Origin of the sequence: Hwanghaeella sp. 1Z406 (genome assembly GCF_048892425.1) — a bacterium.
Taxonomy (GTDB): domain Bacteria; phylum Pseudomonadota; class Alphaproteobacteria; order UBA8366; family Aestuariispiraceae; genus Pacificispira.
Genome location: NZ_JBLZHU010000008.1, coordinates 1 through 57,671 on the forward strand (window position 1 = coordinate 1; position 57,671 = coordinate 57,671).

Consider the following 57,671-nt stretch of genomic DNA (forward strand, 5'->3'; position numbering starts at 1 on the left):
GCGGGTATCCAGGGCCACAAGCACCAATCGCGCCTGCCGCCCTGGACCCCGGATCAGGTCCGGGGTGACGATGTGTCAACAAACGCGCCCTCACCCTGAGGAGCGCAGCGTCTCGAAGGGTGAGCCCTCTGCAAGCACCGGACTTACAGCCCCTCCTTCGAGACGGCGCGAATGCGCCTCCTCAGGATGAGAATGGCTCCCCCCCCCGTCATACCCGCGCAGGCGGGTATCCAGGGCCACACGCATAAATCGCGCCTGCCGCCCTGGACCCCGGATCAGGTCCGGGGTGACGATGTGTCAACAAATGTACACTCACCCTGAGGAGCGCAGCGTCTCGAAGGGGGAGCCCGCTGGAAGCACCGGACTTACAGCCCCTCCTTCGAGACAGCGCTACCGCGCCTCCTCAGGATGAGAATGAAACCCCACGCCCCGTCATATTCGCGCAGGCGGGTATCCAGGGCCACACGCACAAACCGCGCCTGCCGCCCTGGCTCCCGGATCACGTCCGGGATGACGGTATTTCGAGACAAACGACCCCTCACCCTGAGGAGCGTAGCGTCTCGAAGGGGGAGCCCTCTGTAAGCACTGCGCTTACAGCGCATCCTTCGAGACGGCGCTACCGCGCCTCCTCAGGATGAGAATGGGACCCTACATCCCCGTCATATTCGCGCAGGCGGGTATCCAGGGCCACACGCACAAACCGCGCCTGCCGCCCTGGCTCCCGGATCACGTCCGGGATGACGGTATTTCGAGACAAATGCACCCTCACCCTGAGGAGCGCAGCGTCTCGAAGGGGGAGCCCTCTGTAAGCACCGGACTTACAGCCCCTCCTTCGAGACGGCGCTATCGCGCCTCCTCAGGATGAGAATGAAGCGGAAGGTCAGACGTGCAACGCCATAGCGCACCATCCCCTCAGCGTCCTTCGCGCCTTCTCTGCGCTCTTTGCGGTTAATCTTTACCATCTCGTCACACCCGCGCAGGCGGGTACCCTGAGCCACAAGCACCAATCGCGCCTGCCGCCCTGGACCCCGGATCAGATCCGGGGTGACGATGTGTCAGATAAATGCACCCTCACCCTGAGGAGCGTAGCGTCTCGAAGGGGGAGCCCTCTGTAAGCACCGGACTTACAGCCCCTCCTTCGAGACAGCTCTATCGCGCCTCCTCAGGATGAGAATGGGGCGGAAGGTCAGACATGGCTCCCCATAACACACCATCCCCTCTGCGTCCTTCGCGCCTTCTCTGCGCTCTCTGCGTTTACTCTTCCCGTCCGGGAGGACGATGGTCTGTACCGTTCATCCCCACCAGACGGCTATTTGCCTTTCCAGACCGGTTTGCGTTTTTCTGCGAAGGCGCGGGCGCCTTCTAATTGGTCTTCGGAATGATACAGCTTCTGGATGGTGGGCAGCTTTTCTTTATTCAGTTGGTCCAGGGCTTCCTGAAATCCCATGACTTCCGTGGCGCGCAGGGTTTCTTTGATCGCGGCGAACACCAGTGGCGGGCCTTCGGCCAGCAATTCTGCCTTTTCCCGTGCTCGCTCCATCAACTTATCGGCCGGCACGACTTCATTCACAAAGCCCCAGCGTGCCGCTTCCTCTGCATCCAGTACGCGCCCGGTAAACAACATCTCCATCGCCACATGATAGGGGATGCGGCGCGGCAGTTTGATCGTCGCGGCATCCGCAATCACGCCCGACCGGATTTCCGGCAGCGCGAAGGTCGCATGTTCTGCTGCGATAATGATGTCGCAGGACAGCATGATCTCAAAACCACCCCCGAAAGCGATGCCGTTTACTGCCGCGATCACCGGTTTGTTCATGTCGGGCAGTTCCTGCAATCCCCCAAAACCGCCAACGCCATAATCAGATGAGGGAGCCTCCCCCTCTGCTGCGGCCTTCAAATCCCAGCCAGGGCAAAAGAATTTCTCTCCCGCGCCGGTCAGAATGGCGCAACGCAATTCCGGGTCATCGCGATAGGCTGCGAAGACATCGCCCATGATCCGACTGGTCGCTGCATCGATTGCATTAGCCTTGGGGCGGTCCATTGTGACCTCCAGCACGCGGCCATTGCGATGAGTCTTGATTGGTTCTGACATTATTAGCTCCTCCCTTTAAGGTGCATCGACCCAACGTATCACGGCATCCACCGCCAACACACCCTGCCCCTGGGGCAGGACGATCAGCGGATTGATATCCATTTCCACCAGTCGATCTTTGTTTTCCTCAATGAACCGGGCAACCGCCATGATCGCAGCGATCAATGCCTGTCGGTCACCAGCAGGCTTGCCCCGGAATCCAGCCAACAGCTTTGCGACCAGAAGGCGATCCAGCGCCCGTTCCACCTCTTCTTGCGTTGCGGGCAACAGCAAGACTGTGGCATCCCCGATCAATTCCGCCAGAACACCGCCCGCACCAATCATCAGCATGGGGCCGATCTGGGGATCGCGGGTCATCCCTAAGATGATTTCGCAGACCCCATTCTGGGCCATCTTTTCTACGATGAAATGCGGGGCCAGTGCGTCCATCCGGGTCACAGCGTCAGACACGGCCTGACCGTCGATCAAATTCAGGGCGACGCCGCCTGCCTCTGTCTTATGGGCCAGCGTCGCGGAACAGGCCTTGACCACGACAGGATAGCCCAGCGCATCTGCTGCCGCGACGGCCTCCGTCTCCGACGCAACCAGGACGCCTTGTGGCACCGGCAGTCCCTGGGCGGACAGAACCTTCTTGGCGCGCCATTCATCCAGCATGCGATCCTTGCCGCCGTTCAGGTCTGTATTGGGCAGTAATGGGGCTTGGTTCAGGCATCGACGGCGCGCACCAGTGTACCAGGCCGCCACCTTAACGGCCTTCAGGGCATCATCAAACCCTTGCAGAGGTACAATGCCTGCGGCCAGGAAAGAGGCCTGAAGGCGGCGTGGCATGTTCTCGGACAGGCTGGAGGCGACGATGGTCGGTCGCCCCGTCGCCGAGGCGGCGGCAATGATCGCCGCCTCGGCCTCTTTCCAACCGAATAGGTCCAACCCCTCCCGGAGTGGGGTATCCAGCGCCAGCAATCCGACATCGAAATCGTCAGCCAACGCAGCAGAGAAACACGCGGTCATAGAGGCCTGATTGCCCCAGATATAGGTGTGATAATCCAGTGGATTATCGATCACCACCTTATCCCCCAGAACGGCATTCAGTGCATTCTGCGCCGCACTGGAAAAGGCTGGCATGGGCAGACCGATCTGATAGGCGATATCGGCCATGATACCGGCCTCCCCGCCAGAACAGCTCATGGTCATCAGGCGATTGCCGGGTAGACCGGGAAACAGATGAAACAGCTTCAGATATTCTAAAAGCTGCGACAGCGACTCCGCCCGTACAACGGCCAGCCGATCGCACAACGCATTAAACGCAGCTGATGATCCGGTCATGGAACTGGTATGAGACAGCGCGACCCGGGCCGCCGCCTCTGAATTTCCGGTTTTCAGGACGACAACGGGAATGCCCTTGCGGGCAGCCTCCTGCGCCGCCTCACAAAAACCGGGGATGTCCCCAACGCTTTCCACGAACAGGCCAATTGCGGTAATCCGGTCGTCTCGCAACAGCGATTGCATAATCTGGGGAACGCCATCCTTCGCCTGATTGCCCAAGGCGGCCAATTGCGCGACGGGCACGCCACGCTCCTGCATCGACAGGCTGATCGCGACATTGCCGCTTTGGCTGACCAGGGCAACGCCGCGATCCAGTCGATGGCCGCCATGATCGTCGGGCCACAGGGCGACCCCTTCCAGATAATTCACCGTGCCATAACAGTTTGGCCCCAGCATGCCCATCGTACCCGCTGCTTCCAGCAAGCGCTTTTGCCGGTCCAGACCAACAGCGCCAGTTTCCGCAAAGCCGCTGGCATAGAGCACAACACCGCCCGCCCCCATGGCGGAGAGCTGTCGCACGGCCTCAATCGTTGGTTCTGCCGGGATCGCGATGAAGGTCGCATCCGGTGCTTCCGGCAAGTCATCCAGACTGGCAAGACTTGGAATGCCCGCCATTCTGGGTCGGGATTTACTGATCGGATAGATTTTACCGGGAAAGCCGATGCGCAGGCATTCCACGACACATTTTTCTGCTTCGCGCCCCCCGATCACCGCAATGCTGCGGGGGCGTAACAATCGGTCCAACCCTTGGGCCATGGTCTAAAATCCTCTAACCGCCGAGCGGGCGCAACAACGCGCGGGAGATGATATGCCGCTGAATCTCGCTGGTGCCTTCCCAGATCCGCTCAATACGGGCATCGCGCCAGATCCGCTCCAGGGGCAGTTCTGACATCACACCCATGCCGCCATGGATCTGGATGGCTTCATCCGCGATAAAGGCCAGGGCTTCGGTCGCCGACAGCTTTGCAATCGCAGCGTCCATGTCTTCCATGCAGTCATTGTCGTATTTCCAGGCCGCCTCATAAGTCAGCAATTCTGCTGCCTTCAGCTTGGTCTTCATATCTGCCAATTTGAAGGAGACACCCTGAAATTTGGAAATCTTCTGGCCGAATTGTTCGCGGTTTGCCGCCCAGTCCAGCGCATGTTCCATCGCCCGGTCACAGCGCCCCAGACACAGGGAGGCCACCTGCAACCGTGTCGCGCCCAGCCAGTCATTGGCGACATCAAAGCCTTTATCAACCTCCCCCAGGACCTGGCTCTCCGGGATGCGGCAATCATCGAATTCCAGGATAAAATTGTGATAGCCCCGGTGGGAAACGTTGTTATAGCCAGGACGCATCACAAATCCAGGCGTGCCCTTGTCGACCAGGAAGGTCGTGATCTTCTTGCGCTTGCCACGGGCGCTGTCTTCTTCGCCGGTTGCCGCCATCAGGATCACGAAATCGGCCCAATCGGCATGGCTGATGAAATGCTTAACGCCATTGATGACGAAATCCGTACCATCCCGTTTGGCCGTGCATTTCATACCGCGCACATCGGACCCGGCGCCGGGTTCCGTCATTGCGAAACAATCCACCTTCTCTCCCCGGCAGGCGGGATACAGGTATTTTTCCCGCTGTTCCCCAACACAGGCCTGCAACACATTCGAGGGGCGATAAACTATATAATTCAGCGCCATACTGGCACGCCCTAAAGTGCGGTCCAACATGCACATGGTCAGTGTATCCAGCCCACCACCGCCGACATCTTCCGGCATATTGGCGGCATAGAGACCCAGTTCGATGGAACGTTGTTTGATCTGTTCCCCCAATTCCGGGCGTACCTTATCGGTCCGTTCAACCTCTTCCTCATAGGGATAGAGTTCTTCTTCGACAAACCGACGCGCGGTTTCGATGATCAGGGTCTGCTCTTCACTGACGCCAAAATCCATGGCTTACTTCCTCCCATATATGCATTTCAATCTGTCCCGCGCAGATGGGACTTAAAGCCCAATCATTCCCTACCGCCCTGGACCCCGGATCACGTCCGGGAAGACGGTGCATTAACAAAATGCCTCCTCACCCTGAGGAGCGCAGCGTCTCGAAGGGTGGGCCCTCTGAAAGCACCCTACTTACAGCCCCTCCTTCGAGACGGCGCTACCGCACCTCCTCAGGATGAGAATGAGACGGTTTGCACAAGTGGTCCAGGATGACAGGACTGTCACTGTGCATTCGCCTTACGGATGCGCAGCAGAACTTCGCCTGCCCCTTCGCGGTATTCAGACAAGGCCTCCATGATCGAAATCAGGCAATTATCGCGCAGCTTTTCCATCTCCGGGATGGTCGTGTTTGCCAATTGCTCATCGGTCCCCTCGACAACTGTATCGATCAGTTCATCTGTCAGTTCCGGGGCGACCAATTTGGTCCAGGGGAGCTTCAGGGCCGGGCCGAATTGGTGCATGAAATGGCGCATGCCCTCGTCCCCGCCTGCCAGGGCAAAGGTGCGGTTGACGCCCATGAAAGCCCAGCGCAGGCCGGGTCCATAGATAATTGCATCATCCATTTCCTGGGTCGTCGCATGGCCTTCAGCCAGCATATGCAGGTTTTCACGCCACAGGGCTTCCTGCAGACGGTCCGACAGGAACCCTTCAACTTCTGTGCGGCATTGGATCGGATGCATGCCGATGGATTCATAGAACGCCCCTGCCCGGGTTCTGTTTTCCATGCTGGTCTTCTTGCCGCCGACAATTTCGACCAGCGGCAACAGATAGACCGGATTGAACGGATGACCGACCAGAACCCGTTCCGGGTGCTTGCATTCCGCCTGAAAATCGCTGGGCAGCAGGCCGGAGGTTGAGGAGCAGATCAGTACATCAGACTCAGCCGCCGCATCGATCTGGCTGTGAATCTTGACCTTCAAATCCAGTCGTTCCGGCACGGATTCCTGAATCAGATCAGCAGCTTTCGCCACATCTTCAATGCTGGATGCCATCCGCAACCGATCCTGGGACGCTGTTTTGTGCAGGCCAACCTTGGTCAGGGCAGGCCAGGCATTGGCAACCTTGCCCCGAATAATCGCTTCAGCATTGGGCGCCGGGTCATAGGCAATCACGTCATAGCCATTGGCTAAGCACCGCGCAGCCCAACCGCCCCCGATGACACCGCCGCCAACCAGGCCAATCGTTTTAATCTCACGCATGATGGATATGCTCCTCAGACCAATTTCTTAAGGGAGAATTTTTCGCGGGCTTCCTGCGCGGTGCAGACTTTTGCGCCCATCAGCTCGATGATTTTGGCAGCCTTTTCCACAAGTTGTGCGTTGGTCGCCATGACACCGCGTTCCAGATACAGATTGTCTTCCAACCCGACCCGAACGTTACCACCCAACAGGACGGCCTGGGCCACCATTGGCATCTGCATGCGGCTGATCCCAAAACCCGACCAGTTGGCACCGGGGGGCATCATATCCGCCATCGCCTTCATTGCTGTTGTATTGGCTTCCGCGCCATAGGGAATACCCAAGCACAGCTGAAACAGCGGCGGATCATCCAACAGGCCTTCCTGGTGCAACTGCTTTGCCAGCCACAGATGGCCCGTGTCGAAGACCTCGACTTCCGGCTTCACACCGATGTCCTTCATGCCTTGCGCCAGGGCGCGCAACATCGGGGGTGTATTGGTCATGATATAGTTACCATTGCCAAAATTCATTGTACCGCAGTCCAATGTGCAGATTTCCGGCAAACATTCCCGCACATGGTCCAAACGCTCTGACCAGGGCGCCATATCGGTGGCTGCATCATCAATCTTCATCGGATCTTCCGGCGGGCCCAGTGTCAGGTCCCCGCCCATTCCGGCAGTCAGGTTCAAGACCACATCAACGCCACTGTCGCGCACGCGGTCGCAGACTTCCTTGAATTTCGCGACGGACCGACAGGGAGTCCCATCATCTTCGCGCACATGGATATGGACGATGGCCGCCCCGGCCTTTGCCGCTTCGATAGAGCTTTCGGCAATCTGCTTAGGTGTCTTGGGCAAATCAGGGTGCTTGTCCTGGGTCGCGCCAGACCCGGTGACGGCACAGGTGATCACAACTTCAGTATTCATAACGGACATTGGGCTTTCGCCTCCCTTTGTTTCAGATCAGCCTTTGGCAATTGGATCGCAGCCTACGCTGCGGCAAAAGGTCTGCATATCAATTTCCGACTTGAGCATGATGATTCCCGACTTTATTTTGGGGGGATGTTCCATTTGCCCCCAAGTAACAAGACAGAGCGTATTGGCTTCCTGCTACTGCCCAAGTTTTCCATGCTGGCGTTTTCGGCGATGCTGGACCCACTGCGTATGGCAAATTGGCTGTCAGATAAGCCCCTGTATGAATGGGTGTTGATTTCCCGTGATGGGGCCCCGGTTCAGGCCGCGAATGGGGTCAATGTGGGGGTGGATCATTCCCTCGCCTCCGCCCAGCGGCTGCCGACATTGATCGTTGTCGCCAGCTATGATCATGAAAAGCTGGCGACACCGGACATCCTGGCCTTGTTGCGTCGTTGGTCCAGTTTTGGCACGGCCCTGGGTGCGCTGGATAATGGTACCTTTATTCTAGCCAGCGCCGGGTTGCTGGACGGCTATCGCGCCACGGCCCATTGGGAGATGCTGGAAAGCCATATTGAGCATTTCCCGCGTGTCGCCTTCACCCAGGATCTGTTCGTCGTTGACCGGGATCGCTTTACGGCGGCAGGGGGCACATCCGGGCTGGATATGATGTTAAGCCTGCTCCGTCACCGGCATGGGGAGGACCTGGCCACGAAGGCCGCTGACGAATTTGTCTATTCCCGTATCCGGGAGCCCGGCGATTCGCAAAGGCTGGCATTGCGAGAGCGATTGCGCGGCTTTAACCCCCGCCTGATCCGCGCCATTGAAAAGATGGAGGCTGCATTGGAAGACCCCCGTCCCATGGCGGATTTTGCCAATGCAGCGGGCATTTCTCCCCGGGAATTAGAGCGTCAGTTCCGCAAATGGCTGAAGACGACGCCTGCTGCCTATTATCGGGGATTGCGACTTGACCGTTCCCGACATCTGTTGCGCCAGACCGACCTGCCCATTATCGAAATCGCGTTTCGCAGCGGGTTCAGTTCGGCTGCTCATTTCAGCCGCAGTTTCTCTGGCCGGTTTGGACACCCACCCAGCGCGGAGCGTCGCCCGCTGACGCCAAAACTGTAATCTCTTTCAATCGGATATGCGGCTTTGTAGACTGCGCCTGCTGTGGCCTGTGGAAAGGATCATTTTGTGCCTAATGAATTTACCTTTTGTCCAGTGATCCTGTCCGGTGGGTCCGGCACACGCCTGTGGCCCCTGTCGCGGCGCACCTATCCAAAGCAATTGCTGCCTTTGATCGGGGGAGGATCCTTACTGCAACAAACCGCCCAGCGATTGGCGCGCCTGCCCAATAGCAGCGATCCCATCGTTATCGCCAATGATGACCACCGCTTTCTGATCCGTCAGCAATTGACAGAAATTGGTGTTACGCCCTCCCCCCTGATTCTGGAGCCGGTGGGTCGCAACACGGCCCCCGCTGTCGCCCTGGCATGTCATGCGGCGTTGCAGCGCGCGGCGGATCCTATCCTTGGGATATTCCCGTCTGATCATCATATAGCCAACGATGCCGCCTTTCAGAGTGCCGTTGCAACGGCCATTCAGGGGGCCAGTGCCGGTTACATCGTCACCTTTTCCATCACGCCAACCCGTCCTGAGACGGGATATGGCTATATCCGGCATGGTGATCCTGTATCGGACCTGCCCGGTGTTGAAACAGTCGCCGCCTTTGTGGAGAAGCCCGATGCCGTCACTGCGCAGCGTTATCTGGATACCGGCAATTATGGTTGGAACAGTGGCATGTTCATGTTTCGCGCTTCGGTTATGCTGAAGGCATTGGAAGCCTTCGCGCCCGATGTGCTGACCCATTCGCAGGCGGCGCTTGCCAATGCCTCCCTTGATCTAGGTTTTACGCGACTGGATGCAGCGGCCTTCGCTGCCAGCCCCTCCATCGCGATTGACGTCGCTGTCATGGAAAAAACTGATCAGGCGGCCACAGTTGCCGCCGATATGGGCTGGAGCGACCTTGGCTCCTGGGAAGCATTGCATGGCTTTGCCGACAAGGATTCCAATGGCAATGCACTGCAGGGCAAGGTGCAATTGCGCGATACCAGAAACAGCTATTTCCGATCCGACGATGGCCGCCTGCTGACCGGTATAGGTGTTGAGGATATGATCGTGGTTTCGACCGCAGATGCCGTTCTGGTCGCGCCTCTGGCCCGGGCTGGAGAGGTGAAAGATCTGGTATCAGATCTGTCCGCCCTGAACGCGCCAGAGGCTGATTTGCATCGCAAAGTGTCGCGCCCCTGGGGGACATATCAGGATATCGACCGGGATGACGGCTTTCGCGCAAAGCGCATCGTGGTGCATCCAGGCGGCCGCCTGTCGCTGCAGCGTCACCGCCAACGATCCGAACATTGGGTCGTTGTCAAAGGCACAGCCCATGTCACCATAGACGGGGTAGAAACCGTCCTGACCAGAAATCAAAGCACCTATGTCAGCATCGGCGCGACGCATCGCCTGGAAAACAAAAGCAACGAACCCCTGCATCTGATCGAAGTGCAGGTCGGTGATTATGTGGAAGAGAATGATATTGAGCGGCTGGACGATGTCTATGGGCGCACGACTTAACGCTTGTCGTAGTATCCAGCGCGCACCGTTGCCCCGATGAAGTTGCACACCAGACGCTCCGCATGGGCCATGGTCAGCTTGCCCACATCATAGCTGGGTGTCATTTCCACCAGATCCATCCCCAGAACCCGGCCCTTATTAACCAGACCATGGATCAGATCATAGGTCTGTAACCAGGTCAGCCCACCCGGTGTCGGGGCCAGCACACCCGGCATGATGGTCGGGTCCAATCCATCGGCATCGATCGTCAGATAATAGGGACCGCCATCGGGAATGCGGTCCAGTACGGCCGGAATTCCCATAGCATGCATTTCATAGGCCGTGATCAGATCCGCGCCATAGGCCCGGGCATCGTCGATTTCCTGCTGTCTGGCGCTGCCAATACCCCGCATGCCAATCTGAATGATCTTATCGATCCAGGGTAATTCTGAGGCTCGGCGGATCGGGCTGGAATAGCCATCATGCTCGCCGTTCACCTCGTCCCGCCAATCCAGATGCGCATCGATATGCACCAGGGTGATCTTGTCGTGACCTGTGGCATCCAAGGCCCGCATGACCGGGATGGGAATGCCGTGATCCCCGCCGATCACGATGGGTGTGGCCCCCGCTTTTAGGATCTTTCGGACGGCAGCCTCTGCCCGCTGGTAATGAATTTTGGGATCACTCATCTCCGCCGTGACATTGCCGCAATCAACCAGCCGCACCGGGCGGCCATCCAGCAACGGCCCACCCAGATCCCAATCGTAATGGGTCAATGTATAGCTGGAATCAAAAATCCCATGGCGGCGCAGCGCATCCGGGGCCAGGCATTGATCATTAATCCGTGCCTGCATGCTGTAGGGCATCCCATAGGGAATCCCCAACAGCGCCACATCCGCGACCAAGCCGTCCAGATCCCCCGCAAAGGGCAAATCCAGAAAGGTTCGGGTCAGACCCGACGGCGGCTCGGTCAGCGGTGTGTCGTCCATCATCAGATATCCGCGTAAACGTGGGTTTCCGCCTTGCCACCCGGATGGGTCACAGCGCCTTTTACAGCAGGCCCGACAGTTTGCGCGAATTTCCACAAGGCGCCTGATTGATAATCATGGGCCCGCGGCTTCCAGTCCTTGCGGCGTTCTTCCAACTGGTCCTCTGTCAGGTCGACTTCCATCGTTCCTGCGACGGCGTCCAGGCTGATGATATCGCCATCGCGCACCAGACCAATCGGCCCGCCCACAGCGGCTTCCGGCCCGACATGCCCAACGCAGAAGCCCCGCGTCGCGCCAGAGAACCGGCCATCGGTGATCAGGGCAACCTTGTCACCCATTCCCTGGCCATACAAAGCTGCCGTGGTGGCCAGCATTTCGCGCATGCCTGGGCCACCCTTCGGCCCTTCGTAGCGGATGACCAGAACCTCACCCTCTTTATATTTGCGCTCTGCCACCGCAGCGTAAGCCTCTTCCTCGCTGTCGAAACAGCGGGCAGGACCAGAGAATTTCTGGTTCTTCATCCCAGCAACCTTCACGATCGCGCCTTCCGGTGCCAAATTCCCGCGCAGGCCGACAACGCCGCCTGTTTTGGTAAGGGGATTATCGGTCGTGCGCACAATGTCCTGATCCGTCGGGAACACGACATCTGCCAGGTTTTCCGCAATCGTCTTGCCGGTCACCGTGATGCAGTCGCCATGAAGATAGCCGCCATCCAGCAGCGCCTTCATGATGATTTCCACACCGCCGATTTCGAACAGGTCCTTGGCAACATATTTCCCGCCCGGTTTCAGATCAGCGATATAGGGGGTGGATTTGAAGATTTCGGTCACATCATTCAAGTCAAAATCGATACCGCATTCATGGGCCATGGCTGGCAGGTGCAGCCCGGCATTGGTCGACCCGCCAGAGGCCGCAACCACGCGCGCGGCATTTTCCAGCGATTTGCGCGTAACGATGTCACGCGGGCGGATGTTCTTTTCCAGGCAGTTCATCACCGCCTTACCCGATGCCTCACACCAGGCATCACGGCTTTCATAAGGGGCTGGCGCACCGGCTGATCCCGGCAGGGCCAGACCAATGGCTTCCGACACACAGGCCATGGTATTGGCGGTAAACTGTCCCCCGCACGACCCGGCGGACGGACAGGCCGCACATTCGATCCCATGCAATTCTTCCGCATCGATCTGACCCGATGAGAACTGACCTACGGCCTCAAACACATCCTGGACGGTCAGGTCACGGCCTTTATAACGGCCCGGCAGGATCGACCCGCCATAGATAAAGACAGAGGGCACGTTCAAGCGGATCATCGACATCATCATGCCCGGCAGCGATTTATCGCATCCAGCCAGGCCGACCAGCGCATCATAGCAATGCCCGCGCATCGTCAATTCTACCGAGTCGGCAATCAAGTCCCGGCTGGGCAGAGAGGAGAACATGCCCGCATGCCCCATCGCGATCCCATCGGTCACGGTGATTGTGGTGAATTCGCGCGGCGTGCCATTCGCGGCCTTCACGCCGGTCTTCACCGATTGCGCCTGACGCGACAGCGAAATGTTACAGGGTGCGGCTTCGTTCCAGCAGGTTGCCACCCCTACAAAGGGTTGCGCAATTTCTTCTTCCGTCATGCCCATGGCATAGTAATAAGAGCGATGTGGCGCGCTGGACGGACCGACGGAGACATGGCGGCTGGGCAATTTTGATTTATCAAACGTCATTATTGTGCGTTTCCTCTTTTAAGCGATACGAAAGATCTATGCTGTTCTATCATCCCGAACCGATCTGGAAAACGGAAACGAAGGCACAGGATTTAAGAATATTACCAACTCTGTTTCATTTGGACCAAGCCATCATGCCTATAAATTAGGCAAACGATTAAAATATATGCATAATCAATGTTCAAAAATGCCTGTTTGCACCGTATAACAAATTGATATTACACTATATTTCTTATTCATGCGGCTTGGCACGGCAAGTGCTGTAACCGGTTAGAATGGACAGAGCCGCAGAGACTCTGCGACGTGTTACGCGTCGCTAATCATTGACGCTAGTTTTTGAGGGAACAGTGATGAAAAAAATCGAAGCGGTTATTAAGCCGTTCAAGTTGGACGAAGTGAAGGAAGCCCTGCATGAAGTTGGTATTCAGGGCATTACCGTCACGGAAGCCAAAGGGTTCGGCCGCCAAAAAGGGCATACGGAATTGTATCGCGGCGCAGAATATGTCGTGGACTTCCTGCCGAAAGTGAAATTGGAGATCATCATCGATGATGCATTGTGCGAACGAGCTGTCGAGGCGATCCAAAATGCGGCGAAGACCGGCCGCATCGGCGATGGAAAAATTTTCGTCTCCAGCATTGAAGAGGTCATCCGCATCCGCACCGGCGAAACCGGGTCGGAAGCAATCTAGCAATCCTGCCTGTCATACGGGGCGGTTTCCGCCGACCCGTATATCAGGCAGTTGGGTTTTCTTGGAACAATCAGACACAAATCGAGAGGAAAAACGATCATGTCCGATGCAGTGAAAAAAGTTATGGAAATGATCAAGGAAAACGACGTTCAGTACGTCGATTTCCGGTTTACGGATCCACGCGGCAAGTGGCAGCACACCGCCCAGCATGTCAGCACGATTAAAGAAAGCATCTTCAAAGACGGCATCATGTTCGATGGTTCGTCCATCGCCGGTTGGAAGGCAATCAACGAATCCGACATGATTTTGATGCCGGAACCTGAATCCGCCGTCATGGACCCCTTTGCTGTTCAGCCCCTGTTGATTCTTTTCTGTGACATTCTGGAACCGTCGACCGGCCAACCTTATGACCGCGACCCCCGCTCCACCGCCAAAAAAGGCCTGGCGTATATGGAAAGCGTCGGCATTGGCGACACGGCCTATTTTGGCCCTGAGGCAGAATTCTTTGTGTTCGACGATGTGAAATGGTCGATCAATATGGAGAAGATGTCCTACGAAATCGACTCGACCGAAGGCCCATACAATTCCGGTTCGGATTTTGAAGGCGGCAATCCGGGTCACCGCCCCGGCATCAAAGGTGGTTACTTCCCGGTACCCCCCGTTGACAGCGAAACCGATCTGCGTGCGGAAATGGTTACGACCATGCTGTCCATGGGCCTGGCGATGGAAAAGCACCACCATGAAGTGGCACCGTCCCAGCACGAATTGGGCATGAAGTACAACACGCTGGTGAAAACTGCTGACCAGATGCAGATCTACAAATACGTGACCCACATGGTCGCCCATCAATATGGCAAGACGGCGACTTTCATGCCCAAGCCAATTGTTGGCGATAACGGGTCTGGCATGCACACCCACCAGTCAATCTGGAAAGACGGTAAGAACATGTTTGCTGGCAGCGGCTATGCCGATCTGTCTGAAGAATGCCTGTTCTATATCGGGGGCATTATCAAACATGCCAAGGCCCTGAATGCCTTCACCAACCCGTCCACCAACAGCTACAAACGCCTGATCCCAGGGTTTGAAGCCCCTGTGCTGCTGGCCTATTCAGCGCGGAACCGCTCTGCATCCATTCGTATTCCGTACGAAGCCGGTGCAAACGGCAAACGCCTGGAAGCCCGCTTCCCAGACGCCATGGCCAACCCATACCTGGCCTTCACGGCCATGCTGATGGCGGGTCTGGACGGCATTCAGAACAAGATCCATCCGGGTGAGCCGATGGATAAAGACTTGTACGACCTGCCACCGGAAGAACTGCAAGACATCCCGACTGTTTGTGGCTCTCTGCGTGAAGCGCTGGAATCCCTGGACAAGGATCGGGCCTTCCTGAAGAAGGGCGATGTCTTCACCGATGACCAAATCGACAGCTATATTGCGCTGAAGATGGAAGATGTCTATCGCGTGGAACACACCACCCACCCGATGGAATTTGCGATGTACTATTCGGCGTAAGCTGATTATACGACAGGCGTAACGTCAGCGGCCCCGCCCCTTGTAAAAGAGGCGGGGCCGTTTCGTCTCCAGCATCATGCACCCGCATGAGCTGAAAGATATACCCGCATCATGCGCCCGCATGAGCGAAACAAATAACCGCATCATGCGCCCGCATGAGCTGGTCGGAATAGTGTTTGAACCAGGCCCCAGATCACGGTGTGGCAGTATCTTCCGAAACAACTTTCTCGCTACCAATATGATCACGCATGGTGCGTTCTGGTGGAAAATTGACCGTCACCTTTGTGCCGACACCCTCTTTACTGGTCAGCGTCAATGTGCCGCCGTGCAACTCTGTCAATTGTTTGGACAGGGACAAGCCAAGCCCCGTCCCTTCATGGGTTCGATAGGCATCTGATCTGGCCTGACCAAAGGGCTCCATGACCTTTTTGATATCCGATTGCGCAATGCCGATGCCGGTATCCGAAACCGTCACACACACCCCACCTTGCGGGTTACAGCCGGTTGCAATGACGACGCGCCCCCCCTTCACATTGTATTTCACGGCATTGGACAGCAAATTCAAGAAGACCTGTTTGATCAGCCGATCATCCGCCCATAAATGATTGGGGGACTCTTTGGTCTGCAAAGATATGCGCACCTTACTTCTGCCATTCTCCCCCCCAACCATCCGGATACATTCGTCCAGCAGAGTCTTAAGACAGACAGATTTTTCATACAGTTCCACGTGACCGGCATCGATTTTCGATAGATCCAGAATATCATTGATCAGTTGCAGCAAATGCTCCCCGGATCGTTTGATGTCATGAACATATTCCAGATAACGTGGGTGTTTCATCTCACCATATAACTCGCTGGTGATGACCTCTGAAAACCCAATTATCGAATTTAAAGGAGTGCGCAGCTCGTGGCTCATATGCGACAGGAACTGGGTCTTAGAGGCGCTGGCATGTTCTGCAGAGGTTTTCGCCAGTTCCAGTTCCCGACGTTCTTTGCGCTGCTCGGTAATATCTGAATACAACGTCACCATGCCCCCATCCGGCAGTGGGTTACTGTTAATTGAGACAACTGTGCCATTGGGCCTGGTTCGAGTTAACGCATATGCCTCAAATTTCTCCACTTTCGCCATTTCGCTGGCGACGAAACTTTCAACGTCCACATCCCCGTATTCCCCGCGCAAGGCATTAAACCGGATAAATTTTTCAAGGGGGTCCCCCTGATTAAACTGAGCTTGGGGAAATCCCATGAGGTCCAGAAACCTGGAATTGAAGGCGACCACCCTTAAGGTATGATCCAAAACGCTGATTCCGTCGGGAATGTTCTGCAACACAGTCGCCAACTGACGGGATTTTTCCGTCAGGCGCTCTCCCGAGCTGATGAAATTTTCAATTTCCATCAACAGCCGTCCCATAATCGCCGTAGCGATTGTACGAATGACCAACAGGACAACAATGGTTTGATCGAAATGGAACGGACCAGCATTTGGATTGAAAACAATCAACATCACAACGCCAAATACTTGTATAATCACACCAAAAATCAGGAACTGCGGAATACCCATTCCCAATATGCCGCGACGAACGCAAAGATGATAAACAACGCCAACTCCGGCACTAAAAAAAATGCCACAAACCCCTATAAACGCCCCCGGCCCGCCCAGCCAAAGACGATAAGCCGCAGCGATGAATGAGGATACAACAGCGACAATCGGACCACCGAACAGGCCGCCAAGGGACAGGACCACGGCCCGCGCATCGAAAATCAATCCTTGATGCACCTGAAGTGGCGACATTATCCCGACCACGGCAATGATGCCAAACAAGAGGCCCAAAGACAGCTTGCGCGTGATATATTTCCAGCGAGTCAGCCGCAGAACAAAGCTGTACAGAAGGCACATGGAAAAAAGCAGCGCCAACCCCTTAACCAGTTCAATCATCAAAGCAATGCGCTCCTAACATGTCCATGTAACACTGATAACCTGCTGATATAACTCAATATTACGGCGGGCGCCTAAAAATCCGGGCACATCAGCCACCTCCTCGGCCCTAAAAATGCGGCAAAATTAGTAATAAATGGTAAACAAAAGCTGAGTTTTTTCAGTTTAGGCGTCAATTAGAATGGCCACTACCGCCAGCCATGCGCCGGATGCAGGCCAAGGTTACGTTTCATGCGTTTGTGCTGCAGCGCAACAAAGCGCATCTACGGGGTAGTCCTTGAGACTAAACCCTGTAATCCAACGATGGAGACAGATTATGGATGCCGTACTTTGTTCGGCCTTGCTGCTGATGGCAGCCGCGGCGGCAAATGCTGAGATGCTTTCTCGCGCATTTGCGTAAATGCCCAAACTCAACCAATCTGAAAAAGCGGCCCTGACCGATTTCTGCCGGGGCCGCTTTTATTTTGTTGGTGGGAAACGCTCCGACGAGTCCAGAAAATTCAGCACATCTTGGAACATTCAGGCATTCTTTAGAATGCCATCCATCCACCGTCCACCAACAGATTGTGCCCGGTGATATAACTCGCTTCCGCACTGGCCAGGTAAACCGCCGCGCTGGCGACGTCGTCGGGTCGGCCTAATCGGCTCATTGGTGTGCGCGATTGCGAATAGTCCAGACCAACCATCCCGTCCGGTCGCCCCGTCAGAATTTTACCGGGTGCAACGGCATTACAGATGATCCCATCTTTTGCATAGTCAACGGCGATCTGGCGAGTCATGTAGACAACACCAGCCTTAGAGACGCCATAGCTGAAATCGGACGGGGCACAGACCATTCCATGTTGGGAACTGATATTCACAATCCGCCCCCGCGCCTCATCATCTTGCAAGGGGGCCTGTTCCATCATCTGCTGTATCGCGCGCTTGCAACCGAAATAGACGCCTTTCAGGTTGACGGACATAACACGATCCCAGCTCTCTTCTGTCGTGTCTAATAATCGGCATCCATCGCTGATCGCCGCATTGTTTACCATCACGTCCAACCGTCCAAAGGCTGCAATCGTTTGATTGATTGCCGCATCAATCGCCGACCAGGATGAAACATCTGTCGGGATGGAAAGACATGTCCCACCGGATTCACCAATCAGGGATTGTGTGGTTATGCCCCCCTCCAGCGGATCAGATACTGTGTCCGCCAGGACAACGCGCGCGCCTTCTGATGCAAACCGTCGGGCAATGGCGCGACCGATCCCCGATGACGCCCCCGTCACGAAGCAAACGCGGCCGGACAATCGACCTGTCATGGACTGTTTCCCGTCACAGTTGAAGGGTCCGTGTTTCCGCCACACAACAAAACACCGACCGTTTCTCCGTCTGCCGGTTCGTACACGCCAGACGTCAATGCGGCAATGGCTGTCGCACCGCCGGGCTCCAGGACCAGACGGAATTGTTCCCACATCTGTTGCTGCGCAGCACCAATTTGTTCGTCAGACACCAGGAGACAGTGATCGACATAGGCCTGTGCAGCGGCAAACCCCAAATCACCAACACGCCGCGCGCCCAGGGCATCGGCGGCCAGCCCAGACACCTGTACTTCTGCCGGTTCGCCTTTTTCCCAGGCGGTATACAGGGTTGGCGTGCCTGTACTTTCCACTGCGATCACCCGTGTGCGCCCCTGATACCAACTGGCAATTCCCCCAATCAATCCACCGCCACCCACGGCGACCAGAACCGTGTCCAGGTTTGGTGCCTGATCTTCAAATTCTACTGCCACTGTCCCCTGACCCGCCAGAATCTCGACCTGATCGTAGGCGTGCAGCAGTAAGGCCCCGGTTTCTTGCTGGCGTGATTGACAAGCCGCCAGGGCATCCGCGAATTCACGTCCACCAACATGCACTGCTGCACCATACGATTCTAACCGTGCCAATTTAGCCGGCGCGATTATCTCCGGTACAAAAATTTCAGCTCTATGTCCTAATTGTCTGGCCACATAGGCAACGGCAGCCCCATGATTACCGCCAGAGGCTGCAATAACGCCGCTTTTGGGGACATCCATGGAAAGCATGGCATTGAACGCGCCGCGCGCCTTAAAGGAGGCAGTATGCTGAAGCTGCTCCAGTTTAAGAACAACAGGTGTATTTGGCAGCAAATCCCCTTCAGGAAGCGCTATAGTTGGTGTTCTTCGGACGTATTGTTGAATCCTGGAATGCGCGGATAAGATGTATTTTTGCGTTAGCATAAAATCTATATCTCGAAACGTGGAATAAACAGCTACGCCTTGATATACGTGGAGGAACAGACAATGCAAGGATGAGTTTAAATTCTATACTTTTGTATTTCTGTTCTAGATAAGTTACCTGAGTGTGATATTCTACAATCTACTGGGGTATCGGGGTGAGGGTATTGTCTATGTCGCTCGACTTTGAAGAGCCATATTTTGAGTTTCTGACTGCGCCTGTTTGTAATGAGGCCCGGGCATTGCACGCCTATTGGCTACAGCATCAATCATCAGATGACCGGAACGGCATAATTTTACCCAAACGGGATGATATCGCATTGCCGGATCTTGTGGCGCTGGGATGCGCTGATCGGGCCTTTATCATGGAACCGATAGAAAACGACGATTGGCAGTATCGATTACTGGGCAGCGAGATTGTCCGCTATTTCGGACGGGATGTCACAGGCGTCCCCTTCCGTCAGCATATGCTGGAATGCGAGGCCGACACCGCGATCAGGATATCAAACGAAGCCGCACGCACCCGAAAGCCGGTTTTTCTGAAAATGCGATTTGTCAGTGGGGAGCATTCGGGAATGATCGAAACCATGTCACTGCCGATTTTGGCCCGTGATGAGACAACCATCTGGCTGTTTGGCGCGACATTCTTTCCTGAATCCAATTAACATCCTTTACGCATCATCATTCCCAACACAGGCGATGATATCGTCCAAAAATCCGTGATCAAACAAGTCCGTGTGCCGTGCAGACGGCTTATGAGCAAATGACTTGGGCATGTTGGCGGCGTCATACAGGCGTCGACCATGGGCAATGGGTATCACCCGATCCAGATCACCATGTCCGATAAGGACCGGAATCTGCACTGCGGAAATTCGATCAACAGAGTTAAATCGATCCTTTAACAGCAGGCCAACCGGCACGAACCAGTAATGCCGGGCCGCCACAGCCGCAATGCTGTCATAGGGGGCATCCAGAATTAAGCACCGCGCGGCATCCGGCTGCATCGCCAAAGTGACGGCAATACCCGTCCCCAGAGACTCCCCATACAGCACCGTCCTTGCCGACCCGATGCCCTGTTGGCGCAACCAGGTCATGACAGCCTGAGCATCGGCCAACAGGGCGGTTTCCGATGGCGTCCCCCCTGCCCCGGAATTGTAACGATATCCTGGCATCAGAACGCCCCATCCCATGGCATTGAATGCAGCCACACGTTCTTCCCGATCCGCCTGGGTTCCGGCATTGCCATGAAAATAGACGACCACCGGCTGGCTAGTGTCGGATGGGGGCGCCCACCAGGAAAACAATCCCAAACCATCATGCGATGGAATTTCCTGGATCGTCACCTTTCCGTTCAGGTCTGGGCCGGGTCTGGGGCGCGAAGGATCAGGATGATACATTAAGGAACGCTGCGCCACATAAAGGCCCGCAACCAACAGGGCATATCCGATCACAATCGCCACGGCGATGTTTGCGATTACCCCCATACCCATTCTCGCCTCACCGTATTTTACCCACACGTCAAAGCGAAACCATATCCCGACCGATGATTGTTTGCATCCCATTAGCGAAGCGATCGTGCAGATAGCCATCGAGCCCTATGAGCAATCGATATCATAACAGGCCTCTTTCGTCATGCCCTCGCAGGGGCCACAGCCCCCCGATCTGCCTCTTTTATTGGGACTTTCAGGCTCTCAATCGTGCAAAAAAAGATCAACAACTCCGCCTTACGATAATACCGCGCATGTCCGATGAAAGCATATTTTCTGATTTTGATTATATCTTTAGCGCAATCTATTGAGACTTTACCTTGCCGAACCCTGGCAAATCTTGGTATGGACGCCACAGCAGGAATCGTTCTTAATATGCTGTGCATACTCCGGTATTGCTTTCAGGTTTTGATTCTGGATCGTGCTGAGACTTGGAATTGAGTGAAACACGGCAGGCAACGCAGAGGCGCAAATAAATGACGGATTTGTCCCGCGAGGAACTCCGGGCACACCTGTCTGCGGTAGAGGCGCAGGTTAGAGCCGCCTTGCGCATTGTTGCGGCCGAATCGAAATCGGTTCAGCAGGCGCACAGCGCCCTGCGCGCGGACTTGTCCGCCGCCCTTATCCGGCTGCAATCAGAAATGAATGACGGCAACAAGCGCGTCGACGGTAAATTGGAACGGGCAATCACCGAAATCAATGGCCTGTCCCGGCAGCGCCGCATGACAGCCGCGATCCTGACGACGTTGGTTTTACTTTTTGGCATTACCCTGGGTCTTTTTGCGGGCGGCGGGTGGTATCTGTTCAGTCGCGGCGGTCAATATGAAAGCAGCTTCATGCCCAGCAGCGGCCAGCAAACAACATCGCAGCAATCCAGCAGCAATGCAGCCCCCACCTCTTCGACACAGCAAAATTCAACGTCTTCCGCTACAGGGTCATCGACCAGCATCGCGATTCCTTCCAATGGATCACCGGCTGCGACCCAGCCCGTCGAAGAACCCCGTCGCGTCCTGTCTGCACAATAAAGAACACAAATTCAGTCCCAAAATTGCCCCGCTCACGAGATGACCGGGTAATACTGGTCTGTTTAATGGATCGCACACCCACCCCATAAAGATTGTATTAAAATTTCCCTTGCTCCATTTGCGCGACTCGAAACACCTTTTGAGTGTACAATTGGGCAAAACAGATGATTCTTCGCTTTGAGACAGTCTCCTCAGCCCTATGGCTGGTTACGAGTCGGCGCGATATCGCATCGGTCGAACCCGATGGAGATGGCTGGACCGAACGTTGGACGCGGCTGAACCGTAATCGTGCCCTGGCTTTTCTGGAAGGGCTGCACAATCGACGAGAAACCATCCGAATTTTGCGCGAGGCCCTGTCTCGTAACGGGGATATGCGTCTGGGATCACAGGAAGACGATGCGATACTAAGGGCTGCCGCAGATCAAATGGCCTTTGGCTGGGCTGTGGAGATCGACCGTGTCCCCCCTTATGGTGGATGGCAGGATCCGGACCCTGCCCCGACGCCGGTCGCTTTAGAATCAATCCCACCACAGGAAAATCCAACCGGACTGCCTGACAGGAAAGAAAAAGACCATTTCATCATTGTCGAGTTGGTCGGCGAGACGGGCGATCCTATTCCCAATGAGCTGTGCCGCCTGACCCTGCCCGATGGGTCCATCGTAGAGCGCGAAACCAACAGCCAGGGCAGACTGGAAGAATATGGCATTCTGGAGGGAGACTGCATGATCGAGTTTCCGAACCTGGATCAGGATGCCTGGGCCCCCTATAGCGGGACGATACAATGAGCGACGCGACCCCTGACATCCAATTCCAAGCCCCGCTGGGCACGGGTCAGCACGCAGTCCAGCCGGGGGAAACGACGGATTCTCTGGCGGAAACATATGGCCATTTCTGGAAAACTATTTGGACCCACCCCGACAATGCTGTGCTGGTTTCTGCCCGGAATGATCGCAATGTCCTGTTGCAGGGGGACCAGGTCTTCATTCCAGACAAGCGACCAAAATCCGAATCCCGCCCGACGGATCTTATTCACCGCTTTGTGCGCAAGGGCGTTCCCGCACGGATAAAGCTTCGGGCGTTGGCGCCCGATGGCACACCGCTCACCAATTGTGATTACATCCTGCGGGTCGGCACCCGCCGTTATGAGGGGAAAAGCGATGCAGATGGTATCATTGATCAATCCGTCGCCCCATCAGCACAAACCGGACAGTTCACCGTTTATCCCGCACAGGAGGATATGCCGAAAGAGCTGCACTGGAGCCTGACAATCGGCAGTCTGCAACCGGTGGACACAGTATTGGGCATCCAGGCCCGACTGCAAAATCTTGGGTATGACCCCGGTGCGTTGGATGGCCAGTTGGGCCCTGCGACACGCAAAGCAATTGGGTATTTCAGACTGCGCAACAATCTGCCGGATGGCACCGCCGCAGATCAACAATTTGTTGATGCGCTGGAAAAACAACACGGGAGTTGAGCCATGTCGATGCAGGATGACGACGGCGTCCCGCAAAAGGCCTTTGTGACCTTATCAGATGGCGACGGCATGGGCTCTGTATCGGTATTACCCTCCTGGCTGGTCTATGCCTTTGTCGAAACCGTTGAGGAGATGGTGGACGCTGACCAAGAGCCGGCTCCCCTGGCAGAAACGACCGTCTGGATCGAGCTGGATGTCATCGATGCCCAATTGGTCCAGCACTATGCATATGAGGCGGAATGGGACCCCATCGATCCAGATACCGCGACCCGCGAGCAGATTGCGGATCGGAAAGCTCTTCTGGGGTCATTTTTGGACCATACCGACGAGAATAAAACCGTGTATATAAATTATCACAGTTATCTGGAAGCAACCGCCGAAGAACGACAAGTATTTCTGGGGGGTGATTGGCATCTGATCACCTTGAAAAATATCTTGTCATCAGAGGCTGACCTGGGACAGGGAAGCGATGAATTTGCATATGACCCTGTTGGGCGAAATATTTTCCTGGCACGTGATGCGTATACGGATCAAGCGGTCGAAGTCATTGATTTCGGATTTCATGCGCCAGATCCCAGATGCCTCGCCTTTTTGCGCGAAGTCATCAGTCTGAATCATATTGCCGACGATATTGACCCGGGCGACGGCGATGGCGGCGCGGTTCCCCCCATACCTGTACCGTCTGGCCCCCCTCCTATCGTTACCTTCCCCAGCAAGAATTTATTTGTGATGGCATACGACTTCAGCGCCGCCCCTGCCTATGATTCCGACGGGGAAAACGCTGGCATGTGGGACGGACAAATCTATAATTCTGCAGATGCGCCAATCTGGGTTATAGACGTCGGGGATCAAAGACTGACAACCGCCCCAGAAGACAATCATGCCAATTGGAGAACGCCAGACGGCCAAGCCTATACCCTGTTTGTGTTTGAAGATCAGTGTGTGATTTTTGCAAATAGCGCCTTCACCATGGCGTCCCCCCCTTCTCCCTATAAAGCCAGCCCTGAACTTTCCATGCCCGCCCCTATCGGCATTTTGGCGTATTAGGCATGGCGGTCTGGGTCGATACGGTTGGCACGGTCACGGTTCTGCTGAATACGGGGGGATGGCACCCGTTAAGCATTGCCGGACAAGCCTATATGCATACAGCCAATACCAGTTTGCACAGTGTAAGAGCGGTCGATGTGGGACAAGGGGACTGTAACGCCATCATCGGCGCGCGCCGGGATGGGGGCGGCGCTGTCACAGGAACCCGCATCATCACCTATTTTGATATGGGGGGTGGTTGTGGTCGCTGTGCCAGAACCAATCCGGACTATGGAAATGTCGCTAACATGGCGGCGCGGTTTGATTTTGCCGTCAATCCCTCGATCATCCTGTCCCATTGGGACAAGGATCATTATTACGGGGCGGTCAACGCGCCCACTTCTCACGGGATGAACTGGCTGGCCCCCCGTCAGCGGATTGGCGTCCAATGTGCCCGCTTCGTCAATAGATTAACCAATATCCAATGCTATCCAGCGGCTGGAAACGCACATCGGTATCAGATCGCTAATCAGGGTGGCACTGCCCATGGTGGCAATGGACATATCTATGTCGAGCAAGCGACCGGGAATGCCAATGACAGGAACCTGAATGGTCTTTGTGTGACCGCCATTACACTCGATGCCGTGAATACTGCAGATGTCGGTAAAATCGTTATGCCGGGCGATGCCCCCTACCAGGATATTCCATCCCTGGCCGCACCACCAGGTGGTGCACCGGGGGGAGCTCTTGCCGCCCTGTTTGCGTATCACCACGGATCGCGCACCCATTTTACGCTGGCAACCCGGGCCGCGATCCCCGCAGCCCCAACGGTCAATACGCCACTGGCCTTCAGCTATGGTCTGACGGCTGGCAATGCAAATGGGTTCGGGCATCCCCATGCCACAGCAGTCGCGCATTATCGCACAGGCAACGGCGTTGGCGCAGGGTGGAATGCGCGCAGCAATACGGCCAGTGTGCAGCCAAACACGACGGCAAATGCGACGCTGGGCCACAACGCGGCAACCCGCGGCAGCCGGGACTTTGATTTCTGATATCCGCTAATGGATTACGGTCAGGTCAGCGGTGCCCGCGCCAGATTAAAACCAATCTGCATCAGATTTCGGTCTGCATCCGGCGTATTCCAAGCGGCATGCGCCGTCAGGGTAACGTTTTCCAATGCCGTCAAAGGATCATCAGCTGGCAATGGCTCCGTGCAGAAAACATCCAATGCCGCATGACCCAACGGGCCATTCTTCAAGGCGTTCATCAAAGCATCGGTGTCGATGATTTCACCCCGTGCCACATTAACCAGAACTGCACCCTGTTTCATGCAGGCAAACAGATCCGCATTGATCATTCCAGCCGTTTCCGACGTCGACGCGACATGCAAGGAAACAACATCCGATTGGCGAAAGACGTCTTCCAGCGAGACCTGCTGACACGGCAGGTCACCTGTCATCGGGCTGCGATTCCAGGCCACGACCTGCATGCCGAAGGCTGCCGATATTCGCACCATTTCCTTGCCGATCCCGCCCAGGCCAACAACCCCCATTGTCTTGCCGCGAAGCTCAGGCCCGCCCAGCACGGACCATTGCCCTTGGCGAATACCGCGATCCATGACCGAAATCTGACGACACGCATCCAACGCCAGGCCGAAGGCAAATTCAGCAATGCTGCGGCTGCCATAATCCCGAACAACCTCAACCGTAATACCCAGGCTGTTTGCATGTTGGATATCGATATAAGTCGCCGCCCCGGTGCCCAGGAAGACAATGCGTTTCAGGGTTGGGGCCAATGCGTTCAGTGCTGCATTCGACATTGGGCTGTGACCGTTGACCGCAACCTGTGCCCCGTCCAGCCGCGCGATCAGGTCATCATCCCCAAAGACCTTACCCCCCTGATAGACATCCACCCCCTCCATCAAACCTGGAAAGGCTTGGTTCAGAGAGTCAAAATCACGGGTGCTGTCGAAATAGACGATCTTCATGGCCTTAACTGTCAAAGCCGTCTGGCAGGTCCAGGCCGATATGAACATCCTTCAACTGACGATCCGACACACTGGCCGGGGCGCCCATCATCAGGTCCTGTGCCATCTGGTTCATCGGGAAGGCAATCACTTCACGAATATTCGTGGTGCCAGCCAACAGCATGACAATGCGGTCGATCCCAGGCGCAGAGCCCCCGTGCGGCGGTGCGCCCAGCTTCAACGCGCTGATCATGCCACCGAAGCGATCATCGACCACTTCCGGCCCATAGCCTGCAATTTCAAACGCCTTATACATAACATCGGGCAGATGATTCCGGATCGCGCCAGAGCTCAACTCTACCCCATTGCACACGATATCGTATTGGAATGCCTTGATCGACAGCGGATCCTGGTTCTGCAGCGCGCCCATCCCGCCTTGCGGCATTGAGAAGGGATTGTGGGAGAAGTCGATCTTCTTCAAGTCTTCGTTGTATTCGAACATCGGGAAGTCGACGATCCAGCAGAATTCAAACCGGTTCTGATCAATCAGCCCCAGTTCTTCACCGATCTTCGTGCGGGCGGCGCCGGCGAATTTAGACGCATCATCAGCCTTGCCCGCGACAAAGAATATCGCATCGCCGGCCGACAGGCCTGCAATGTCTGCAATCTGGGCAATGCGACCCTCATCCAGGTTCTTGGCAATTGGGCCAGCGGCCCCATCCTCACGCCAGACGATGTAACCCAATCCGGGCTGCCCCTGCCCCTGTGCCCAGCTGTTCAGTTTATCAAAGAAACTGCGCGGCTGTCCGCCGACATTCTTTGCCGGAATGCCCCGCACGACAGCACCGCCTTCAACCAGCTTAGCGAAAATCTTGAAATCGGACCCCCGGAAGGCTTCGGACACATCGACAATTTCAATCGGGTTGCGCAGGTCAGGCTTGTCTGATCCATATTTCAGCATCGATTCCGCATAGGGAATGCGCGGGAATGGCAGGGCAGAGACACTGCGGCCATCGGCAAATTCTTCAAACACGCCATGCAGCACGGGCTCGATAGCGGCAAAGACATCGTCTTGCGTCACGAAGGCCATTTCAAAATCAAGCTGATAGAATTCCCCCGGCGAGCGATCCGCCCGGGCATCTTCATCCCGGAAGCAGGGAGCGATCTGGAAATAACGATCAAAGCCGGAGATCATCAGCAACTGTTTGAACTGCTGAGGTGCCTGTGGCAACGCATAGAACTTGCCCGGATGCAGCCGTGACGGCACCAGGAAGTCCCGCGCGCCTTCCGGCGAACTGGCCGTCAGGATGGGCGTCTGGAACTCAGAAAATCCCTGATCCACCATGCGACGGCGGATCGACCCGATGATCGCGTTGCGCAGCAGGATGTTGCGGTGCATTTCTTCACGGCGCAAATCCAGGAAACGATTCTTCAAGCGAATTTCTTCTGGATAACCCGCATCCTGATTAACCGGCATCGGCAGGGCCGCAGCAGCCGACTGAACGGTACAGTCTGCAATGCTGACTTCAACAGCACCTGTTGGCAGATTGGCATTGATGGTTTCTTCGGTGCGCTTCAGCACCTTGCCGGTCACGGTGATCACCGATTCCGCGCTCAACCCCTCGATCTGCTTCAACAGGGGCGAGGACACATCCACCACGCATTGGGTCAGGCCGTAATTGTCCCGCAGATCAACAAACAGCAGATTGCCATGGTCGCGCTTGCGATGAACCCAGCCGGAAAGACGAACCTCTGCACCGGCATGGTCCGCGCGAAGTTCCCCACAAGTATGCGTGCGATAGGCGTGCATCAGGCATTACTCCAAAATTATATGAATTCAGACCGAAACGGCCCACAAGTTTCCGGCGCGAAAGGGCCCGTTTCCGCCCGAATTGTCAAGGCCGCAGGAAGGGGATGGGTGGGATTGAGATATCAAAGTCCAGCCCATTCCATCATTCAATGTAACGGGAAGAACACGCAGAGCGAAATCAATGGGCGGCGCTAAGGAGATCTGCAGCATGTCCGTCCCTTAATCACCCGGGGGTCTGATTTTATCGGTTACATCCAACGGCCCGTGCCCAGAGGTCAGAACACCGCGCAGAACGGCCTGAATGACCGCCAATACATCTGCTTCGTTCGCCCCTGCGGCGACATCCATAGCGGCCCGTTCAAACATCGCGGAGAGTAAGGACGTCAGTGGTAAGATCGGAAGCTTGATTGTTACGCTTTCCGCAATTGCTTCTTCTAGTCCAATGCGCAGGGTCTCATCACCATGTCGGGCCTCGATCTCTCGCATTTCTGCCAAGCCTAGAACCGCCGGGCCTTCAATTAAAAGAAGTCGAACACGCCCGGCCACCTGCATGGCCCGCATATAGGCCGATGCGCCGGAAAAAAGGCGTTCCCGTGCAGACAGGCTGGGGTCATCTTCGGTTTCAATTGCCAAGGCGACGGCGGCCGCCTCTGCATCCACCACGGCGCGAAAAATCGCCTGCTTGTCTGGAAAATGATGATACAGCGCGCCCCGCGTTACCCCTGCTGTTGATACAAGCAAAGGCGTGCTGGTCTCCGCATATCCATTTTTGACAAACAGATCACGCGCGGAGGCAACCAACCTTGCGCGCATTTGCGCGCTGCGATCAGAGTTGGATTTGCGTTGCTTTTTAATTTGCATACAGTCTGCCTGTTTGTTTATAGTGATTTCAGCACAATAATCACGTTCTCATAAAAAGGAAACGAAGAATGAAGATCACCAGCTTTTATCCGGTTCTGATGGTACAGGACGTATCGAAGACTGCAGCATTCTATATCCGTCATTTCGACTTCCGATCCGTGTTTGAAGCAGATTGGTACGTCCATTTGCAATCCATCCACGACACGACGGTCAACCTCGCCATCCTGAAAGGCGACCATTCCACGATACCTGTTACCAAACAGGCCCAAGCTGCCGGAATACTACTAAACTTTGAGGTAGAGGATGCGGATCAAGCATTCGAACGCGCCCTGAAGGAAAATCTTCCGATCCTCCTTTCCCTGCGAAACGAAGAATTCGGGCAACGTCACTTTATTACACAAGACCCGGAAGGCGTTCTGATTGATGTTATCACCCCAATCCCCCCCACCGACGCCTATGCCAGCCAATATTCCCAAGATGAGGTTCCACAATAACTTTATTTCTGCAAAAGACCAAACACCCTAAACTCTAAAAGGTCCGCAAAACCAAACAATCCGAAGGCAACCGACGTTCAAACCAGCACGCAACCGCTGCTATTCGTAAAACAATTTTTCCTGTTCTTCCAACGTAGCGGGATCATAGCTGTAGACCTCAAAGCGTTGGACTGCATTTTGAAATCGGTCCAAGTCAGTATAGTATGTCTGGTTATAATTGGATATGCCAAAGACATAGATCACTTCGCCATCTGCATTGGTCAGGGGCGCATAAAGGCGCTCTGCAAAGGAATGATCCTTTGTTTCCGTAACATTAAAGCCGTGAATAATGCACTGTTTCTCTAAAAGATAATTAAACCGCTTTTCGACATGTTTATGGCCGCCCAGGGGGATGATTTCGGAAAGGGGCTTGCCCTTCATCCTGACGCCCCAATTGGTTCTGATATGGTCGCCGGAAATGGCACTGACATAGCTGCCATCTGGCAGCTTTTCATACAGCCACACTTTTGCCAGAGCGCGACCAAGGTCCAGCGGATCAATAGCTGTGCGCGGTGGGATACCGTCAAATTTCTTGTACAGGGTATGCCATACCTGAACGAATACGCGTATATCTGGATCCAGAATTCTTTCTAGAATAATCACCCCATCAAACCTTTAAGCCAAGAGTTTCTTAATTAAACCTGTGAACCTCCTTTAGACGTGATACCAAGGGCACAGTGAATTCTACTAAAATGAAATATTGGTAGGGTTGTGCAAGAATATAAATCAAATTTTACAGCATGGCCCGACAAATGCGAATTTCTTCCAAGCAGGCACAAACCATGCGGCTGTCAGATGCCAATTCGATAAGGCCGCGGTCCCTTATATGCTTTATTCCCCTCAAGCTTGGACAGGATTAATCCTTAAACAACGAGTCACTCGTCCGCTGCAGGCTTGTTCGCATGGGCGTTCAGGAAAGCTTCCAGGTCCTTTTGCGACACCCGCCATTCGCGGCCAAATTTAATGGCGCGCAGATCAGCATCATGGATCCATGCCCGCACTGTCGCTTCCTTGACCTTCAACAGATCAGCAACTTCATGCAGGGTTAAAAGCGGCTGGCTCAGCATTTCAGTATCTTTTCACCGGAAAATGTTCGAAAAGTTTAACGCTGTATCTTGATGTTTTCAAGGTTATATCGTATTTAAAGCATGTTTGTTAGTGTTTATCACTCATTGGGGGGCAGGATGCCAGTCAAAAAGATCTATAAATCCGTCGCGGAAGCCTTTGGTCATGACACCGCCCCCGGCCTGACCCTGATTGCCGCCGCCGTTCTGGCGATGGTGGTCATGAATTCAGGCCTGGCTGGCACCTATACAGAGGCACTGGCGACGAAGTTCACCATTTCCTACGGTGATATCGGCCTGTCCAAGGCCCTGATCCTTTGGATCAATGATTTCCTGATGGCGATTTTCTTTCTGCATGTCGGGCTGGAAATCAAACGCGAGATTGTTGAAGGTGAGCTGTCCAGCATTCGATCTGCTTCGCTTCCCGCCCTGGCCGCTATTGGCGGGATGATCGCCCCTGCCCTGATTTATGTCGGCATCAATATGGGGGACCCCACCGCCCTTAAAGGTTGGGCTATTCCCGCAGCAACCGACATCGCGTTTGCATTGGGTATTCTGGCCTTGCTGGGTAAACGCGTACCGACCGCGCTGAAGGTATTTCTGCTGGCTGTCGCCATTATCGACGATCTGGGCGCGATTGTGATCATTGCTCTATTCTATACCGCCGATCTGTCTGGCCTTGCGCTTGCCATTGCGGCCCTGATGATTGCCGCCATGATGGTCTTGAACCGGTATGGCGTCCGGTCCATCACGCCTTACATGCTGTTGGGCCTTGTGCTGTGGGTTGCGGTTCTGAAATCAGGCGTCCATGCCACCCTGGCAGGGGTCGTGGTCGCCTTCTGTATTCCGATCACCGGCGCAACAAAGGATGAGGAAGGACCCCTTCATATCCTGGAACATGCCCTGACGCCCTGGGTCGCCTTTGGGATCATGCCCCTGTTTGCTTTTGCAAATGCAGGGGTGTCGCTTGCCGGAATGACCCCGGCTGCGTTGCTGGAACCCATTGCGTCTGGCATCGCGCTTGGTCTGTTGCTGGGTAAGCCAATCGGCATCATGGGGGCCTGTTTCCTGGCCGTGAAACTGGGGTTTGCAAGCCTGCCCACAGGCATCAAATGGCACCACATGCTGGGGGTTGCGCTGTTGGCGGGGATTGGGTTCACCATGAGCCTGTTCATCGGTAACCTGGCCTTCGACACGCCAGACCAGGCCGCATCGGTTCGGATCGGTGTGTTGTCAGGATCCATCATCGCCGCCCTTGCAGGATACACCTTGCTGCGTGCGACGAATAAAACATCGAACTGACGCGATAGATGGCAAGCCTTATTGGATAGGATACGGCGGTGGATTGGGCCCTTGCGATACAGAACCTGATTTCACCGCCTGTCCTGTTTTTTGCCCTTGGGTTGGTTGCGGCGTTAACCCGATCTGACCTTTCCATTCCAGAAGCCATTGCCAAGGCCCTGTCGCTGTATCTGATGCTGGCGATCGGGTTCAAGGGCGGGGTCGCCGCCAGTGAGAATGGTCTGACCGTGGACCTGCTGTTGGTGATCGGCGCGGCTGGCGTGCTGAGCGCCAGCATCCCCATACTGGCCTTCTGGCTGTTACGAGCAACCACGCAAGTATCACAGATCGATGCGGCAGCAATCGCGGCGCATTACGGGTCCATCTCCATTGTCACCTTCATTGCCGGAACAGCCGCCCTGGATGCGGCTGGCATTGCCTTTCCGGGCATCATGGTCGCCGCCGCCGCCACGATGGAAGCACCCGCCATCGCCATCGCGCTGTTTCTGGCCCATCGGGGACAGGCTGGTACCCCCCAGACGCCAAGAGCCCCCTGGCGGGAAGTGGCCCTGAATGGATCCATCGTCCTGCTGATAGGCGCGTTTGTTATCGGGATGGTCACCGGTCAGAAAGGGTATGGCGATATCGAACCGTTCATCGCCCATCCGTTCAAAGGGGTGTTGTGCCTTTTCCTGCTGGATATGGGACTGGTCGCCGGGCGGGAATTGCGACAGGTCCGCAAGACACTGACACCATCCTTGCTGGCTTTTGGGCTGTATATGCCGCCCATCGCAGGCATGATTGGTGGAGTCACTGGTGCATTGATCGGGTTGCCGGTTGGCGGCATTGCGCTGCTGGCGATCCTGGCTGGAAGCGCATCCTATATCGCGGTGCCAGCAGCCATGCGCCTGGCCCTGCCACAGGCAAAGCCCGCGCTGTATCTGACGCTTTCCCTGGCGATTACCTTCCCCTTTAATCTGACCATCGGCATCCCCTTCTATATTGCCCTGGCAGGATGGCTATCCTAGAAAAGGCATAACGATGACACAGACCTATCCAAAAAAGCGGCTGTCGATCATTATCGAAGCCCCTTTTCTGAACCGGCTTCTGGACCTTTTGGACGGGCTGGATGTGCCTGGCTATACGGCGCTGCCTGCCTTAGCTGGGCGCGGTAAAAGCCGATCCTGGCGTCGCGACGCGCTGTCTTCGGATGCGGGCCGCATGGTACAGGTGCTGATCGTTCTGGATCAGGGCAAGGTGCCCGCCGTTCTGCAGGAAATCCGGACAGTGCTGGACCAACAGATCGGGATTGTCACCCTGTCAGATGTTGAGGTTCTGAGACCGGAGCTTTTCTAGCGCCTGATCAATCGTCTGTTCAAACTCTGCCATCGAACCGCCGACACCATGGGCCTGTAGCATGGATCGTAAATTGTCACTGGCCCCGGTGATGAAAAACCGCACGCCGACCTGCTGTGCCTTTCGTGCCGTTCCTTCCAGAACATTGGCAGCGGTCGAATCCAGGAATGGCACCTGTGACAGGTCGATTATGACATGTTTGCGCCGTTCTGAAATGCGATCCAGAACGCGCCCGACAGTGCTGGCCGCCCCAAAGAAAAACGCCCCCGAAATGCGATAGACTTCCGCATCCAGCGCATTCCCCTGCCCGGCATCTATCAGGTCCTTATCTTCCGAAATACGATCTGATTGATCGCTGACCATCAGCGGCGTTTCGCTTTCAATCGCCAGGTTCTTACCCATGCGGTTGATAAACAACAGCGCGCCCAGTGCAACGCCAACGACAATCCCTTCTGTCAGGTCCCGCAGCACCACCAGAAGGAATGTCACCACCAATACCAGCAAATCCCCTTTAGAGGATTTTGCCACGGCCAGCATGGCGTGTTTCTCTACCATATTATAGGCGATCACCACCAGCACGCCCGCCAGACTGGCCAGCGGGATATAGGATGCCAAGGGTGCCGCCAACACCATGAACGCCAGAATGATCAAAGAATGCAGCATGCCGGCGACAGGCCCCCTGGCACCGGCACGAACATTGGTGGCGGTCCGGGCAATCGTGCCGGTCACACAAATTCCACCAAAAAAGGCAGATCCGATATTCGCAACGCCCTGGGCTACCAATTCACAATTGGACCTGTGACGCCGCCCCGTCATACCATCTGCGACAACAGCGGAAAGCAGCGATTCAATCGCGCCCAACAGGGCAAAAGCAATGGCATCGGGCAGCACCGCCAATGCTTTATTGAATGAAAAATCCGGCAATTCCGGCACGGGAAGACTGGATGGAATGCCGCCAAACCGCGTGCCAATCGTCTCCACCGGCAAGGCCAAAAATGTGGCGATCAGAGAACACAGAACAACGGCAATCAGAATTCCGGGCCAGGACGGCCGCCACCGACGCTGCGCCAGAATCACCAACACTGTTAACAAAGACAGCGCCACGGCCGCAGGTGTGATGGAGCCCGCAGACTCCGCCAGAACGGTCACTTTCGGAACAAAGGCTGATGGTTCTCTCGCTACAAGAGAAAGCCCAAAGAAGTCCTTGATCTGACTCGTGAAAATGATGACGCCAATTCCAGCAGTGAAACCGATTGTAACGGGATAGGGAATAAGCTTTATGAAGGTCCCGATCCGCGCATAGCCTATCGCCAACAGGAAGACGCCCGACATCATCGTCGCCAGGATCAGGCCATCAATCCCATGCCTTTCCGCTGTTGCGGCCACAAGGACGATAAACGCCCCGGCAGGCCCCCCGATCTGAAACCGGCTGCCCCCCAGCAGGGACACCAGAAAGCCCCCGACAATCGCCGTGAACAGGCCCCGTTCAGGGGATACGCCAGACGCAATTGCAATAGCCATGGACAACGGCATGGCGACAATCGCTACGGTTAATCCGGCCAGCGCATCGGACCGGAAATGCGACAGGCCGTAGCCTTCCCGAAACACTGTCAACAGTTTCGGGGTGAACAAATCCCGGAATCCAACCGTTTGGTCGGGGTCTGGTGGGCGTCCTGATGACATCAAATGATCAATCCAAAAAAGGCGAGAAGCCCTTACCCTAATCCCATTGATTGCAGACGGAAAGGGGTGACGCCGGTGGTGCGACATCAAATACAAATGATGCGCTTTACGCCTTCCCCTTGGGATAAGACTCACGTATAGCCATCAGGTCATGACCGATAAACTTATTACCACATCCGATGCCTTGGCAGCGCATTGCCGCACGCTCGCCGGTGCCCCCTGGGTCACCGTTGATACGGAATTTATGCGTGACAAGACCTATTGGCCCAAGCTGTGTTTGATCCAGATATCATCCCCAGACCCTGGCACAGAACGCGCGATCGATCCGCTTGCGCCAGACCTGGATATGACCCCGCTCTTCGACCTGATGCGTGACAAAAGGACGTTGAAAATCTTTCATGCGGCCCGTCAGGACCTTGAAATATTTTATAATTTGATGGGGGAGGTCCCTGCCCCTCTGTTTGACAGCCAGGTCGCAGCCATGGTGTGCGGCTATGGTGATCAGATCGGGTATGAGGCGTTGGTAAAGCAGATCTGTTCCGGCGAGTTGGACAAATCCTCCCGCTTCACTGATTGGGCGAACCGACCGCTAACGGATCGACAACTGACCTATGCCCTGACAGATGTCACACATCTGCGCGATATCTATCTCAGCCTGTCCAAGCGACTGAAAGAAACCAATCGTGAGCAATGGGTTGAAGAGGAAATGTCTATCCTGTCCAATCCTGATACCTATCGCAATGCGCCGGAAGATGCCTGGAAACGGGTCAAAGTGCGCGGTGGCAAGCCAAGATTTCTTCAGATCGTGCGGGAGGTTGCCGCCTGGCGGGAACGGGAAGCGCAAGAACGCGACCTGCCGCGCAATCGCATCATCAAGGATGATTCCTTATTGGATGTTGCGGGCAGCGCGCCAAAATCTCTGGATGACCTGTCCCGCATTCGGGGCCTCAACCGGGGTTTTGCCGAAGGTAAGCTGGGTAAGGGATTGCTGGATGCAGTGGCAGCCGCGCAAGCCATTCCAAAGGATCAACTACCGGTCCCAGAAAAGCAGGAACGTCTGCCACAGGGCTTGGGTCCTATGACAGATTTGCTTAAGGTATTGCTGAAACGCAACTGTGAAACCGCAGGTGTCGCGACCCGGCTGGTCGCAAATGGCGATGATCTGGAACAGATCGCGGCCTATGATAATGCGGATGTGCCCGCCCTGAAGGGGTGGCGCAAAGAATTATTCGGGAAGGACGCCCTGGCCTTGAAAAGTGGCGTCATTGCATTGACCGGCGGTAAAAATGGCATTGATGTCATTCGGAGGGAGCCATGATCAGGCGCATTCTGGGAGTAGTTTTCGTTGTTGCCATTCTGGTCGGGCTCGGGTTTGCCGCACGATTTCTCGATATTGGCGGCTCAGGCACGTCGATGGATATCACGGATATCTCAACCTCCACAGAAACCACGACGGATGGTGCAACACAGCAGACGGAACAATCGGCTACAGATCCCATACCCCCTCTACCCAGTGACGTAGCGGAATCTGTTCCCCCCCAACCTGCAACCGATTCCAATACAAACAGCACGGATGACACGTCATTACCGCCGCCCCTGCCGGATTTGCAGGCCACGCAAGAAGATGGTCCATTTCGGCTGAGCCTGCCCATCGACTGTGAAATTGGGCGGGATTGCTATATTTTAAGCTTCGTGAATGCTGGCTCTGTGACTGAGCCACGCGACTATACATGCGGCCCGATGACCTATGATGAACATCGTGGTACCGACTTTCGCCTGTACGATTACGTTCAGTTGGAAAGTGGCACTCAAGTGCTTGCCGCCGCCGCCGGAACGGTCACAAGAATTCGCGATGGTATGCCCGATGCGAATTTCAAACTGTTCGGCCGCGCCGCTGTCACCAAACGGGGTCGGGGCAATTTTGTCGCCATTGACCATGGCAATGGCTATGTAACCTCTTATGCCCATATGCAGCGCGGCTCTATCACAGTCGTACCAGGCGACGAGGTCGTGCGTGGGCAAGTTCTGGGTACGGTTGGCATGTCGGGACTGACTGAATTTCCCCATGTCCATTTTGAGGTTATGAAAGACGGCCTGTTTATCGATCCGTTCACAAGCGCCGCGCGTCATGAAGGATGCGGCATTAGTGGCACGTCATTGTGGCAGGACGACGTTGCATCCCTGCTGACCTATCCACGCACATTGGTAATGCGCACCGGCTTTGCCGATCAGATTCTGAACCGGGCTGCGGTCGACTATGCACTGTTCAATGCCGACCCCATCCCCACCACATCCACCGCCCTGGTATTCCATGTCTATCTTGCCGGAATTCAGCCCGGTGACGGGTTTGTTGCGGAAATCACCGATCCGGCGGGCAATCAATTTGTGCGATCCGGACGACGGTTTGAGGAATTCAGCATGTCCAAGCTGCTGGCGATTGGAAAGCAGGATCTGGCGGAGCCTCTGATGCCTGGAACCTATACCGGCACTTTCCGATATTTCCGTAAAGATGCCAGCGACACGGATTTGCAGATCATTTCACTGACAGATACTGTCGAGGTCCAGTAAGCCTTTATGTCAGGCTGGCTTTATGATTCTGCGCCAGCCCGACATAATGGGATTGCGTCCAGGTCATCATTTCCCGGTCTTTGTCGGTCAACGGGCGGGCGTATTTCGCAGGCCACCCCGTCCACAATTCCCCGGTTTTCACGCGCTTTCCAGGCGTGATCAGGGCACCCGCAGCAACCATGCCACCGGTTTCAACCACCGCGCCATCCATAATCACCGCCTTCATCCCAACGAAGGCGCGGTCTTCCAGCGTACAGGCATGCAACAGCGCCATATGACCAACGGCAATATCATCGCCGATATAGGTCCCCTGCCCCTTTGAAGACACATGGATCACGGTGCCGTCCTGAATATTCGTGCGGGCCCCGATGCGAATTTCGTTGACATCACCCCGCAGGATACAGCCATACCATATGCTGGACTGTGCCCCGATATGGACGTCCCCGATGACTTTGGCGCCGGGCGCAACAAAGACATTTTCTCCCAGTACTGGCATCACGCCGCCAAAGGGCAGGATATCATCGCTCATACCGTTTCGCTTTCATCTGTATTCGGGCCCTCCAATTTGGGCTCTTCTTGGTCGGTTGCAGACATCGGCTCATCTGCTGCAATGCCGCTGAGATGTTTAAACGGTGTCAGTGCACCATAGAACCGTTGGGCAATATCACGCACACGGGTCGGATCGCCGCTGGTCAGAAAATCCACCCCCGGCAATTCTGTGGGTGCACGTCGGTATTCGGGATGCCTATCCAGATAGGATATCAGGCTGGCGGTGACAACGCTGGGCTGGTCCATAATTTTGACCTCCGCCGGCAAGGCCGCCCTGAAATCCTGTTCGATCAGCGGGAAATGCGTGCACCCCAATACGACCAGATCAAGCTTTGATCGCCCCGCTTTCGCCAAAAGCTGTTCGCAATAGCGGGCAACCCCGCGTGTGATCAGGTCGTCACTCAGCCCTTCCTCAATCGCCTCCACCAGCCGTGGACAGGCCTGTTGAATAACAGAAACGGAACGAAGCCTGCGTTTCACTTCCTCTGGATAGGCCTTGCTTTCCACCGTGCGCCGGGTCGCAAATATGCCGATGGTTTTTGCCTGTTGCTTGGGCGCATAAGGCGAAGGTCCCTGCACATACCAGCTCTGGTCCGTCAGTGCCTCCACCATTGGCACAAAGACCCCCAGGATCCGACATGTCGGCGCATAGCCCGGCAGCCATTCCTGCTGAAGCCTGCGCAATGCGATGGCTGAGGCCGTGTTGCAGGCAATGATGACCAACCCGCAGCCGCGATCGATCAGGTCCTTCACGCGCCGCCGCGTCAGTTGATAAATTTCCGTATCGGATCGCATGCCATAAGGCGCATAAGCATGATCGCCCAGATACACGAACCGTTCCTCTGGCAGCGATGCGGCCAATGCCCGCAACACGGTTAACCCACCATGACCAGAATCAAACACGCCAATCATTCATGCGGCTCCTCAGCCAAAACCCTGATGCCAGGCCACCTGCCTTGCCAGTGCTTTTGCTGAACCCGCTGCAAGAACCGGTCCACGCGATCCGGTGCCGTCGGGCGCAAGAAACCAGCAAACAGGTCCTGCAATCCATAGGCTGAGATAATCTCGATTCGATCCTGAACAGCATTCACTTTGTGCAATCGAACAGCAATTGCCGTCGCGGTTTCCAGCCAGAAAGATATCGCATCCTTAATATCACGATAAGGTCGGTCGCCATGTTTCAGATGCATGCGCGCCTGATTGCGCACTTGCCATAAGGCACCGGGCTCTTCTGTGTTTAATCGATTTTCAAAGGCTGCTTCGCTGTCTTGCGACAGGTCGGCGGGGTCGAAATACAGCACATCAATATCGTCCTGCAGGGGCACAACACCCCCATCGCCGAAGTCACGATCCCAGATCAGATTGCGCAGGAACCCCGCCCCGATCCAGGCATCCGCCCCCAGAACCGCGCGACAGATTTCCAGGCGCCGCATTCGGGTTTCATCGGCGTGCAATGCCGCGGTCAATTGGTCGGCCAAGGGGCCCTGTTCCAGCGGGGTCATTCAATCCGCGCGGTGCGGTCCAGGCCTTCACCCTCAGGCAGGCCCAGCATGATATTCAGATTCTGCACCGCCTGACCGGATGCACCCTTGCCCAGGTTATCCAACTGGCCGATGACGACGGCCTGCCCTTCCATTGCATTACCAACCACATGCAGGCGCAATTGATTGGTGCCGTTCAACGCTTCAGGGTCCAGCTTTGTTGCAGAAAGGCTGTCTGACAACGGCGCGACGGTCACATAGGTCTGGCCCGCATAATGGGTCTCCAGGGCGGCGTGGATTTCCTCAACACTGGGTTTATCAGGCAGCGCCCACAATTGCAGAGGTATCTGAACCAGCATTCCCTGCACGAAGCGACCAACGCTGGGAACGAAAAGCGGCCGATGCATCAGGCCGCCCCAGGTTTGAATTTCCGGTACATGTTTGTGGGCAAGCCCCAAGCCATAGACCCGAAAGGCTTCATCGGTATGGTCAGGCGATGCGGGATCCTCAAAGGCTGCAATCAATTGTTTACCACCGCCGCTATACCCTGACACCGCATTAATCGTGACAGGCCAATCGGCTGGCACCAGACCCGCCTGAACCAAAGGGTGCAGCATCGCGACAGAGGTGATGGCATAACAACCGGGATTGGTGACCCGCGTGCTGGACGCGATATCTGACCGGCTGTTGGCGGCATATTCTGGAAACCCATAGGCCCAGCCTGGCGCAACCCGATGCGCAGACGAGGCATCAATGACCCGTGTGTTTGGGTTATCGATCAGACGAACGGCTTCCTTTGCTGCATCATCTGGCAAGCACAGGATCACGATATCTGCGGCATTCAATGCCTCGCGACGGGCAGCGGGATCCTTACGACGGTCGCCTTCCAGCCGGATAAAATCCAAACCCTCGCGCCCTTCGATCCTGCTTTTAATTTGCAGACCGGTGGTTCCCGCTTCGCCATCAATGAAAATCGTCGCAGCCATTCCAAATGTCCTTCTGTCCCAACAAGGTGCCCTTGATACAGGGCTTTGCCACCTCTCGCAAATAAGGACTATTGCGCCAACTGCAATGCATTTCCTTTGGATCGACAGCTGACCTGCCGTCTTAAAATGATATATTTTTAGCACCCCCGATTTCTATTGCAGGACGGGGGGGCGACAGGCCACAGTCCGGCCCCTATATAGGGGGTGAGCAAATTAGTCCCTTACCTTGCCCCAAGGCTGAACAGGAATTCGCAATCGCATGCAGAAACTTTCTATTTCCAGCATTATCACCCGCAGTTTGACGACTCTGAAAGATAATTTTGCTGCTTTTTTTATGATCAGCTTCCTCATGAAGATTGTGACCCTTCTGCTGATGATGACTTTAGGGGTCTATGACCTGATGAAAATCGGCATGATGAGCCCCGCAGACATGGCCCAGACTCCAGGTGGCCTGTTTGGCAGCTATGCCTCCCTCATGCTGGCTACGATTGCGCCATCCATGTTGGCATTGGGCATGATAACCGTGGGCACAGTCGCCTATTTGCAGGGCGATCCGACAACCATTGGGGACTGCATAAAACAAGGGCTGCGAAAATCTGTCCCTTTGATTCTTTTAGGTCTGATCACCGGGTTTGCGGTCAGTTTTGGCATGATGTTGCTGATTATTCCGGGCCTGATCATTCTGGCCGTCTGGTTTGTTGCCGGGCCCGTGCTGATGGTTGAAAATTCTGGCGTGATAAAATCCTTAACGCGCAGTATGGCGCTGACGACAGATGCGCGGGGCATGATCATCGCCCTGGTCGCACTAATCTTTATTATCAGCCTTGTCGTCAGCAGCATCACGCTGTTTCTGGTAATGTCCTTTGGCATAATCGGCTCGGTTATTCTGACAGCGGTTGATGCGCTGTTTCTGGCATATGGCTGTATCGTCTGCGTTGTCGTCTATATGGATTTGAAGAACGCAGCCTAGAGCATCATGCGCCCGCATGCGCTCACTCAGACTTTCATGCGCCCGCATGCGCTCGCTCAGGCTTTGCTCTACGCAGTCGCTGGGGTTGTAGCCGTATTTTCTGCCCCTGCTTTGGGTGCCCAGAACCGCTCATGAAGGGTATAGGCGACGGTCTGGACCATCGGTTCCACGATCCCGATCCCCAAGGCAATGCGCCAGTCACCGGACAGGATATAGGCAACCGTTATCGCGACCGTCAGGTGCATCACCGCGTAACTTGCTGTCTTTTTGATCTGTCTGGCCATCGTACTGCCCTATCATTTGCTGTTTACTGTCTCCTATAATTAAGAATGATTCTCATTCGCATCAAGAGAGAAACAAGAAAATATTTTTGGATTGCAAACAAGAAATCTGTCGCCGATCAGTGTTACAGAATTTTAGTACCCGACGGGGCGCCGCATCAGGCTGACAGCCTTTTTACCGCCCTCTGTTTCCTGTTCACCGACCGTGACAAATCCCAAGGCAGCGTGAAACTTCAACGACCCCGCATTAAAGGGGCGCAAGTTCACTTCACATGTCACAGCGCGAATGCCAGGCAAAGTCGCAGCAAATTGAAAGACATCCTGATAGAGTGCCTTGCCGATCCCTGCCCCGCGCGCCCGGTCATCCACCATAATGCGGTCCAGATACAAATAGTCATCAAACCGTTGATCAAACCACAGGTAATTCATGCTGGTATGAGGAACTCTGGGGGGCAAAGTCATTGCAACCCCAACCGGCTTTCCATCCAGTTCAGCAACCCGTGTCACAGCAGTTTTACGAACCAGGGCCCACAAATCCTTTTGACTCAATTGATTAACGGCTGGCAAACATGCCTCGTTCAAGTCATGCAGCCAGTCAGAATCGTCCTCAGAAATATCCCGCAGAATGACATTCATACAAATCACAACCACCGTTTCGTTTTGAATAGGGCAAACACACCAATGCCCAGAAAAACCATCAAGACGCAGACAATCCAAAAAGCCCATTGATCATCCACACCGGGCATGCCCCCAACATTGATACCCAGCAACCCTGTCATAAATCCCAGGGGCAGAAACAGTCCGGCGACAAGGGACAGGGAATACATTGCCCGATTCATTTTATCATTCCGCCGATCCGCAATTTCTTCCCGAATGAATTGGGTGCGGTCGCGCAAGACTTCCAGGTCATCCAACAGGCGGGCCGTGCGCTCGCGGATCTCTCCAAACTGGGCATGGGCGCGATCGTCCAGTGTGTCATCAAACTGCGCAGAAGCGCGGGTCAGGGCCTCTCGCTGTGGCGCGACATAGCGTCGAAGCTCTAGGATACGCCGCCGAAGATCGCCCAATTCCGATTCGTTGGGAGCCTCCATCTCCTCCATATCATCGACCTGCTCATCCATTTTCAGCACCAGATCGCCGATGCGATAGGTCAGCCGGTCCCCAATCGCGGTCAGTACCTGACCCAGCGTTTTGGGACCGTGCCCTTCTGCCAGGCTGGCGCGCACATCATCCACGGCGCGCAGGCGCGGCAAACGGGCGGTTATCAACCGCTTGCCATCACAATAACACCGAATGGACACCATATCCTCTGGCTGTGCACCTTCATTCAGATTGATACCCCGCAGATTGACCTGCACCCCGCCTGGAACAGTATCGAAACGCGGGCGCGTTTCAGGGGCCAGAATGGACTTAACAATTAACGAATCCAGGCCAGATTGCTCCCTCAGCCACTGTTGCGCCTGGGGGTTTTCCCGATTGATATGGACCCACAGCCCATCGACCGCATCCGTCCAGGCTTGCTGTGCCTGATCCGCATCAATCAAGGTGGCCTTGCCCGTGCCATCCAAAAGATATGCACATATGAATAGTGGTTCTATCATAGCCGACAGTAATGCGGGATTCTTCCCAAAGGTCGAGAGGGCTTTGCCCGCCTGACGTCAGGCGTCACGCACTGTTAGTTTTGATTACAGAAGAAGCGGGCAGATTCAATGACACCAGTGTCCCTTTACCCAACTCACTCTTAAGTTTTATGGTCCATCCCATCGCATCACACAATTGCTTCACAATCGCCAGGCCGATGCCAGACCCGGACTGATCGCTTGTATTGCTGGGTTTAAGCTGGGTGAAAACCTCAAAAACAGCCTCCAGGTCCTTATCCGGGATTCCGATGCCTGTGTCGTGAACCAGAATGGTCAGGGTCCCATCCGCCTGATCTTTCACCGACACAACCACCTCCCCATTAGAAGGTGTGAATTTCACGGCGTTTGACAGCAGGTTGATCATAACCTGATGAACGGCGCGACGGTCCGCAGCAATCACTGCCTTAACTGTTGAGGAAACCGCCAGTTTTACATTTTTTTCGGCCGCTAAGTTTGAAACAACATTCAAACTGCCATCCATTACCTCTTTCAGATCAAGGATGTCCTCAGCCAGGTCCAGACGCCCGGCCTCAATTTTAGACAGATCCAGGATATCGCTGATCAGATCCAACAGATGGCTGCCACTTTGAAATATGTCGCGCGCATAGACCTTGTATCTTTCAGACCCGATGGGGCCAAAGACCTCTGAGCTTAAAATTTCAGAGAACCCTAATATGGCATTCAACGGGGTGCGAATTTCATGGCTCATATTTGCCAGAAAATCAGATTTGGACCGATTGGCTTGATCTGCCTGCTCTTTTGCGATCAACAATTCCCGCTGGAAATGCTTATGGTCGGTAATATCGACTTCAATGCCCCCAAGGCCGACAACCTCTCCAAGCTCATCAAAAATTGGAAACTTGTATATCTTGACGTCCAATATCTGCCCGGGGGCTATGGTCCGGCTTTCGTAGGATATCGGCATTTTTGTTGAATATACTTGCCGGTCCGTGGATTGAAACTTCTGCAATTGCTCCCCATTATACAGATCCTCAATTTTTCGCCCCAGAATCTGTTCCTTCGTACCCCCGATAAACTGGCATATGGCCGGATTGGTAAGGGTAAAATTGCCCTCTTCGTCCTTCAGGAATATACCAACCGGGGCATTCTCAAGAATAGCGTTCATTTGCCGATTGGTATTCTTCAACAATTCAGTCATTTCACGCATGGGCGTCACATCCGTTACAACCGCCCCAATACTGGTCATTTGACCATCTGGCCCCGAAATTGGAAATTTTATCGTCTGCAGATAGCGAAGCCCCTGTGCCGTTTCGGAATAAGCCTCACGCACAACAACTTTACCGCTATTAATAACTTCCAGATCATGTTCTCGGGTGCTCTTTGCCAGAGCCTCATAGTGAACCTGGTCAGGAAGCACTCCGATGACATTTTCGTTCTTCACATTAAACAGCTTCTCAAACTGGGCATTAATATGCATGTACCGACCATCCAGATCCTTCAGATACATCTCGACAGGCGCATTATCGAACAATGCGCGAAGATGAAGGGATCGAGTTTCCGCCTCTTCAGCCCGCTTTAGCTGAAGTTTCACAATGTAATTATGTCGATAAAACAGAACCAAAAGTGTGATGACCAAAACAATCAATAAGCCAGGAACAATTATGGTTAAATTCGGATGCTCATTTTCAATCAAGAATTTATGTAGAAGGTAACCAAAAAGGAAAGTATTGGCCAACAATGCCAACCACACCATCATGCCAATGATGTTCCCCTTGTTACCCATCACCCCCTCACAACTTTAAATTTAAATACGGAACTTCTTAATGTGCACTATAAATAGATTTGTGTTAATAGAACCTTAATTTTGCGCATCGACAGGCTTGCCAACCGGTCATAAATCTTTATAACCCTGCGCTGATGAAGCAGACACCGGAAACAGCCTTTTCGCATCGCCATCTTCTTGGCATCGAAGGCCTTTCTCCTATCGACATCACGGCAATTCTGGACCTAGCAGGCGGCTATGTAGAACAGTCCCGGCGGGTCCATAAAACGTCTGATCTGTTAAGTGGTCTGACGGTCATCAATCTTTTCTTTGAAAATTCCACCCGCACCCGCACGTCTTTTGAAGCTGCGGCCAAGCGCCTGGGGGCCGACGTCATTAACATGGCGGTAGCGGCCAGCTCGATCAAAAAGGGTGAAACGCTGATCGACACAGCCATGACCCTAAACGCCATGCATCCAGACGTCCTGGTCGTGCGCCATGGAAATTCCGGGGCCGTGCGGTTGCTGTCGGAAAAGGTGGACGGCGCGGTCATCAATGCCGGGGACGGACGTCACGAACACCCGACCCAGGCCCTGCTGGACGCCCTGACGATCCGTCGGCGTGTTGGAAAAATCAGCGGCCTGACCGTCGCAATCTGCGGCGACGTTGCCCACAGCCGTGTCGCGCGATCCAACATCCAGCTATTACAAACGATGGGTGCGCGTGTGCGCCTGATCGCCCCCCCGACACTGTTGCCCGCCAAGGCGGAGCGCTTTGGCGTTGAGGTCTTCACCGATATGCGCGAAGGCCTTCAAGATGTCGACATCGTGATGATGCTGCGCCTACAATTAGAGCGGATGCAGGGAGCCTTTGTCCCCTCTGTCCGGGAATATTTCCGCTTCTTTGGTCTGGACCGTGAAAAGCTGTCCTTTGCCAAGCCAGACGCCCTGGTCATGCATCCCGGCCCGATGAATCGCGGCGTGGAAATCGACTCCGAATTGGCGGATGATCTGGATCGGTCCTTGATCCGGGATCAGGTTGAAATGGGTGTTGCGATCCGCATGGCATGCCTGGATCTGTTGACGCGCCCGCTCAGAGAAACAGGGGCACCGTGATGTTGGAAGGTCGCATCGCCTATCTGAATGCCCGATTGCTGGACCCTGAAACCGGGCTGGATCAGACTGGCGCCCTGTTGGTTGAAGACGGCCTGATCGCAGATTTCGGCGCGCATCTATTCCGCACAGGCGCGCCATCCGTTAATGAAGTGATCGACTGTCAGGGTAAATGCCTGGCACCCGGCCTGATCGATGTGCGCGTGCAATTGCGTGAGCCTGGAGAAGAGCATAAGGAAACCCTGGCCAGCGCAAGCCTGGCAGCATCCCATGGCGGAATTACGACCCTGGTGCAGTTGCCAAATACCAATCCGGTTATTGATGATGTGCCGGTGCTGGAATTTGTCGCCCGGCGATCACGCGAACTAAAACGCACCAAGATTTATTGCTATGGCGCGCTGACCAAAGGTCTTGAAGGCCGTGAAATTAGCGAAATCGGGCTTCTGTCGGAAGCCGGTGCCGTCGCCTTCACAGATGGAGAGCGCGCGCTGGCGGATGCAAAGGTCATGCGCCGCGCGATGAGCTATGGCAAAGCGTTTGACGCCTTGATTGTCCAGCACCCGGAAGAACCATCACTGGCCGGATCCGGGGTGATGAACAATGGCGAATTGGCGTCCAAGCTGGGCCTGTCGGGCATCCCGCCTGTCGCGGAAGTCATTATGATCGAACGCGACTTGCGCTTGCTGGAAGGAACCGGCGGGCGTTTGCATTTCGCCCATGTGACCACAGCAGCGGCAATTGAGGCGATCCGCAAGGCAAAGGCGGCTGGCATGAATGTCACCTGCGACACCGCCCCCCATTACTTTGCGCTAAACGAGCTTGCGATTGGCGACTATCGCACTTTTGCGAAGGTCTCTCCGCCTCTGCGATCCGAAGAAGATCGCCAGGCTGTGATTGCGGGCCTGGCCGATGGTACGATCGATATTGTCGCGTCGGACCATGCGCCCCACGATCAGGATTCAAAGCGCCTGCCGTTTGATGAGGCCGCCTTTGGTGTTATCGGCCTGGAAACGCTGCTGCCGATGGTATTAAGCCTGTATCACAACAGCCATTTGGGACTGATCGAGGCTTTGGCCCTGGTCACAACCCATCCGGCGAAGCGCTTTGGGCTGACCGGGGGCTGCCTGAAACGGGGTGCGCCCGCGGATCTGGTGCTTTTCGACCTGGACAAGCCCTGGAAGATCGACGAGGACAAGATGCACAGCAAATCGAAGAACTCTGCCTTTGGCGGGCGCCCGGTGCAGGGTAAAGTGCTGCGCACGGTCGTTGATGGTCGCCCCCTTTTCGCAGCCGACGGCTTTTAACAGGTCCTGAACATGTTTGATCCAACCCTATTCCTTGCAGCCTGTGGCGGCTATTTGCTGGGCAGCATTCCATTTGGTCTGGTCCTGACCCGATTGGCGGGCATGGGCGATATCCGTAAAATCGGATCTGGCAATATTGGCGCGACCAATGTCTTGCGAACCGGGAACAAACCCCTGGCTTTCGCGGTGCTGGTTTTAGACAGCGGTAAAGGGGCAATCGCTGTCCTTGTCGCAAGAGCCCTGCTGCCTGATCTTCCGTTAGCAGCGGTTCTGGCAGGAACCTTGGCCGTCCTGGGTCACAACTTTCCTGTCTGGCTGAAGTTCAAAGGGGGGAAAGGCATGGCGACAAGCCTGGGGACCTTGACCGCGCTGAGCTGGCCCGTTGGGTTGGCTGCCTGTGGTACCTGGCTGGTGGTGGCGGCGGTGTTTCGCTATTCATCCCTTGCCGCGCTATTGTCTCTGGCTTCTGCACCATTCTGGACGATGGTGCCCCTGTTGCACGGCCCTGCCCCGCTGATTCAAGCCGCCGCTGCATTCCTGGCTGTAGTTGGATGGGTGCGCCATTCCACAAATATTCGACGCTTACTGCGTGGCGAAGAACCAAAAATCGGGCAGAAGAAGTAAGCCCGATCTGGCCGATAACCTTATTGTAGTTTTCCTACGCGGACGGATTGAACTTTAAGCCCCAGGCCAGGCCAATGCGACGTAACAACGTATCTTCTCGCCTGTGCAGTTCCCGGTCAGAAATCGCGACCCGCATCAAGGTTACATAGACCTTTTGGCGCAGATCAATATCATCAATCTGATGCAGCACGGTATCCAGAATGCCCTCGATACCGCCAGAGTCGATTTCAACATAGTATTGATTTAAAGAGGCCATCAGGGCTTCGGGTTGTCCCTTGGGATCATCCGCCAAAGCAGGTGCCAGATCATTCAAGCAGCCCTGAATTTCGGAAAATTCGATATCCCGCCGCTTTCCATCCGCATCCAGTACAAGCATAAGCAACCACAAACAGGCCGCTGTCGAGTTTTTCCCCGGAGTCGTCATAGCGTCTGCCCCAATCCCGAATATCCCTGGTTACAGCATAACACTCTTTTGCGATAGCAAACGTCAAGGCTTCCATAGAACCATAGTACCGTTAAATCCGGTTAATCCGTCTGATTATTTCGCTTTATGGAACAGACATCGCCCTTTAAGGTTGATACCAAATGAAACACTCTCGCTTCCCGGAACGGTTCCTATGACGCCTGCCCCCCTGGATATGTCCGAACGTTTGGATCGGTTACGCCTGATCCGATCCGAAAATGTAGGCCCGATCACCTTTCGCCAGTTGTTGATCCGCTTCGGTTCCGCCGCCCACGCCCTGGAGGCAATCCCTTCCCTCGCCAATAAGGGGGGCCGCAAGCGCCGCCTGCGTATCGCCAGCCGTGCAGAAGCACAAAGCGAGTTGGACGCGCTGACCAGAATTGGCGGCCAAATGGTGCATTGGGGTCAACCAGACTATCCTGCCGCACTGGCAGCGACCGAAGATGCGCCGCCTGTGCTCAGCGTCCTGGGTCACCTTCATCTTCTGACCAAACCCTGTATCGGCATCGTTGGCTCCAGAAACGCCTCAACAAATGGCAAGCGCCTGGCCCAGCAATTCTCAAAAGCATTGGGGGAAGCTGGCTACTGCGTCATCTCCGGCCTGGCCTCTGGTATTGATGCCGCCGCGCATTTCGGCAGCCTGTCCAGTGGCACAATTGCAGCAGTCGCCGGGGGTGTTGATGTTATCTATCCGCGGGAAAACACCGACCTGTACCATCAGATCGTGGATCAGGGTGCCATCGTTGCCGAATTGCCGGTCGGCACGGTGGGTCAGGCCCGTCACTTTCCACGACGCAACCGCATCATATCAGGCATGGCATCGGCTGTGCTGGTCGTGGAAGCAACCCAACGATCCGGATCGCTGATCACGGCGCGGCTGGCCGCCGATCAGGGCCGCGAAGTGTTTGCCATTCCCGGCTCTCCCCTGGATCCTAGAGCACGAGGTGCGAACGACCTGATCCGGAAAGGTGCCGCGTTGATTGAAACACCAGAAGAAATGATCGGCATTTTGAATAATATGCCAGCCCCGCAACTGGATGCGCCGTCTAATCCTGAATTCCTGCCGGGCAGCGGCCCCCTGCCAAAAGAAGAAGAGCTGCTGCGCGCCCGCGCCTTGATGGATCAGGCTTTGTCCCCGACCTCTGTGGCGATTGATGATTTGATTGCGGATTTGAACCTAGCGCCCGCACTGGTCGCCATGGTCATTCTGGAACTGGAATTGGCGGGACTGGCCGAACGCCATCCCGGCAACCGCATTTCACGCCTTGCGCCAGAGCCGTCAAGCACCGAAAGCAACAGTGAAAAACCTACAAAAAAGCCAGCTTCTCTCCAGAAACAAGCAGACCTCTTTTAATCCGGCCGATGAACTCTGCATATTTGATAGATTTTGTAATCAAATAATTAAAATCACTTATATCTATTTTTACTGAAATTTTTACTGATAGTGCTTCTCATTTCCAGTCAAACATAGTTAACTGCGCAATAGAGTATGCAGGAACGGCAGAATGCCGTCTGAAATTTATCGTCTTCCTGGATTTGTCCAGGAAGCGCCCGGGGCAGGGCAAGGAAGAAGACCGAACGATGAGTGATCGCGCAGTTTCATATGAGCATTTATTACGCCTCGCGCACCAGCGCGCCCTGGATGGCAAGGGCGGACTGGCCGCTTCTGTCGCCAAAATGTGCCTGGAATCCCGTTCAGACCTGACCGAGCGGGAATTGACCCTGACATTTGAAATATTGCGCATGCTGATCGACAAGGTTGAAGTCGAAGTGCGCCGCAACATTTCTGATTACCTGTCAGAGCGCATAGATGTTCCCAAAGATCTTATCGCCTTTCTGGCCAATGACACCGTTCATGTCGCCTACCCAATTCTGCGCAATTCAAAGCTGCTGACCGACGCGGACTTGATCCGACTGATATCCGATCATGGGCACGGTCACGCCATGGCGATTGCGACAAGATCGGACCTGGCAGAACCGGTCAGCGCCATTCTGGTCGCCATGAATGATGACCTGATCGACACAACGCTGGCAAAGAATCTGACGGCACAGATTGGTCATTCGGACCTGTCGCATCTGGTTGATCGTTCCGTCGAAAATGTGGGGCTGCGCGCGCCCCTGGCGCATCGGGGCGACCTGGGTAACGACTTGGCGCGCAACCTGTACACTGTTGTTGGGGAGGCGTTGCGCCGGCATATCGTAGAAAACTATGATGTGGATGAAGCCCTTGCCTATGAGGCAATGGATATGGCGGTTCTGGACTCTTTGGATCGCCCTGACCCGCTGGCGGATGCCATGGGAACCGGCTGGGCCGAATTGGAAGCTCGCGGCGGAATCCTGCCTGCCACAAAGCTGCTGACACGATTGTTCCGCGATGGTCGCAGTGGGGCCGCGCTGGCATTTTCCGAACAGACACATCTGCCATTAGATGTCGCGACTTGGGTCTTTGAACGTGCAGACGATCAAACTCTGGCCGTTGCAATGAAGGCGATTGGCATGGAGGTGGATGGATTTACCAGTGTTCTGGACCATCTGGGCAGAGGTCAGGAAACGGATGCTTTGGACCGTCTGATGGCATATTTTGACCGTATCGACACCAAAACCGCAGCCATGGTGGTGAACCATTGGAAGACGCGGGCACCCGATTTTCGCGACTCAGAAGCCTAAAACACCCTAAATTTCACAAGATATCCAAAGACTTAGAAACGAGCAGTTGACGCTGCCTGTTCCGAATGCCAATTCTGTCACCCATGCAATACGTGATCTATAAAGGCATTTTCCACCCATGACAGGCCAAAAAGTTGTCGTCGTCGAAAGCCCGGCAAAGGCCAAGACCATTAATAAGTACCTCGGTGAGGACTTTTATGTCTTGGCGTCCTATGGACATGTAAGGGATCTGCCCCCCAAGGATGGATCCGTTCAGCCCGATGAAGATTTCTCGATGAAATGGGAAGTCGACGCCCGGGCCAAGAAACGCATTGATGACATCGTGAAGGCCTGTAAGGGCGCAACCTCCCTGTTCCTGGCGACTGACCCGGATCGCGAGGGGGAGGCAATTTCCTGGCATATCCAGGAGGAACTGAAACAGCGCAAGGGATTTGACGGCCTGCCGATGCGCCGTGTTGTCTTTAATGAAATCACCAAATCGGCCGTTACCACGGCGATGGCCAATCCGCGCGATCTGAATCAGGAATTGGTCGAGGCCTATCTGGCCCGCCGTGCCCTGGATTATCTGGTCGGATTCACCCTGTCGCCGGTTCTGTGGCGCAAGCTGCCGGGCGCAAAATCCGCCGGACGGGTGCAATCCGTCGCCCTGCGCCTGATTTGTGAACGCGAAGCGGAGATTGAAGCCTTCAAAGCGCGCGAATATTGGAGTGTTGAGGCCTTGATGGCAACGCCAGACGGCGTGCCCTTCACCGCCCGCCTGACCCATTTAATGGGCAAGAAGCTCGATAAATTTGATCTGGGCAACGAAACCGCCGCCAATTCGGCCCTGACAGCCGTGAAATCCGGTGGTCATTCGGTCAGCGCGATCGAACGCAAACAGGTAAAGCGGCACCCTGCCCCGCCTTTCACGACCTCAACCCTGCAACAGGAAGCCAGCCGAAAGTTGTACTTTGGCGCGACCAAGACCATGACCCTGGCACAGCGCTTATATGAAGGGATCACCCTGGGCGGTGAGACTGTTGGTCTGATCACCTATATGCGCACCGACAGCACGGTTATGTCTGGCGAAGCCATCGGCGCGGCGCGCGGCATGATCAGCGATGTCTATGGCAATGACTATCTGCCATCCGGCCCGCGTCAGTATCGCAGCAAGGCAAAGAATGCCCAGGAAGCCCACGAATGTATCCGCCCCACCGATATGCGCCGCCGCCCGGAACAGGTCGCGCGCTATCTGGATAAGGATCAATTGCGGCTGTACGAGCTGATCTGGAAGCGCGCCGTTGCCAGCCAGATGGAAAGCGCGACCCTGGATCAGGTCGCCGTTGATATTGTCACCAAGGACAAATCCGCGACCCTGCGCGCCAATGGGTCCGTCGTGCGCTTTGATGGCTTCCTGACGCTGTATATTGAGAGCGAAGACGACAAGGACGAGGACGACGCCGACGGCGGTCGCCTGCCCAATATGAATGAAGGCGACGCCCTGTCCCTGACCAAGGCGGACGCCAATCAGCATTTCACCCAACCCCCACCCCGTTTTACCGAGGCCAGTCTGGTGAAGCGCATGGAAGAGTTGGGCATTGGTCGCCCCTCTACCTATGCCTCTATCCTGAAGGTTTTGCAGGACCGCGAATATGTCGTTTTAGACAAGCGTCGCTTTGTCCCGGAAGATCGGGGGAGACTGGTGACGGTTTTTCTTTCTTCCTTTTATGACAAATACTTCGACTATGATTTTACGGCGGCACTTGAAGAAAAACTGGATGATGTTTCCGGTGGTCGCATTGATTGGAAGGCCGTCTTGCGTGAGTTCTGGACCGCGTTTAACGCGACAACCCAACAGGCGATGGAACTGTCCGGACAGGAAGTGCGCGACAAGATTGACGAAGTTCTAGGCCCGCACTTTTTCCCCGCTGACGAGACTGGCAGCACGGAAGCAGCGCGCAAATGCCCGTCCTGTGGCAATGGTCGACTGGGCCTGAACTTCGGGCGCTTTGGGGCGTTTATCACCTGCTCAAACTATCCAGATTGCCGCTTCACCCGAAACCTGGACGAGGCCGCTAATCTGAATGGGGAGTCGCCCGATGCGACGGAATATCCCCGCATTCTGGGCCCGCATCCCGAAACCGGAGAAATCATCAGTGTCCGCCAGGGTCCCTATGGCTATTACGTCCAGGCAGGCGAGGCGGAGAAGGATGCGAAGGGCAAGGCAAAGACCAAGCCCCCCCGCGCGTCACTGCTGAAATCCATGAGCCCGTCAGAAATTGATCTGCCGACCGCGCTGCGCCTGTTGAGCCTGCCGCGCGCCTTGGGCGATCACCCTGAAAGCAAGCTGCTGGTCCAGGCCGGGATCGGGCGGTATGGCCCCTATCTGAAGCATGGCGATGCCTTTGTGTCCCTGCCCGCCGATGATGATGTGCTGACCATCGGCCTGAACCGTGCCGTTACCGTGTTGGCGGAAGCCGGCCCGAAAGGGAAAGGGCGTGTTTCAGTCGCCAAAGAGCTTGGCAATCATCCAAGCGACGGCAAACCAGTCTCTCTGGGCGCTGGGCGCTTTGGTCCCTATGTGAAGCATGGCAAGATTTACGCCTCCATTCCGCGCGGCACGGAGCCTGATGACGTGACCCTGGAGCAGGCACTGGAGCTGATCGCAGTCAAGGCCGCTAAGAAGGCAGCCGGAAAAGCCCCCGCCGCAAAGAAGGCCAGCGCAAAGAAAAGCACAGCGAAAAAGTCCTCCACTAAAAAATCCAGTGGCAAGAAAGCCAGCGCGAAAAAAGCGGGTGCAAAGAAATCGGGGGCGAAAAAGTCGCCAGCCCGAAAGGCGTCCTGATTTGGACAACCCAGACGACATAGCACGCGAAATCAAGGGCAAGCTGCCCGACAAGGCCCAGATCAAGGCCTATATCGATAACAGTGACCGCCCCCTGGACAAGCGCGACCTTGCCCGCGTCTTTGGTCTGAAAGGCGCGCAACGTGCAGCCCTACGTGAAATCCTGAAAGAAATGGAAGATGACGGTCTGATTGAACGCGGCCCGAAGAAAAAGATCGCGCCAAAGGGCGCCCTGCCAGAGGTTCTGGTGCTAATCATTGATCGCCTGGATGCGGATGGGGAACCCTGGGCCCGGCCTGCCACCTGGGATATCGAAGAAGATGGTGTCGCGCCCAAGATCCTGGTTTCTGGCGGTGCCCGGAACGGTCCGGCCCCCAAGATGGGCGACCGCATACTGGGCCGCCTGCGCCGTTTGAATGATAAAAGCTACGAAGCCAGCGTTATCCGCGTATTGCAGCCAGGCCCCAGTCGCTTGTTGGGCGTGCTGGAGGAATGCCGTGGTGGTGCAACCCTGGTCCCCACCGACAAGAAGCAGAAGGAAAAGACCTGGTTCATCCATCGCGATAATATGAATGAAGCAAATCCTGGGGATCTGGTTCTGGCGGAACCTTTGCGCGGCGGACAACGCGGCAATCACGAAGCGCGGGTCTCGGAAATCATTGGGCGGTTGGACGAACCCAAAGCCTTCAGCCTTATCGCCATCCATGCCCAGGGCATACCGGTTGAATTTCCTGACGAAGCCCTGGCAGAAGCAGACGCCGCGCAACCTGTGACGCCGGAGGGGCGAACCGATCTGCGGGACATTGCGCTGGTCACGATTGATGGCGAAGATGCGCGCGACTTCGATGATGCCGTCTTTGCGGAACCAGACCCGGACCCTGCCAATGCCGGTGGCCATAAAATCCTGGTCGCGATTGCCGATGTCGCCCATTACGTAAAACCGGAAGGACCGCTGGATCGCACGGCCAGAGAGCGCGGCAACAGCGTCTATTTCCCCGATCGCGTTGTTCCCATGCTGCCGGAGCAACTGTCTAACAATCTGTGTTCCCTGCGCCCGGATGGGGACCGTGCCTGTCTGGCGATTCGCATGAAGATCAGCGCGGACGGCACCCTTTTAGACCGCAAGATGCTGCGCGGTATCATGCGGTCCAAGGCGCGCCTGACCTATACCCAGGTGCAGGATGCGATGGAGGGCCGCCCCCTGCCCGATATCGCACATCTGATAGAACCGGTCATCAAGCCCCTATATGCCGCTTATGACAGCCTGTTGCGGGGCCGCGCAGCCAGAGGCACGTTAGAACTGGATATCCCGGAATTGCAGGTTGTTCTGGGTGAGACCGGTAAAGTGGAGCGCATCGCGCCCCGTCGTCGTTTCGACAGCCACAAGCTGATCGAAGAATTCATGATCGCCGCGAATGTCGCCGCCGCAGAATTGCTGGAAGCGAAACGCGCGCGCGCGGTGATGTACCGCGTGCACGAACCACCCGGTCTGGACAAGCTGGAAGGGTTGCGGGAATCGCTGGGTGCGCTGGATATCAAACTGGCCGCGACACGCAGTTTGAAGCCCCATGATTTCACCAAGATTCTAAGCAATGTTGCCGGGACAGATCGGGCGCAACTGGTGTCGGACATGGTCTTGCGATCCCAAAGCCAGGCGGTCTATGCCCCTGAGAACCAAGGGCATTTTGGTCTGGCCCTGGCGCGGTACTGTCATTTCACCTCCCCCATTCGGCGATATTCGGACCTGCTGGTCCACCGCGCCCTGATCTCCGCCTATAGCCTGGGCAAGAACGGTCTGCCTGACGAACAGGCGCAGGAATTTGAGAAATATGGAGAGTTGATCTCCAACACAGAACGCCGCGCCATTCAGGCCGAACGGGATGCCACCAATCGCTACCTGACCGCCTATATGTCAGAGCGGATCGGGGCGACTTTCTCTGGTCGTGTCACAGGTGTGAAGCGGTTTGGCCTGTTCGTGCGGCTGGATGAAACCGGTGCGGATGGCCTGGTCCCGGTCAATTCCCTGCCCTATGACCGCTATTGGCATGATGAAGTGTCCCAGCGCCTGATTGGCCAGCACGACGGCCTGGCGTTCCAATTGGCGGAAGCTGTCACCGTGAAGCTGACCGAAGCCAACACGATCACAGGCGGTCTGGCCTTTGAAATCGTTGATGGCGGACATATCATTAAGGACCGCAAAGAACGCACGCCCGGTCACGGTCAGGGCCCCCGCGGTGGTGCCGGTCCCCATAAGGGCCGCCGCAGCCCACCCGGAAAAGGCCGCCCCAAAGGCCTAAAGAAAAAAGGCGGCAGCAAGCGCAAGGCCAAACGTCCCGGTGGTTCCGGAAAGTAATAAAGAACCCAGTATTTTCCGCTCGCTTACGCCGCAAATCTGCATTTAGGGCATGGCGTCAGGCGCGGCGTATGTTTATCCTGTCGGGTATTATGCAATTGCGCCCTCATTTCTTTAAGATGGACAACACACCCGGAATTTTACTCGCGGTGCCCATTCTGCTGGCCGCCTGTGCATCGCAACCCGATGTCGACCCCGTTCTGTCCAACCGCATGCATGACATGTTCCGCGCGGTCTATGTCGATGTCGATACAGTGCACATCAACCCTATGGATATGCAGCATTTTACCCTGGCCGGACTGCAGGGATTGCGGGGAATCGACCCGGATTTCAACGTGATGACAGACGAGGATGATATTGTCCTGACGCTTGATGACTCAGAAATCGCCTCGGCCCGTCTTCTTGGTCCAACTGACTCGCCACAGGAATGGGCGGATCTGGCAACATCGCTGGTATTATATGCGAAAGCATCCGGTACCGCCTTGGGAGACGCCCCTGAGGATATCTATTACGAAAAATTCATAAATTCCGCCTTGCGAACCCTGGACAAGTTCTCCCGCTATGCGACGCCAAAGGCTGCGGCTGACCTGAAAGCGGAAAGAGAGGGCTTTGGTGGCATCGGCGTCACGATTGACAGCCACCCCGACGGGGCCAGAATCGTTCAGGTCGACCCTGAGAAACCCGCTGCGGGCGCAGGCCTTCTGACCGGCGATCGCATCGTGGCGATAGATGGTGTGCGTATCGCCGGAATGTCGGTGCGACAGGTAGAGCGGCTGTTGCGTGGCCCCATAGATAAGCCGGTACGCCTGACCATCGTCCGTGTTGGATTGCCAGAACCCCTTGCCGTGACCGCAGGGCGCACCCGAATCGTGCCAAACACCGTCAATCTGGAACCAAATGGTGACCACGCCATAATTCGGATTTCCAGCTTCAATGAGCGCACATCCAAGCGTTTGTCCGAAGCTGTCAGCCAGGCGCGCCAGGACATCGGGCCAAACCTGTCTGGTCTGATCATCGATTTGCGGGGAAATCTGGGGGGGCTGTTGGATCAGGCCATCGATACCTCTGACCTGTTTCTGGATTCCGGCCTTATTTCTCGGTCGGACGGGCGACACCCTGAAAGCCACCAGCGGTTCATGGCGGAACTGGGAGACATTGCCGCCGGATTGCCCATCATCGTCCTGATCAACGGGGCTTCGGCAAGCTCCGCGGAAATCCTTGCCTCTGCCCTGCAGGACCACGGTCGCGCCGTCCTTGTTGGCATGAACAGCTTTGGCAAGGGCAGCATTCAAACAGTGCTGGATATGCCCAATGGGGGAGAGTTGTATGTCACCTGGGCCCGCTTCGTTGCGCCCAGCGGCTATGCCCTGCATCGGATGGGCGTCATG

52 protein-coding genes (1 of these 52 running past the window's edge) are annotated in these 57,671 nt (G+C 55.5%); 25 read left to right on the forward strand and 27 right to left on the reverse strand.

Annotated elements, in window-relative coordinates:
• Window positions 1–616 precede the first annotated feature (616 nt).
• From ACOSDR_RS15330 to ACOSDR_RS15355, 6 genes are all read right to left on the reverse strand, one after another.
• Window positions 617–757 (reverse strand): hypothetical protein, encoded by a 141-nt coding sequence (locus tag ACOSDR_RS15330; protein WP_420731817.1) that lies wholly within the window; start codon window positions 755–757, stop codon window positions 617–619.
• A 552-nt stretch (window positions 758–1,309) separates the two neighbouring features.
• Window positions 1,310–2,092 carry a carnitinyl-CoA dehydratase gene (locus ACOSDR_RS15335; RefSeq protein ID WP_420723812.1) on the reverse strand — a complete coding sequence of 261 codons (783 nt, stop codon included), beginning with the start codon at window positions 2,090–2,092 and terminating at the stop codon, window positions 1,310–1,312.
• 15 nt (window positions 2,093–2,107) lie between these two features.
• A complete protein-coding gene (locus ACOSDR_RS15340) occupies window positions 2,108–4,171 on the reverse strand; it encodes an acetate--CoA ligase family protein (protein ID WP_420731818.1) in 2,064 nt (687 codons plus the stop codon).
• A gap of 13 nt (window positions 4,172–4,184) precedes the next feature.
• Window positions 4,185–5,345, reverse strand: a complete 1,161-nt coding sequence (locus ACOSDR_RS15345; protein ID WP_420723810.1) for an acyl-CoA dehydrogenase family protein — start codon at window positions 5,343–5,345, stop codon at window positions 4,185–4,187.
• A 269-nt stretch (window positions 5,346–5,614) separates the two neighbouring features.
• On the reverse strand, window positions 5,615–6,592 hold the full coding sequence (locus ACOSDR_RS15350) for an L-carnitine dehydrogenase (RefSeq protein WP_420723809.1): 978 nt from the start codon (window positions 6,590–6,592) through the stop codon (window positions 5,615–5,617).
• 14 nt (window positions 6,593–6,606) lie between these two features.
• Window positions 6,607–7,506 (reverse strand): 3-keto-5-aminohexanoate cleavage protein, encoded by a 900-nt coding sequence (locus ACOSDR_RS15355; protein WP_420731819.1) that lies wholly within the window; start codon window positions 7,504–7,506, stop codon window positions 6,607–6,609.
• A gap of 135 nt (window positions 7,507–7,641) precedes the next feature.
• On the opposite strand from ACOSDR_RS15355, the gene ACOSDR_RS15360 reads away from it, so the two are divergent.
• Both ACOSDR_RS15360 and ACOSDR_RS15365 read left to right on the forward strand, forming a co-directional pair.
• A complete protein-coding gene (locus ACOSDR_RS15360) occupies window positions 7,642–8,610 on the forward strand; it encodes a GlxA family transcriptional regulator (protein WP_420723807.1) in 969 nt (322 codons plus the stop codon).
• Between the two features lie 66 nt (window positions 8,611–8,676).
• Window positions 8,677–10,113 carry a mannose-1-phosphate guanylyltransferase/mannose-6-phosphate isomerase gene (locus tag ACOSDR_RS15365; protein WP_420731820.1) on the forward strand — a complete coding sequence of 479 codons (1,437 nt, stop codon included), beginning with the start codon at window positions 8,677–8,679 and terminating at the stop codon, window positions 10,111–10,113.
• Here ACOSDR_RS15365 and ACOSDR_RS15370 read toward each other — a convergent pair.
• Together ACOSDR_RS15370 and ilvD are read right to left on the reverse strand one after the other, a co-directional pair.
• Window positions 10,110–11,084, reverse strand: a complete 975-nt coding sequence (locus tag ACOSDR_RS15370; RefSeq protein ID WP_420723805.1) for an agmatinase — start codon at window positions 11,082–11,084, stop codon at window positions 10,110–10,112. The genes ACOSDR_RS15365 and ACOSDR_RS15370 overlap by 4 nt on opposite strands.
• Complete coding sequence (gene ilvD / locus ACOSDR_RS15375) at window positions 11,084–12,799, reverse strand: dihydroxy-acid dehydratase (protein WP_420723804.1); 1,716 nt, start codon at window positions 12,797–12,799, stop codon at window positions 11,084–11,086. Before ilvD ends, ACOSDR_RS15370 begins: the two co-directional genes overlap by 1 nt.
• A gap of 350 nt (window positions 12,800–13,149) precedes the next feature.
• Between ilvD and ACOSDR_RS15380 the strand changes: the two genes are divergently transcribed.
• Window positions 13,150–13,488 (forward strand): P-II family nitrogen regulator, encoded by a 339-nt coding sequence (locus tag ACOSDR_RS15380; RefSeq protein WP_420723803.1) that lies wholly within the window; start codon window positions 13,150–13,152, stop codon window positions 13,486–13,488.
• Between the two features lie 99 nt (window positions 13,489–13,587).
• Entirely contained in the window at window positions 13,588–15,000 is a 1,413-nt protein-coding gene (glnA, locus tag ACOSDR_RS15385) for a type I glutamate--ammonia ligase (RefSeq protein WP_420723802.1), read from the forward strand.
• Between the two features lie 193 nt (window positions 15,001–15,193).
• Here glnA and ACOSDR_RS15390 read toward each other — a convergent pair whose 3' ends face one another.
• From ACOSDR_RS15390 to ACOSDR_RS15400, 3 genes are all read right to left on the reverse strand, one after another.
• The gene (locus tag ACOSDR_RS15390) at window positions 15,194–16,936 is read right to left on the reverse strand and encodes a PAS-domain containing protein (RefSeq protein ID WP_420723801.1); all 1,743 of its coding nucleotides are present in this window, start codon (window positions 16,934–16,936) and stop codon (window positions 15,194–15,196) included.
• A gap of 530 nt (window positions 16,937–17,466) precedes the next feature.
• Window positions 17,467–18,240, reverse strand: a complete 774-nt coding sequence (locus ACOSDR_RS15395; protein ID WP_420723800.1) for an SDR family NAD(P)-dependent oxidoreductase — start codon at window positions 18,238–18,240, stop codon at window positions 17,467–17,469.
• Window positions 18,237–19,175 (reverse strand): threonine/serine dehydratase, encoded by a 939-nt coding sequence (locus ACOSDR_RS15400; protein ID WP_420723799.1) that lies wholly within the window; start codon window positions 19,173–19,175, stop codon window positions 18,237–18,239. Before ACOSDR_RS15400 ends, ACOSDR_RS15395 begins: the two co-directional genes overlap by 4 nt.
• Before the next feature lie 170 nt (window positions 19,176–19,345).
• Here ACOSDR_RS15400 and ACOSDR_RS15405 point away from each other — a divergent pair, with 170 nt between their 5' ends.
• Window positions 19,346–19,837, forward strand: coding sequence for a PAS domain-containing protein (locus ACOSDR_RS15405; protein ID WP_420723798.1), 492 nt, complete (start codon window positions 19,346–19,348; stop codon window positions 19,835–19,837).
• 6 nt (window positions 19,838–19,843) lie between these two features.
• Here the strand turns inward: ACOSDR_RS15405 and ACOSDR_RS15410 are convergent, their stop codons facing one another.
• Complete coding sequence (locus ACOSDR_RS15410) at window positions 19,844–20,662, reverse strand: alpha/beta hydrolase (protein WP_420723797.1); 819 nt, start codon at window positions 20,660–20,662, stop codon at window positions 19,844–19,846.
• Window positions 20,663–21,135: 473 nt separating this feature from the next.
• Between ACOSDR_RS15410 and ACOSDR_RS15415 the strand changes: the two genes are divergently transcribed.
• The 5 genes from ACOSDR_RS15415 to ACOSDR_RS15435 all read left to right on the forward strand — a co-directional run bounded on the left by ACOSDR_RS15415 (window position 21,136) and on the right by ACOSDR_RS15435 (window position 25,236).
• Window positions 21,136–21,684 carry a hypothetical protein gene (locus ACOSDR_RS15415; protein ID WP_420731821.1) on the forward strand — a complete coding sequence of 183 codons (549 nt, stop codon included), beginning with the start codon at window positions 21,136–21,138 and terminating at the stop codon, window positions 21,682–21,684.
• Between the two features lie 164 nt (window positions 21,685–21,848).
• On the forward strand, window positions 21,849–22,469 hold the full coding sequence (locus tag ACOSDR_RS15420) for a hypothetical protein (RefSeq protein WP_420723795.1): 621 nt from the start codon (window positions 21,849–21,851) through the stop codon (window positions 22,467–22,469).
• Entirely contained in the window at window positions 22,466–23,158 is a 693-nt protein-coding gene (locus tag ACOSDR_RS15425; protein ID WP_420731822.1) for a peptidoglycan-binding domain-containing protein, read from the forward strand. The genes ACOSDR_RS15420 and ACOSDR_RS15425 overlap by 4 nt, the downstream gene beginning before the upstream one ends.
• A 3-nt stretch (window positions 23,159–23,161) precedes the next feature.
• Window positions 23,162–24,205, forward strand: a complete 1,044-nt coding sequence (locus tag ACOSDR_RS15430) for a hypothetical protein (RefSeq protein WP_420731823.1) — start codon at window positions 23,162–23,164, stop codon at window positions 24,203–24,205.
• 2 nt (window positions 24,206–24,207) lie between these two features.
• Window positions 24,208–25,236, forward strand: coding sequence for a hypothetical protein (locus ACOSDR_RS15435; protein WP_420731824.1), 1,029 nt, complete (start codon window positions 24,208–24,210; stop codon window positions 25,234–25,236).
• Window positions 25,237–25,256: 20 nt separating this feature from the next.
• On the opposite strand, the gene ACOSDR_RS15440 is transcribed toward ACOSDR_RS15435, so the two are convergent.
• From ACOSDR_RS15440 to ACOSDR_RS15450, 3 genes are all read right to left on the reverse strand, one after another.
• Window positions 25,257–26,171 (reverse strand): 2-hydroxyacid dehydrogenase, encoded by a 915-nt coding sequence (locus ACOSDR_RS15440; RefSeq protein WP_420731825.1) that lies wholly within the window; start codon window positions 26,169–26,171, stop codon window positions 25,257–25,259.
• Window positions 26,172–26,175: 4 nt separating this feature from the next.
• A complete protein-coding gene (aspS, locus tag ACOSDR_RS15445; RefSeq protein ID WP_420731826.1) occupies window positions 26,176–27,960 on the reverse strand; it encodes an aspartate--tRNA ligase in 1,785 nt (594 codons plus the stop codon).
• Window positions 27,961–28,179: 219 nt separating this feature from the next.
• Complete coding sequence (locus ACOSDR_RS15450; RefSeq protein WP_420731827.1) at window positions 28,180–28,821, reverse strand: TetR/AcrR family transcriptional regulator; 642 nt, start codon at window positions 28,819–28,821, stop codon at window positions 28,180–28,182.
• Between the two features lie 68 nt (window positions 28,822–28,889).
• Between ACOSDR_RS15450 and ACOSDR_RS15455 the strand changes: the two genes are divergently transcribed.
• Window positions 28,890–29,315: a VOC family protein gene (locus ACOSDR_RS15455; RefSeq protein WP_420731828.1), complete on the forward strand. Its 426-nt coding sequence runs from the start codon at window positions 28,890–28,892 to the stop codon at window positions 29,313–29,315.
• A 99-nt stretch (window positions 29,316–29,414) separates the two neighbouring features.
• On the opposite strand, the gene ACOSDR_RS15460 is transcribed toward ACOSDR_RS15455, so the two are convergent.
• Together ACOSDR_RS15460 and ACOSDR_RS15465 are read right to left on the reverse strand one after the other, a co-directional pair.
• Window positions 29,415–29,957 carry a PAS domain-containing protein gene (locus ACOSDR_RS15460; RefSeq protein ID WP_420731829.1) on the reverse strand — a complete coding sequence of 181 codons (543 nt, stop codon included), beginning with the start codon at window positions 29,955–29,957 and terminating at the stop codon, window positions 29,415–29,417.
• Between the two features lie 272 nt (window positions 29,958–30,229).
• Window positions 30,230–30,421 (reverse strand): helix-turn-helix domain-containing protein, encoded by a 192-nt coding sequence (locus ACOSDR_RS15465; RefSeq protein ID WP_420723786.1) that lies wholly within the window; start codon window positions 30,419–30,421, stop codon window positions 30,230–30,232.
• A 117-nt stretch (window positions 30,422–30,538) separates the two neighbouring features.
• Between ACOSDR_RS15465 and nhaA the strand changes: the two genes are divergently transcribed.
• From nhaA to ACOSDR_RS15480, 3 genes are read left to right on the forward strand one after another with little or no spacing between them, the layout of a single operon-like run.
• Window positions 30,539–31,720 carry a Na+/H+ antiporter NhaA gene (gene nhaA / locus ACOSDR_RS15470; protein ID WP_420723785.1) on the forward strand — a complete coding sequence of 394 codons (1,182 nt, stop codon included), beginning with the start codon at window positions 30,539–30,541 and terminating at the stop codon, window positions 31,718–31,720.
• Between the two features lie 38 nt (window positions 31,721–31,758).
• Window positions 31,759–32,727 (forward strand): sodium-dependent bicarbonate transport family permease, encoded by a 969-nt coding sequence (locus ACOSDR_RS15475; RefSeq protein WP_420731830.1) that lies wholly within the window; start codon window positions 31,759–31,761, stop codon window positions 32,725–32,727.
• A gap of 13 nt (window positions 32,728–32,740) precedes the next feature.
• Entirely contained in the window at window positions 32,741–33,055 is a 315-nt protein-coding gene (locus tag ACOSDR_RS15480; RefSeq protein WP_420723783.1) for a DUF190 domain-containing protein, read from the forward strand.
• On the opposite strand, the gene ACOSDR_RS15485 is transcribed toward ACOSDR_RS15480, so the two are convergent.
• Complete coding sequence (locus tag ACOSDR_RS15485) at window positions 33,020–34,738, reverse strand: SulP family inorganic anion transporter (protein WP_420731831.1); 1,719 nt, start codon at window positions 34,736–34,738, stop codon at window positions 33,020–33,022. The two genes, ACOSDR_RS15480 and ACOSDR_RS15485, sit on opposite strands and share 36 nt — an antisense overlap.
• Before the next feature lie 151 nt (window positions 34,739–34,889).
• Between ACOSDR_RS15485 and rnd the strand changes: the two genes are divergently transcribed.
• Complete coding sequence (rnd, locus tag ACOSDR_RS15490) at window positions 34,890–36,056, forward strand: ribonuclease D (RefSeq protein WP_420731832.1); 1,167 nt, start codon at window positions 34,890–34,892, stop codon at window positions 36,054–36,056.
• On the forward strand, window positions 36,053–37,306 hold the full coding sequence (locus ACOSDR_RS15495; RefSeq protein WP_420731833.1) for a M23 family metallopeptidase: 1,254 nt from the start codon (window positions 36,053–36,055) through the stop codon (window positions 37,304–37,306). The genes rnd and ACOSDR_RS15495 overlap by 4 nt, the downstream gene beginning before the upstream one ends.
• A 4-nt stretch (window positions 37,307–37,310) precedes the next feature.
• Here ACOSDR_RS15495 and ACOSDR_RS15500 read toward each other — a convergent pair whose 3' ends face one another.
• From ACOSDR_RS15500 to argC, 4 genes are read right to left on the reverse strand one after another with little or no spacing between them, the layout of a single operon-like run.
• Window positions 37,311–37,835, reverse strand: a complete 525-nt coding sequence (locus ACOSDR_RS15500; protein WP_420731834.1) for a gamma carbonic anhydrase family protein — start codon at window positions 37,833–37,835, stop codon at window positions 37,311–37,313.
• Window positions 37,832–38,767: a glutamate racemase gene (gene murI / locus ACOSDR_RS15505; protein WP_420731835.1), complete on the reverse strand. Its 936-nt coding sequence runs from the start codon at window positions 38,765–38,767 to the stop codon at window positions 37,832–37,834. The genes ACOSDR_RS15500 and murI overlap by 4 nt, the downstream gene beginning before the upstream one ends.
• On the reverse strand, window positions 38,764–39,357 hold the full coding sequence (locus ACOSDR_RS15510) for a nucleotidyltransferase family protein (protein ID WP_420723777.1): 594 nt from the start codon (window positions 39,355–39,357) through the stop codon (window positions 38,764–38,766). Before ACOSDR_RS15510 ends, murI begins: the two co-directional genes overlap by 4 nt.
• Entirely contained in the window at window positions 39,354–40,322 is a 969-nt protein-coding gene (gene argC / locus ACOSDR_RS15515; protein WP_420723776.1) for an N-acetyl-gamma-glutamyl-phosphate reductase, read from the reverse strand. The genes ACOSDR_RS15510 and argC overlap by 4 nt, the downstream gene beginning before the upstream one ends.
• A 259-nt stretch (window positions 40,323–40,581) precedes the next feature.
• Here argC and ACOSDR_RS15520 point away from each other — a divergent pair, with 259 nt between their 5' ends.
• Window positions 40,582–41,292 carry a hypothetical protein gene (locus ACOSDR_RS15520; RefSeq protein WP_420723775.1) on the forward strand — a complete coding sequence of 237 codons (711 nt, stop codon included), beginning with the start codon at window positions 40,582–40,584 and terminating at the stop codon, window positions 41,290–41,292.
• A 68-nt stretch (window positions 41,293–41,360) separates the two neighbouring features.
• Here the strand turns inward: ACOSDR_RS15520 and ACOSDR_RS15525 are convergent, their stop codons facing one another.
• The 4 genes from ACOSDR_RS15525 to ACOSDR_RS15540 form a co-directional block, all read right to left on the reverse strand.
• Window positions 41,361–41,576, reverse strand: a complete 216-nt coding sequence (locus ACOSDR_RS15525) for a DUF2061 domain-containing protein (RefSeq protein ID WP_420723774.1) — start codon at window positions 41,574–41,576, stop codon at window positions 41,361–41,363.
• Between the two features lie 132 nt (window positions 41,577–41,708).
• Window positions 41,709–42,209, reverse strand: a complete 501-nt coding sequence (locus ACOSDR_RS15530) for a GNAT family N-acetyltransferase (RefSeq protein ID WP_420723773.1) — start codon at window positions 42,207–42,209, stop codon at window positions 41,709–41,711.
• Between the two features lie 5 nt (window positions 42,210–42,214).
• Window positions 42,215–43,174 (reverse strand): zinc transporter ZntB, encoded by a 960-nt coding sequence (locus ACOSDR_RS15535; protein ID WP_420723772.1) that lies wholly within the window; start codon window positions 43,172–43,174, stop codon window positions 42,215–42,217.
• Window positions 43,175–43,238: 64 nt separating this feature from the next.
• Window positions 43,239–44,957 (reverse strand): PAS domain-containing sensor histidine kinase, encoded by a 1,719-nt coding sequence (locus ACOSDR_RS15540; protein WP_420731836.1) that lies wholly within the window; start codon window positions 44,955–44,957, stop codon window positions 43,239–43,241.
• Between the two features lie 134 nt (window positions 44,958–45,091).
• Here ACOSDR_RS15540 and ACOSDR_RS15545 point away from each other — a divergent pair, with 134 nt between their 5' ends.
• Genes ACOSDR_RS15545 through plsY form a run of 3 tightly spaced genes read left to right on the forward strand, consistent with a single transcriptional unit; the run spans window position 45,092 to window position 47,976 of the window.
• Window positions 45,092–46,051: an aspartate carbamoyltransferase catalytic subunit gene (locus tag ACOSDR_RS15545; protein ID WP_420723770.1), complete on the forward strand. Its 960-nt coding sequence runs from the start codon at window positions 45,092–45,094 to the stop codon at window positions 46,049–46,051.
• Entirely contained in the window at window positions 46,051–47,352 is a 1,302-nt protein-coding gene (gene pyrC / locus ACOSDR_RS15550) for a dihydroorotase (protein WP_420723769.1), read from the forward strand. The genes ACOSDR_RS15545 and pyrC overlap by 1 nt, the downstream gene beginning before the upstream one ends.
• Window positions 47,353–47,364: 12 nt before the next feature.
• Window positions 47,365–47,976: a glycerol-3-phosphate 1-O-acyltransferase PlsY gene (gene plsY, locus ACOSDR_RS15555; protein ID WP_420723768.1), complete on the forward strand. Its 612-nt coding sequence runs from the start codon at window positions 47,365–47,367 to the stop codon at window positions 47,974–47,976.
• A 34-nt stretch (window positions 47,977–48,010) separates the two neighbouring features.
• Here the strand turns inward: plsY and ACOSDR_RS15560 are convergent, their stop codons facing one another.
• Window positions 48,011–48,400, reverse strand: coding sequence for a TerB family tellurite resistance protein (locus ACOSDR_RS15560; protein ID WP_420723767.1), 390 nt, complete (start codon window positions 48,398–48,400; stop codon window positions 48,011–48,013).
• A gap of 193 nt (window positions 48,401–48,593) precedes the next feature.
• Here ACOSDR_RS15560 and dprA point away from each other — a divergent pair, with 193 nt between their 5' ends.
• The 5 genes from dprA to ACOSDR_RS15585 all read left to right on the forward strand — a co-directional run.
• Window positions 48,594–49,793 carry a DNA-processing protein DprA gene (dprA, locus tag ACOSDR_RS15565; RefSeq protein ID WP_420723766.1) on the forward strand — a complete coding sequence of 400 codons (1,200 nt, stop codon included), beginning with the start codon at window positions 48,594–48,596 and terminating at the stop codon, window positions 49,791–49,793.
• A 227-nt stretch (window positions 49,794–50,020) separates the two neighbouring features.
• Window positions 50,021–51,106, forward strand: a complete 1,086-nt coding sequence (locus ACOSDR_RS15570) for a DUF2336 domain-containing protein (protein WP_420731837.1) — start codon at window positions 50,021–50,023, stop codon at window positions 51,104–51,106.
• 118 nt (window positions 51,107–51,224) lie between these two features.
• The gene (gene topA, locus ACOSDR_RS15575; protein WP_420731838.1) at window positions 51,225–53,930 is read left to right on the forward strand and encodes a type I DNA topoisomerase; all 2,706 of its coding nucleotides are present in this window, start codon (window positions 51,225–51,227) and stop codon (window positions 53,928–53,930) included.
• 1 nt (window position 53,931) lies between these two features.
• Entirely contained in the window at window positions 53,932–56,283 is a 2,352-nt protein-coding gene (gene rnr, locus ACOSDR_RS15580) for a ribonuclease R (protein WP_420731839.1), read from the forward strand.
• A gap of 71 nt (window positions 56,284–56,354) precedes the next feature.
• Window positions 56,355–57,671: the 5' portion of a S41 family peptidase gene (locus tag ACOSDR_RS15585; RefSeq protein ID WP_420731840.1), read on the forward strand. 270 nt of this gene lie beyond the right edge of the window; the window shows 1,317 of its 1,587 coding nt (coding positions 1–1,317); the start codon lies at window positions 56,355–56,357; the stop codon falls past the right edge of the window.

Excerpts from the sequence above, each read along its gene's own strand:
- ACOSDR_RS15450 (WP_420731827.1), bottom strand. The coding sequence starts at position 28,821 with ATGCAAATTAAAAAGCAACGCAAATCCAACTCTGATCGCAGCGCGCAA.
- argC (WP_420723776.1), bottom strand. The coding sequence starts at position 40,322 with ATGGCTGCGACGATTTTCATTGATGGCGAAGCGGGAACCACCGGTCTG.
- ilvD (WP_420723804.1), bottom strand. The coding sequence starts at position 12,799 with ATGACGTTTGATAAATCAAAATTGCCCAGCCGCCATGTCTCCGTCGGT.
- ACOSDR_RS15425 (WP_420731822.1), top strand. The coding sequence starts at position 22,466 with ATGAGCGACGCGACCCCTGACATCCAATTCCAAGCCCCGCTGGGCACG.
- ACOSDR_RS15540 (WP_420731836.1), bottom strand. The coding sequence starts at position 44,957 with ATGGGTAACAAGGGGAACATCATTGGCATGATGGTGTGGTTGGCATTG.
- aspS (WP_420731826.1), bottom strand. The coding sequence starts at position 27,960 with ATGCACGCCTATCGCACGCATACTTGTGGGGAACTTCGCGCGGACCAT.
- plsY (WP_420723768.1), top strand. The coding sequence starts at position 47,365 with ATGTTTGATCCAACCCTATTCCTTGCAGCCTGTGGCGGCTATTTGCTG.
- ACOSDR_RS15345 (WP_420723810.1), bottom strand. The coding sequence starts at position 5,345 with ATGGATTTTGGCGTCAGTGAAGAGCAGACCCTGATCATCGAAACCGCG.
- ACOSDR_RS15430 (WP_420731823.1), top strand. The coding sequence starts at position 23,162 with ATGTCGATGCAGGATGACGACGGCGTCCCGCAAAAGGCCTTTGTGACC.
- ACOSDR_RS15405 (WP_420723798.1), top strand. The coding sequence starts at position 19,346 with ATGTCGCTCGACTTTGAAGAGCCATATTTTGAGTTTCTGACTGCGCCT.
- ACOSDR_RS15340 (WP_420731818.1), bottom strand. The coding sequence starts at position 4,171 with ATGGCCCAAGGGTTGGACCGATTGTTACGCCCCCGCAGCATTGCGGTG.
- ACOSDR_RS15415 (WP_420731821.1), top strand. The coding sequence starts at position 21,136 with ATGACGGATTTGTCCCGCGAGGAACTCCGGGCACACCTGTCTGCGGTA.
- ACOSDR_RS15455 (WP_420731828.1), top strand. The coding sequence starts at position 28,890 with ATGAAGATCACCAGCTTTTATCCGGTTCTGATGGTACAGGACGTATCG.
- ACOSDR_RS15530 (WP_420723773.1), bottom strand. The coding sequence starts at position 42,209 with ATGAATGTCATTCTGCGGGATATTTCTGAGGACGATTCTGACTGGCTG.
- ACOSDR_RS15510 (WP_420723777.1), bottom strand. The coding sequence starts at position 39,357 with ATGACCCCGCTGGAACAGGGCCCCTTGGCCGACCAATTGACCGCGGCA.
- ACOSDR_RS15465 (WP_420723786.1), bottom strand. The coding sequence starts at position 30,421 with ATGCTGAGCCAGCCGCTTTTAACCCTGCATGAAGTTGCTGATCTGTTG.
- ACOSDR_RS15485 (WP_420731831.1), bottom strand. The coding sequence starts at position 34,738 with ATGTCATCAGGACGCCCACCAGACCCCGACCAAACGGTTGGATTCCGG.
- ACOSDR_RS15520 (WP_420723775.1), top strand. The coding sequence starts at position 40,582 with ATGCAGAAACTTTCTATTTCCAGCATTATCACCCGCAGTTTGACGACT.
- ACOSDR_RS15500 (WP_420731834.1), bottom strand. The coding sequence starts at position 37,835 with ATGAGCGATGATATCCTGCCCTTTGGCGGCGTGATGCCAGTACTGGGA.
- ACOSDR_RS15435 (WP_420731824.1), top strand. The coding sequence starts at position 24,208 with ATGGCGGTCTGGGTCGATACGGTTGGCACGGTCACGGTTCTGCTGAAT.
- dprA (WP_420723766.1), top strand. The coding sequence starts at position 48,594 with ATGACGCCTGCCCCCCTGGATATGTCCGAACGTTTGGATCGGTTACGC.
- glnA (WP_420723802.1), top strand. The coding sequence starts at position 13,588 with ATGTCCGATGCAGTGAAAAAAGTTATGGAAATGATCAAGGAAAACGAC.
- ACOSDR_RS15495 (WP_420731833.1), top strand. The coding sequence starts at position 36,053 with ATGATCAGGCGCATTCTGGGAGTAGTTTTCGTTGTTGCCATTCTGGTC.
- ACOSDR_RS15335 (WP_420723812.1), bottom strand. The coding sequence starts at position 2,092 with ATGTCAGAACCAATCAAGACTCATCGCAATGGCCGCGTGCTGGAGGTC.
- ACOSDR_RS15545 (WP_420723770.1), top strand. The coding sequence starts at position 45,092 with ATGAAGCAGACACCGGAAACAGCCTTTTCGCATCGCCATCTTCTTGGC.
- rnd (WP_420731832.1), top strand. The coding sequence starts at position 34,890 with ATGACCGATAAACTTATTACCACATCCGATGCCTTGGCAGCGCATTGC.
- ACOSDR_RS15535 (WP_420723772.1), bottom strand. The coding sequence starts at position 43,174 with ATGATAGAACCACTATTCATATGTGCATATCTTTTGGATGGCACGGGC.
- ACOSDR_RS15440 (WP_420731825.1), bottom strand. The coding sequence starts at position 26,171 with ATGAAGATCGTCTATTTCGACAGCACCCGTGATTTTGACTCTCTGAAC.
- ACOSDR_RS15410 (WP_420723797.1), bottom strand. The coding sequence starts at position 20,662 with ATGGGTATGGGGGTAATCGCAAACATCGCCGTGGCGATTGTGATCGGA.
- ACOSDR_RS15395 (WP_420723800.1), bottom strand. The coding sequence starts at position 18,240 with ATGACAGGTCGATTGTCCGGCCGCGTTTGCTTCGTGACGGGGGCGTCA.
- ACOSDR_RS15355 (WP_420731819.1), bottom strand. The coding sequence starts at position 7,506 with ATGTCCGTTATGAATACTGAAGTTGTGATCACCTGTGCCGTCACCGGG.
- topA (WP_420731838.1), top strand. The coding sequence starts at position 51,225 with ATGACAGGCCAAAAAGTTGTCGTCGTCGAAAGCCCGGCAAAGGCCAAG.
- ACOSDR_RS15380 (WP_420723803.1), top strand. The coding sequence starts at position 13,150 with ATGAAAAAAATCGAAGCGGTTATTAAGCCGTTCAAGTTGGACGAAGTG.
- ACOSDR_RS15370 (WP_420723805.1), bottom strand. The coding sequence starts at position 11,084 with ATGATGGACGACACACCGCTGACCGAGCCGCCGTCGGGTCTGACCCGA.
- ACOSDR_RS15420 (WP_420723795.1), top strand. The coding sequence starts at position 21,849 with ATGATTCTTCGCTTTGAGACAGTCTCCTCAGCCCTATGGCTGGTTACG.
- ACOSDR_RS15560 (WP_420723767.1), bottom strand. The coding sequence starts at position 48,400 with ATGACGACTCCGGGGAAAAACTCGACAGCGGCCTGTTTGTGGTTGCTT.
- ACOSDR_RS15390 (WP_420723801.1), bottom strand. The coding sequence starts at position 16,936 with ATGATTGAACTGGTTAAGGGGTTGGCGCTGCTTTTTTCCATGTGCCTT.
- ACOSDR_RS15570 (WP_420731837.1), top strand. The coding sequence starts at position 50,021 with ATGAGTGATCGCGCAGTTTCATATGAGCATTTATTACGCCTCGCGCAC.
- ACOSDR_RS15350 (WP_420723809.1), bottom strand. The coding sequence starts at position 6,592 with ATGCGTGAGATTAAAACGATTGGCCTGGTTGGCGGCGGTGTCATCGGG.
- murI (WP_420731835.1), bottom strand. The coding sequence starts at position 38,767 with ATGATTGGCGTGTTTGATTCTGGTCATGGTGGGTTAACCGTGTTGCGG.
- pyrC (WP_420723769.1), top strand. The coding sequence starts at position 46,051 with ATGTTGGAAGGTCGCATCGCCTATCTGAATGCCCGATTGCTGGACCCT.
- ACOSDR_RS15400 (WP_420723799.1), bottom strand. The coding sequence starts at position 19,175 with ATGCTAACGCAAAAATACATCTTATCCGCGCATTCCAGGATTCAACAA.
- nhaA (WP_420723785.1), top strand. The coding sequence starts at position 30,539 with ATGCCAGTCAAAAAGATCTATAAATCCGTCGCGGAAGCCTTTGGTCAT.
- ACOSDR_RS15480 (WP_420723783.1), top strand. The coding sequence starts at position 32,741 with ATGACACAGACCTATCCAAAAAAGCGGCTGTCGATCATTATCGAAGCC.
- ACOSDR_RS15525 (WP_420723774.1), bottom strand. The coding sequence starts at position 41,576 with ATGGCCAGACAGATCAAAAAGACAGCAAGTTACGCGGTGATGCACCTG.